Raw genomic sequence first — 51,737 nt, 5'->3', positions numbered from 1 at the left:
ATTGAATTTTAGGTATCTAAACCCGAATTCAATCGAAGATGCTTTTTTTATTTGTCTATACATTTGGGGTCAGTCCCCTAGTCTTTTTGACTACGTGACAGCTTTTTTTTATAAACAGGATATGGCAATCATAAATAGGGAATGAAACAACCAAGTCCTGGAGCTATCGAATAAAACAATGTAGTTAAAAGATTACTCTGGAAAAGAACCAGTCAACCTATTAAAACAGTTGACTGGCTCTTTTTATATAGCTTTTTCCTCTAGGGCTAACCTTACACCAATGAAGACGAGCATTACTCCTGTAGTTTTGTTAAATATATTTTGAACGCCCGGTTTCATAAACCATTTTCGAATAATATTTAGTACATAGACAACAATGATAAACCATACAATTGCTAAAGCCATTAATATTGCTGCAAGAATGCATAATTGAAAAATAATATTACCATTTATATTTATAAATTGAGGCATCAGTGTCATATATACAATTAAGGTCTTTGGATTGAGTAAATCAGTAAGTATTCCTTGGTAAAAACATGATTTATGAGCCTTAGGGGAATACTCAGTAGTGCCAATATTGTGTTCTTTAGCAGATAACTCAATTGGAGAGGAGCCTTTTGATAGCCAAGCTTTAATTCCTATCCATACTAAATAAGCAGCCCCTAAATACTTAATTAAATTAAACAAAAATAATGATTTCGCTACAATGGCAGCTAAGCCTAATACAGCGATTAGTGTCCAAACAAATAATGCTGCTACAATACCTAGTGTTGTAAAATGACCTGCTTTTTTACCGTATAAAATAGTGTTTTTGATAACTAATAATAAATCAACCCCTGGGACCATTACTAATAATGCTGATATAAGAACGAACATGAATATGTTTTCCATATAAAACCCCCTTGTACATATATGCAACATATTTCATGTTAGCACTACTAATCTGCCTCTGCAAAGCATAGTTTTTTGAAAATAGAGAATCTTATGATCGCGTAATTAGCACAATAATCTTTTGGATTCATCTTTTTAATAAGTATTTTAATAGTTTGCAAATCAATAGAAAAAAAGTACCGAATAGAGCAACTAGTTCTCAGGTTAGACAAAAATAAAAGCGTTTTCAAATAGCTATTATTGTTGGTGTTTATTTTCACACAATGTCATCCGAAAAAAAAATTAAGAGAATATATTTTTAGTAGATAAAAATATAAAAGGATGTGTATAAAGGTGGATAGCAAAAACATTGTTCAAGAGTTTGATAAAACACAGTCCCAGTTAAGGATAATTCATGAGATAAATGGAATTAGTTTAGCTCTTAATAATGATTTGTGGTTAAGAGGGGGATGGGCTATAGACTTTTTACTTGGTAGGATTATTCGACCACACTCTGATATTGATTTTGTTACTTGGATACAATATCGAGAACAGTTGGAAAAAGCCCTTGAACATGCAGGTTTTCTTATCATCCCAATTAGCGAGTTTCAAACTGATCTTATTAAAAATGATGTTGATGTGAGTATAGTTTTCGTAAAGCGTTCAGAAGAGGGGGACATTATTGCAAATGGTTTCCCAGAATGGATATGGAGGTCGGATGCTTTATCTACGAAATTTTATAATTTACAGGGTGTATCAGTTTGTGTGTTAAGTCCACACCAATTACTTGAAGAAAAGAAGGTTCATGAATTAGGAACCGGAAGAAAACTTAGACAAAAAGATATAGAGAGTATGAAAATAATTCAACAGATTATAAAAGAAGTGAATTAAAGGGAATTTGAAGCTGAGCATCAGGTCTGTCCAAAGGAGTTAAATCATCCAGAGAGAACTAAATAAAAAAATCAAGAATGCTGTTAAATCAACATTCTTGATTTTCAAAAAGGGTCGTCAATGAGTCGAAATAAGACTTGTTAGACAGCCCTCTTTTATTTAAATTTTATTGATAATGATGAAATTACAAATAATATTAAAAGAAATGTGCAACTTCTATAGGGGAATGCACTTGATTTAAGCCGATTAAAAGTTTTAGACGAGCTTTTTGGCCACTAATTCCTGGAGCATAAATGACACCCATATCCTCAAGCATTTTGCCTCCACCTTCATAACCGTAAACACCTTGTGCAATCCCGTTAAAACAGCGTGAAACTAAAACGACTGGGATTTGATGATCGAGCAATGCTTGAATGCCAGTTACGACAGCTGGTGGGACGTTACCTTGGCCTAAACCTTCTAATACAACACCATGGTAACCACTATCTATTGCCGATAATAATAGGTCAGCTTCCATTCCTGCATATACTTTGAATAGGGCAACCTTCTTTTCAATTGTAGAAACTTCTACATATTGTTTTTGCAAAGGAGCGTGGTGAAAATGAATCATTGTTTTAGTAATAAGTCCAAGTGGTCCATACTGTGGACTTTGGAAAGTACCAACATTCGAAGTTGAAGTTTTTGTAACGTTAGCAGCTGCATGAATTTCATCATTCATAACAACTAGTACACCTTTATTTTTTGCATCTTCGGAAACAGCTACTCTCATTGCCTCAACTAAATTATAAACTCCGTCTGCCCCTAATTCATTAGATGAGCGCATAGCTCCTGTTAAGACAATAGGGATTTCCAAATTCGTTGTTAAATCAAGAAAATAAGCTGTTTCCTCTAAAGTATCAGTACCGTGAGTAATGACAATACCATCAATTTTTTGCTTACTGATTGCTTCTAAAATGAGATTTTTCAATTTGAGCATTTCAATAGGTGTCATATGTGGAGAAGGTAAATTAAAAGCATCTAATTCTACAATATCAGCATACTGTCTTAGTTTTTTACTTTCTACGATTAATGGATTAGTTTCTTTTGGAACAACAGCACCTGACTCCTCATTTACATGCATTGATATCGTTCCACCAGTATGTATTAATAAAATTGTTTTTTTCATGACAAATCCTCCTTGGATTACTTTTGCTATGTGTTATGAATGGTATAATAAATAGACATAGATTGAAAGGAGCAACTACATGTTTATCCTATTAACAGTGGCGATTGCTCCTGGCCTCGCGCTGTTTAGCTTTTTTTACCTACGAAATCAGATGGCTACGGAGCCTCGGAGAACATTGTTCCATACATTTATATATGGTGCAATCTTAACGTTCCCTATTCTATTTTTACAGTATGTTTTTCAAGAAGAGCAGATTTTTTCAAATCCGATCTTGGAAAATGTCGTCTTTACTGGAGTCATTGAAGAATTTTTTAAATGGTTGATCTTAATGATTGCCATTTACCATCATGTTGAGTTCGATGATCCGTATGATGGGGTTTTATATGGTGTCGCTATTTCATTAGGTTTTGCGACAGTAGAAAATATTTTATACTTACTTTCTTACGGTGTAAACACTGCATTTTTACGTGCGTTAATGCCGGTTTCCAGCCATGCATTGTTTGGTGTCGTCATGGGTTATTATTTAGGGAAATCGAAATTTTCTAAGAAAGAACAAGTAAATGAATTTATCGTAGTTGCATTATGTGCACCTATTCTACTTCACAACGCATACAATTTAATCTTCTTTTTTCAAGATCATTGGTCATATTTAATGATTCCTTTTATGTTGTTTTTATGGTGGTTTGGGCTAAGAAAAGTAAAACAGGCACACAATCACTTAATTCAACATCTATATGCTCAAAAAAAAATATAAATGCCGAGAGAAATATTCTACTTCTCTGGGCATTTTTTTATGGGGTTTTGTATAAAAATCGTAGATTGAGACATTCTACGAAAAAGGAGGCTCACAATCAATGAGACTTTTTAAAGTACTTCTCATCATACTTATGACTTTCACTATTTTCGCAATGAACGATGTGCATCGCGGAGAAGCATTTTCTAATCAAGTGATCGCAAGGGGAGCTAATGGCGATGATGTAATTGAATTGCAAGCAAGGTTGCAATATGTCGGTTTTTATACCGGGAAAATTGATGGTAAGTTTGGCTATGGCACATATTGGGCCCTAAGAAACTTCCAAGAAAAATATGGGTTAAAAGTAGATGGAATTGCAGGCACTACGACGAAGAAAAAATTAACTGCTGCTTCAAATTATAATAAAGAATTTGTAATGGAGCAGTTAAGAAAGGGTAATCGATTTACACATTATGGTGGTAAACCATTAGAACAACAAGTTCAACAGGGAACAGGTACACAATCTAATACACAACTACCAACTAAATATTCAGATCAAGATTTAAAATTAATGGCAAATGCGGTATACGGTGAAGCCAGAGGTGAGCCATACGAAGGTCAAGTTGCTGTAGCAGCTGTTATCTTAAATCGATTAGATAGTCCGGAATTCCCAAATACGATTTCGGGTATTATATTCCAGCCTAGAGCTTTTACTGCAGTTGCTGATGGTCAGATTTGGCTAACACCTAATGATCGTGCAATGGAAGCAGTAATTGATGCGATGAACGGTTGGGATCCTACTGAAAATGCGCTCTATTATTTTAATCCAAAAACAGCTACTAGTGAATGGATTTGGACAAGACCGCAAATCAAAAAAATAGGTCAGCATATTTTTTGCTTATAGGAGGTGCTTGATTGAAAAAGTTAACATTCTTTCTAGTCTATGCTGTTATAGTTCTTTCGGTATTTAGCTATACGTCTGCAAAGGAAAAAACAAATTTAAAACAGTTATTACATGCTCAATATACGAATCAGATGGCAGATGCTTCTAGCCAACTAAATGAGCTGCAAAAAGCAGTTCAGCAATCCTTGCTTTTTAGTGATCCTACTGCATTAAATGATTCATTACAAGATGTTTGGCGTTTGTCTTCAGATATTCGTCAAACAATTGGAGGTATACCACTAGATCGTGAATTTACAACGCAATGGATGAATTATTTAGGGCGTTTAGGAAATCAAGCGAAACTAACAATGACTTCTGAAGAATCGAAAACAAATTGGAATAAAAGTGTTTCTAATGTAGCTTCAAATTTAAGTTCCTTTTCAAGTGAGTGGGACGTTGCTACAGCACATTTATTACAAGAAGATAAGCATTATAATAAATGGCTAGATCAACTATCCAATATGGATGTGAAAAATAATTTTACGAACTTATCTGCAACGGTAAAATCATATGCAGAAAGTGATTTTCCATTAACATCAAGTGAAACGGATAATCAAAAGAAAAAAGATTTAATAGCATTAAAAGATAAAGTTATTTCAGAAAAAGAAGCTTTAGCTCGTTTTAAAGAAATGTTCCCACAATATGAAAAAGCAACAATTCGTATTGAACAAAGTGAAAAAACAGCTCCATATCCGTTCTATCACATTACTTTCCATGAAGGAATTAGATTAGGTTATGCAGATATTACGAAAAAAGGCGGACACTTACTTTCATTTTTAGTGGAACGACCAGTTGATAAAAGTACTTTAAGCCAAGAAGAACTTATTAACAAGGCTAATAAACAAATGAAAGACCTAGGCTTCGATGATCTTGAAATTGAAGCATCTAGAGAAAATACAATGGCATGGCATTTAAATTATGTACGGATTAATCCATCTAATAAGGCAAAAGTATATGCAGATGGCGTACAAGTGAAGATTGCAAAAGACAACGGTGAAATCATCGGAATTAATGGTATGGAATATATTCAAAAAGAAACATTAAAAGATCAACCAATGAAAAAAATTGATTGGAAAACGTTTTTCGATAAAAATGTTGAAATTGTAGAAGAAGCTTTATCGTATAGTGAAAACGATAAAATGGAAGAACGTTTATGCTATGAGTTGACTGTTGTTTATTACAATAAGAATGTTCCTCTTACATTCAGAGTATTGGTAGATACAGAAACGGGCGAAATCATCAAGAATGAAAAATTATAGACCAAGTGCTGGGGGCCTATTGTATTGTCTCTAGCATAATTTAACAATCCATGTCATAATTAAACCACTACTAAAGTGGCATAAAGGGAGATTGACATGGAACTTAAAATTGGTACATTAATCACGTTAGAACCCATCAATTCAGAATCTATGGAACGTTTTAAATGTAAAGTTGTGGAACAGAAGGATGGTAATATTTATATTGACTATCCAGTAAGTACAACTACTAATAGGACTTCCTTTTTATCTAGGGGCAGTCAATTCCGTGCATCTTTTATTGATGAAGAGAAGATAGCCCATGCTTTCAAAACAGAAGTACTTGGAAGGGTAAAAGCGAATATTCCGATGATTATGCTGTCCTTTCCAACCGACGAAGAAATTTATAAGATACAACGTAGAGAATTCGTTCGTGTCTTAACACCTGTGGATGTCGCTATACGCTTCAATGATGAATATTATCAATTTGTCACAGAAGACATTAGCGCAGGGGGATTAGCAATCATTTTAAATCAAAAAGTTTCATTTAAAGAAAATGATGAATTTGATATGACGATTGCTTTACCTTTTTCAAATAAGGATGTTAAGTATATCCAAACGAGAGCATCAGTTATTCGAATTATTGAAAGAGATGATTGTGTCATTGCACCGTTACATTTTACTGACACAGATGAATTAGATCGTCAATTCTTAGTTCGCTTCTGTTTTGAACGTCAACTATTAATTCGAAAAAAGGAAACAGCTTTTTAATTACGAAAGAGTCCTCTAATTTTTAGAGGACTTTTTATTTTAATAGGGAATATGTCAGTATCGGACTAAAAGATATTCTTTGCTAATATTTTTAATAGCAGCAATACAAGTAGCATAGCGTAATAATAGTGATTTTTTTAAGTGTTGAAAGTTATAACGAAATTTTGGTTTTTAAGCATATCATGATTCGTAGTTAAACGAGTCGCCTCAGCATTTCGGTTGTGATACAATATTACGGAAAGAAGGGGTTGAAACCGTGAAAAAGAATATTCAAATCGCAATTGACGGCCCTGCTGGAGCAGGTAAAAGTACAATTGCTAAAATTGCAGCAGAAGCTCTAGGTTATACATACATTGACACAGGTGCTATGTATCGAGCTCTTACATTAAAAGCATTGAAAGAAAATATAAATTTAGAAGATGCGGAAAGTGTAACAAACTTATTAGGTAAGACAGACATTACGTTAAAACCTTCAGAAAATGGACAGCTAGTATTTTTAGATGGTCAAGATGTTTCTCAAGAAATTCGTTCAAATGAGGTAACGAGTAATGTTTCTAAAGTAGCGGCACATGCGACTATGCGAGAAATTATGGTTCAACGCCAACAAGAAATGGCGAAATTAGGCGGAGTTGTTATGGACGGTCGTGATATAGGAACAGCTGTTTTAACAGATGCCGAATTGAAATTATATATGTCTGCAACTGTTGAGGAACGTGCACGTCGTCGTTATGAAGATAATAAACAACGCGGTATTGTTTCTACTATTGAGCAATTACAAGAAGAGATTGCACTACGTGATAAATTAGATAGTGAAAGAGAAGCTTCTCCACTAGTGCAAGCACAAGATGCCATTTTCTTAGATACTACTGAGCTGTCTATTCAACAAGCAGCAGATGCTATTTTAAAATTAGTGAGTGAAAGGATGGCATAAGATGGACTTTTACCAATTTGCTAAATCTGTTGTCTTTACCGCTTTAAAACCGATTTACCGTATGGAAGTGATTGGCCTTGAGAACTTCCCAAAAGAGGGAGGCATTTTACTTTGCTCCAATCATATAGATGCACTTGATCCACCTGTTGTAGGAATTACTTCTCCTAGACCAGTAAATTTTATGGCAAAGGAAGAGCTTTTTAAATTACCTATTTTGAAAAGTATTTTACCAAGTGTTCATGCATTTCCAGTTAAACGAGGGTTAAGCGACCGCCAAGCGTTGCGCACTGCTCTTGATTTATTGAAACAAGGTCAAGTAGTTGGTATTTTCCCTGAAGGTACAAGAAACAAAACAGGTACTCTTGGTAAAGGTTTTTCAGGTGCAGGATTTTTTGCATTAAAGGGCGAAGCAAATGTAATGCCATGTGCTATTATTGGGCCGTACAAGCCATTCAGACGCTTAAAAGTGATCTATGGTAAACCAATTGATATCGCACCTTATAGAGAACGTCGAGCAAAAGCAGAAGAAGTAACAGAGGTCATTATGGCGAGTATTCAAGAGTTGCTCGATGAACATTATAAGAAAAATTAAAAAACTTCTAATAAAAAAGAGTTAATTTTTGTTTTTGTAAGAGAATTGGAATAAAATAGAGATGGAACGTTGTGAAGGAGGATTACATATGTCTGAAGAAATGAACTTGAATCAAGGTCAAGAATTCCGTGAGGGAGATATCGTCAAAGGTATCGTTGCTCAAGTTGAAGAAAAGGCAGTAACCGTATCAATTGAAGGTGCACCATTTGATGGTGTCGTACCAATCAGTGAGCTATCAAGCTTGCATGTTGATAAAGCTTCCGACGCAGTCTCAGTCGGCGACGAATTTGAATTAATCATTACAAAAGTAGAAGAAGAGAACTATGTGCTTTCAAAACGTAGAGTAGATGCTATTCATGCATGGAAAGTGTTAACAACAAAGTTTGAAAAAGGTGAAGTAATCGAATCGGAAGTAAAAGATGTGGTGAAGGGCGGCCTAGTGTTAGATTTAGGTGTCCGTGGTTTCGTACCAGCATCTCTTGTAGAAGATCATTTTGTTGAATCTTTTGAAGATTACAAAGGTAGAACTATGGCTTTTAAAATTGTTGAAATGGATCAGCAGAAAAACCGATTAATCTTATCTCATCGAGCAATCGTAGAAGGTGAAAAAGCTTCTAAAAAAGAGCAATTATTAGGCGGTATCCATGAAGGTGACGTATTAGAAGGAACTGTTCAACGATTAGCTTCATTTGGTGCATTCATCGATCTTGGTGGTGTAGATGGTTTAGTCCATATTTCACAGGTGTCTCATGGGCATGTGGAAAATGTGTCAGACGTTCTTTCGGAAGGTCAAAAGGTAACTGTTAAAGTACTGTCTGTAGACAAAGACAACGAACGTATTTCACTTTCTATTAAAGAAACTTTACCTGGACCATGGGAAGAAGTAGAAGCGAAAGCACCAAAAGGCGCCGTATTAACAGGTACTGTTAAACGATTAGTAAACTTCGGAGCCTTTGTTGAAGTGTTCCCTGGTGTTGAAGGCTTAGTGCATATATCTCAAATTGCACATAAACATATTACAACACCACATGAAGTACTAAAAGAAGGTCAAGAAGTTGAAGTAAAAGTACTCGATGTTAATAAAGACGAAAGCCGCTTATCATTGAGTATTAAAGCGTTGCTTGAAAATGCTGAAGAGGAAGATTTTACTGATTACGAGCTACCTGAAGAAACATCAGGATTCTCTTTTGCAGATGTTATTGGTGACAAATTAAAAAATTTCTCTGAATAAAAAACGTTAAATGCAACAAATAACTATATGGAGCAGGCGGGTTCTTCTCACATCCGCCTGTTTTTTTCTTGTAATGCCCTGTGTATCATTGTAATATATACATATATGATGACTTGAATTGTTGGTGATGGGGAACTTATAAGGTACCATCGCCTTTTTTGTTGTATAATATGTACTATTAGAAGTTGGAAGGATGAATAAATTATGACGAAACCGGTCGTAGCGATCGTAGGCCGTCCGAATGTCGGTAAATCGACTATTTTTAACAGAATCGTAGGTGAACGTGTATCTATCGTGGAAGATATTCCAGGAGTAACACGTGACCGTATATATAGTTCTGCGGATTGGTTAACACATGAATTTAATATTATTGACACTGGCGGAATTGATATTGGAGAAGAGCCTTTCTTAGATCAAATTCGTCACCAAGCAGAGATTGCCATGGATGAAGCGGATGTTATCATTCTTATGACAAATGGTCGTGAAGGCGTAACATTAGCTGATGAACACGTTGCGAGAATTTTATATAAAACAAAGAAACCTATTGTTTTAGCTGTTAATAAAATTGATAATCCAGATATGCGTGAAATGATGTATGATTTCTACTCATTAGGATTTGGTGAACCATTCCCAATCTCAGGTTCACATGGCCTTGGATTAGGGGACTTACTTGATGAAGTGGCAAAACACTTCCCAGAAGATGATGAAGAGCAATATGGTGACGATGTCATTAAATTCTCTTTAATCGGCCGTCCGAATGTTGGTAAATCATCATTAGTAAATGCATTTTTAGGTGATGAACGTGTAATCGTAAGTGATATTGCTGGTACAACACGTGATGCAATTGACTCACCGTATGAATTTGATGGACAAGAATATGTAATCATTGATACAGCGGGGATGCGTAAAAAAGGGAAAGTGTACGAGACTACTGAAAAATACAGTGTACTTCGAGCACTAAGAGCTATTGAACGCTCAGACGTTGTCTTAGTCGTTTTAAACGGCGAAGAAGGTATCCAAGAACAAGATAAGAAAATTGCTGGTTACGCTCATGAAGCGGGTAAAGCAGTCATTATCGTAGTAAATAAATGGGATGCTGTTGAAAAAGATGAAAAGACTATGAATCATACAACAAAAGTGATTCGTGAGCAATTCCAATACCTAGATTATGCGCCAATCGTATTCGTATCAGCGAAAACGAAAAAACGTGTTCATTCATTATTGCCAGTTGTTAACCGAGCAAATGAAAATCACTCTATGCGTATTCAATCAAGTATATTAAATGAAGTTATCGCAGATGCTGTTGCAAGAAACCCTGCTCCTACTGATAAAGGTCGCAGATTACGTATTTACTACGTTACTCAAGTTGCAATTAAGCCACCAACATTTGTTGTCTTTGTAAATGAACCAGAACTTATGCACTTCTCTTATGAACGTTTCTTAGAAAATCGTATTCGTGAAACATTCGATTTCGAAGGCACGCCTATTCGTTTGATTACACGTGCCCGAGGATAATAGTTAAATCTAGGTGGGAGGATCCAAACATGGATAAAGTAACAGTTTTAGGTGCGGGCTCATGGGGCACGTCACTAGCAATAGTATTAGCTGAAAATGGTCATGATTGCCTACTTTGGTCACATCGTGAAGAGCAAGCTAACGAAATTAATGAGCAACACACAAATGCGAAATATTTACCAAGTGTACAACTACCAACTACATTAAAAGCAACACATATATTAGCAGATGCAGTTGCACATGCAGACGTGATTGTCATGGCTGTCCCTACAAAGGGTATTCGCGAAACTTGTCAAAAAATGATGAAGACTTTAGATCGTAAAATTTTATTTGTCCATGTTTCAAAAGGAATTGAACCTGATTCATTATTACGCATTTCTGAGATTATGAGAGAAGAAATAGATGAAGCTTTAATTGAAGACATTGTTGTTCTTTCTGGTCCAAGTCATGCTGAAGAAGTAGTGTTGCATCACCCTACTACTGTGGCGGCAGCGTGTGAAAACTTAGCATCTGCTGAGCGCGTCCAAGATCTGTTTATGAATCAGTATTTCCGTATTTATACGAATACAGATGTTATTGGAGTAGAAATGGGTGGTGCGTTGAAAAACGTTATTGCTTTAGCTGCAGGGGTAACTGATGGTTTAGGATATGGGGATAATGCTAAGGCAGCCCTTATTACAAGAGGTTTAGCAGAAATGTCACGCTTGGGTGTGAAAATGGGTGCAGAGCCTTTAACGTTCTCAGGACTTGCTGGTATGGGTGATTTAATCGTCACGTGTACAAGTGTTCACTCACGTAACTGGCGTGCAGGTAATATGCTTGGTAAAGGTATGACGTTGCAGGAAGTGCTAGACCAAATGGGCATGGTTGTAGAAGGTGTCCGTACAACAAAAGGGGCACATCAACTAGCTGAGAAATACGATGTAATAATGCCAATCACATCAGCGCTATATGAGGTGCTATTTGAAGAACAAAATGCTACTGAAGGTGTAGAGAAGCTAATGCAACGTATGAAAACACACGAAATGGCAGGGTTCTTTGAATAATTGTGATATTTTGTCACAAAATTGTACGATAAACAAAACCGTTATAAAAGTGTTTTAAATGCAGTGATATCAAGCTCTATTATTAATATTGACAAGAGGTGATGCTTCCTCACCTCTTGTTTTTTTGTGATATAATTTCATCTGTGAGAATGGAAACGGTTTCTAGTTAAGAAAGGTGGTTGGTCTGTTGTCAAGCTTAGTCCTGCTAAATGGTACTCCTTTTTCTCCAATGGATATGATGTGGATATCTTTCTATTCTATTGGTTTTATGTTAGTAGCGATGGGATTAATTTACTTAAGTCGTCATAAAATCGAAAATTCAATAGTGAGTTCAATTATAGCGTTGATCTCATATTTATTTTTATTCATAGGTTTCTTGACGATGATGTTTGTCGTCTTCACATGGTAATCCTAAGAAAATGAGGTAAGTATATGAAAAAAACGAGAGTATTATTGTTGGTGGCTGTAATAGCTACTCTTTTATCTGGTTGTATGTATCCGCAATCAGAACGAGCTGAAAATCAAGTTCCTGATGAGGCACAACTAATAGTAGTCCAAAAGGCGATAGATTCTTTTAGAAAGACTTCAGGCGGATTACTACCTATCCAAAATCGTGAAGAAAATGTAGATCAATATATTAAGTACCCTATTCAATTCGAAAAATTACTAAATGGTCATTTAGACAAAATTCCTGGGAATGCCTATGAAAAGGGTGGAATTTATCAATATGTTATTTGGAATGCAGAGAGTAAAAAACCAGTTGTTAAACTAGTAGACTTACGAGGTGCAGAAATAATTCGTGAATTGAACATAAAAAAAGGTGTGAATGGTTTCGTACCAATCGCTGATAAAATTATTGGTGATATTTATCAAATGGATTATGTGAAGATGGGTTACAAAAAATCACCTTCAGTCCCAAGCTCTTATTCGAGTGTAAATCTTCCTTTAGTTGTAAAAGGTAGTGGAGAAATTTGTATTGATTATTCTATTGAATTACAACGAATATTAGATGAAGATAATCCAAAAGTAAAATCAGGCGATGACATCCGTTATTTATTATCCGATAAATACGCTATTCTACCAGCCTATTCTTTACCGTATACAGTAAATGATAAAAATGAAGTCATTTTCTTAACCGATAAAAAATAACCTTCTAAAACGTTTGATGCTTTTAGCATGAAACGTTTTTTTCATGCATAGAATAGATTGCGTAGAATAGGAGGGATTCACATTTCAGAACAATTATATGAGCAAATTGTGGAGCGCACAAACGGTGATGTATATATTGGGGTAGTAGGGCCGGTACGAGTAGGAAAATCAACGTTTACAAAGCGTGTAATGGAAGTTATGGTATTACCAAACATCACAGATGAAGCAGAACGATTACGAGCACAGGACGAGCTGCCTCAAAGCTCTCCAGGCCCTGTTATAATGACAGCTGAACCTAAATTTGTCCCAGCTAAAGGAACACAAATTGCAGTAGGAGAAGGGCCCCTTACGATGCAAATTAGGCTGGCTGATTGCGTGGGTTATATTATTGATGGCGTGAAGGGATATGAGGATGAAAATGGTCCGAAATTAGTACACACGCCGTGGCATAATGAGCCAATTCCTTTCCAGGAAGCAGCTAGAATTGGGACAGATAAAGTCATCCGTGATCATTCAAATATTGGTATTGTAGTTACTACAGATGGATCTGTAAATGGTATTCCAAGGCAAGCAGCTGAAAAAGCAGAAATTGAAATAATTGAGCAACTTCAGTCAATAGGTAAGCCATTTGTTGTGGTAATAAATAGTAAAATGCCTGCGCATAAAGATACTGTGGCACTGAAAAATGAGCTGTCGGATCGCTATCAGGTACCAGTAATTAGTACATCTGCGGATCAAATGAGTGTGCAAGAAGTAAATGAAATTTTGAAAGAAGCACTTTACGAATTTCCAATTACATCGATCGAAGTGGAACGCCCTGACTGGATGGAGGTCATTGGAGAGACGAATCCAATTAACGTCTCTTTAAATGATGCCATCACTACATGGAGTGATTCCGTGACGAAAATACGAGATGTCAAACATATTGCAACAAAATTAAGTGAAGAAGATTATATTTCCAATGCAGAAGTGACCGATGTCAATCCAGGCATGGGTAGTGCAAGAATTACTCTTCAAGTAAAAAATGATATATATCAAGCTATTTGTGAACAATTTTTGGATGAACCGGTGGTTACCAAAAAAGAATGGCTGTTATTTATTAAAGAATCACAGGAAGCAAGACAGGCACATAAACGCTTCCATGAAGCTATCGAAAAAGCTAAAAAAGACGGTTATGGAGTTACTCTACCTAATACGCAAGAACTTGAGCCATCACCACCAGAAATCATTAAACAAAATAATTTCTTCGGTGTACGCATGAAGGCGAATGCGCCGTCTTATCATATTATACGTATCGATATGGAAGCGGAGTTTGCTCCGTTAATAGGGTCTGAGTTTCATAGTCAGCAGCTATTAAAAGATTTAAAACATGGATATTATCATGATAGAGATGCACTTTGGAATACCCAGTTATTTGGTACACCGCTTTATGAGGTCATGAAGGAAAGTATAGCTTATAAAACAAATGCTGTTCCAGCTCATGCGAAAACGAGAATGCGTCAAACGATTGAACGAATGGTAAACCAAGGTGATCGTGGTATGGTAACTTTTATTTTATAATTACCAAATAACCTATAAATTAAGAAAAAAAAGCCTTTTTGTGACCTTGCAAAAAGGTTTTTTTGCGTTTTACAGGGATTATATTTGCTTAAACTAGGTAAAAGGAGTATAAATATTGTTGCATAGGGTTTTCGGTTGTGATAATCTTTTTACATGATTGAGTCAATGCCCCTTGAGAGGAGGTGGATGGTGTGAATAAAACAGAATTAGTTAACTCTGTTGCTGAAGCTGCAGGTCTTTCTAAAAAAGACGCTTCTAAAGCAGTTGAAGCAGTATTTGATACAATTCAAGAAGCTCTTACAACGGGTGATAAAGTACAATTAATCGGTTTTGGTAACTTTGAAGTACGTGAACGTGCGGCTCGTAAAGGTCGTAACCCACAATCAGGTGAAGAAATCGAAATCGCTGCTAGCAAAGTGCCTGCTTTCAAACCAGGTAAAGCGCTTAAAGATGCTGTCAAATAATAGTATCTAGGGTACATAGAACAGCTTTCTTCGGAAGGCTGTTCTTTTTGTTTGCTCTTATCTAGCTTGTTTTTTAGATGAATTAGCACACTAGAAATGAACAAGAAATTTGTAATTCTTGTTCATTTCTAGTGTGAGGATCAGGGGAATGTAATAATTCATGTTGTTATTTAGCAGTTAAGATACTATTTGTTTTAGAATTATTCACTTTTTTAGTTTCGTATGTTATATAGTTATATAGCTTTTAATTGTGAAATGGTAATTAATAAGTTCTTGAATTTAGTAGGTACTTAAAAGTACAGAGATATTTTCTACAAAACCTGCCATATAGAATGGATGGGTTAGGGGTTATAGCACAAAGTGAATACATATGAAATGGTCTATTGAGTTGAGTAAATCCAAAAATATAAAACCAATTTAGTTTTGAGAAAAAGACAATGGATAAATCACCAAAAATACCCGCTCTAATATCAGGCAAGGCATTTTGCATTTTGCTTTGATTGTGCTAACATCACAAGGTAACTAGTAATGTAGATATAATGGGGGATTAATGTTGACTACTACGGATTTAAATAAAATAGAACAAGCGATTAAAATGATTCTTGAAGCAGTTGGAGAAGATCCGAATCGTGAAGGACTTTTAGATACACCAAAGCGTGTTGCGAAAATGTATCAAGAAATGTTCTCAGGATTGCATGAAGATCCAAAAAAATATTTTGAAACAGTTTTCCATGAAGGTCATGATGAGGTTGTCCTTGTGAAGGATATCCCATTCTTCTCAATGTGTGAACATCATTTAGTACCGTTTTATGGTAAAGCGCATATAGCATACATACCAAAAGATGGCGTTGTAGCAGGTTTAAGTAAATTAGCAAGAACTGTCGAAACAGTATCACATCGTCCGCAGTTACAAGAACGAATCACTGCAACAATTGCTGATACGTTGATGGAAATGCTTAATCCACAAGGTGTTTATGTAGTTGTTGAAGCGGAGCATATGTGCATGACAATGCGAGGAATTAAAAAGCCTGGAGCAAAGACTATCACATCTGTAGCAAAGGGAATCTTTGAAGAAGACGACGTAAAACGATCAGAAATACTATCATTCATTCAAATGTCTTAAAATAGCCCTTTATTTGTGATATGATGAACAAAGGAAATAATATAGCAAGGGGAATGTTGATATGTCTCAGAGTGACTATATAGTAATCCGTGCAGAAGAAGATGGCGTTCACGTGATCGGTTTAACTCGCGGTACAGATACAAAGTTTCATCACTCCGAAAAATTAGATAGCGGAGAAATTATGATTGCACAATTTACAGAGCATACATCAGCTATGAAAATTCGCGGTAAAGCAGAAATTCATACAGCTTATGGCGTTGTAAATAGTGAAGCAAAAAAATAATCATAAACTTAAATTTTTAAAAACTAATATGGCACGAAAATTATATAAATGTTCGTAAAAAGTATATGACAACAGGAAATGAACTGAAATGGAGAAAAGTTTATGAATGCAACTATCATTGATAACAAAATACAAGAATTACAAAACAATATTTTAATGCAATTGCATCATAGAACGCTCCTCAAATATACAGGTCAGCCTATCGTTGAAAATGAGACATTGTTTTATCTATTGTTGCCATTCCTGAATGGTGAAATATGGACAAGTGAGCAAGATGAAGTATCTACAACAATTGGTATTATTTACACTGCACTTCATGCTCATGACCAAATCGATGAAGTAGACGCTACTTCTAAAAACCAACAATTAACAGTTTTAGCAGGGGACTTTTATAGTGGTATGTATTATCAACTATTGTCTAAGATACCTAATATCGCTTTAATTCGCTCCTTATCGGATGGGATCATTGATATTAGTGAACAGAAAACGGCTATCTATGAACCAACTAGTCGACCTATAACTGATTGGTTGCATGCATTAACTGTCATTGAATCAAAGTCTATTGAACAATTTATGAAACATTATCATTTAGACCAATATATACCACTGGTGCAGCAAGGCTTATTATTAAATAGACTGGCTTATGAATTGCGAATCTTACAAGAAACACATATGAAGACTCGCATAGTGGCAGCCATTGAGAAAAGTGAGCAATTTACTTCTACGAAGAGATCAGCAGAGAGAATTTTAGAAGAATTAGTATCAGAGCTTTCATCTACATTTACTCGAAGTATTTCAACTTCTCCATTTCTTCAAGATGAAGTGAAAACGCTCATTGTAAATCGCATGCCACGAATTGCATGTGAACATCAAACGACGAGAGAAGGTTGAAAACAGTGTCGCAATCTAAAGAAGAACGCGTACATGAAGTGTTTGAGAATATCTCTGATAGCTACGACAAAATGAACTCTGTCATTAGCTTTCAATTACACAAAAAATGGCGCAAAGATACGATGAATCGTATGCAAGTTAAGCCAGGCTCTAAAGCTTTAGACGTTTGCTGTGGTACGGCAGACTGGACTATTAATATGGCAGAAGCCGTTGGTGAGACTGGACAAGTAACTGGTCTTGATTTTAGTCAAAACATGCTAAATGTGGGTATTGAGAAAACAAAATCTTACCCTCAAATAAATCTTATACAAGGGAATGCCATGGAACTACCTTTCCCAGATAATTCATTTGATTATGTAACAATTGGTTTTGGTCTTCGCAATGTACCAGATTATATGCAAGTGTTGAGTGAGATAAACCGTGTATTAAAACCAGGTGGCATGGCAGTTTGTTTAGAAACATCACAATCAGAAATTCCTGGATATCGTCAATTATTTAGATTATATTTTAAATATATTATGCCGATTTTTGGTAAGCTATTTGCTAAAAGTTATAAAGAGTATTCATGGCTACAAGAATCTGCAGATGAATTCCCAGGTATGAAGCAATTGAAAAAGATGTTCGAGCAAGTAGGCTTCAAAAATGTGAATTATAAAGCATATAACGGTGGAGCAACCGCTATGCATATGGGCTTTAAAAAAGAAAACTAGGTGGGAGAAGGTTTATTCACGTGGAAAAGATGAAGTTAAAACTACTCTATTCTGATTTGAAATCAGATATAGAAATCATCGAAAAAGAATTAGAAACAGCGTTGAATTCGTCTTCTCACTTCTTGAATGATGCTTCTCTTCACTTGTTAAAAGCTGGAGGGAAAAGAATTCGCCCCGTTTTCGTTTTACTTGCGGCTAAATTTGGTCAGTATGATATTGAACTGATAAAAAAAGTAGCAGTATCATTGGAATTGATTCATATGGCTTCACTCGTTCATGATGATGTTATTGATGATTCGGAAATGAGAAGAGGAAGACCTACAGTTAAATCTCAATGGAATAACAGAGTGGCAATGTACACTGGCGACTTTATTTTTGCACGAGCATTGCAGTATATTACTGATATTGATAATCCGAAAGCACATCAAATTTTATCAGAAACAATGGTAGAGATTTGTATTGGAGAGGTTATCCAAATCGAGGATAAAATGCAACTCGATCAAAATATGCGAGACTATTTTAGAAGGATTAAACGCAAAACCGCATTACTAATAGCTTCTAGTTGTCATCTAGGTGCAGTTGTTGCGGGTGCAGACGAACGTGTTGCAATCCAATTAAAGAGATTCGGTTATTTTGTCGGGATGTCTTTCCAAATAATCGACGATATTCTTGATTTGACATCAACTGACAAACAACTTGGTAAGCCAGCAGGAAGTGATTTGCTACAAGGTAATATTACTTTGCCCGTTTTGTTGGTGAAAGATGATCCTGCAATTCGTCCTCTCATTGAAAAAGCGTTAGCTGGAACAATGACCGAAGATGAAAGACAAGAGTTTCTTGGGAAGATTCGTACATCAGAAGCAATTAAGAAGGCGAAGAAGATAAGCGACACATATTTGCAAAAAGCATTACGTGAAGTTGAAGCTCTTCCGCAAAATTCAATCAAAAAATCTTTGCGTGATATCGCTTTATATATGGGTAAACGCAAATTTTAATACTATATGTTGAACTATCTGTCGTACAATGATAATATTTTACGGTGGGTATAAAACCTGTAAACATTTCTTAAGGAGTTGTAATTTAACAATGGCTATTCAAACAACATTTCTAATGGTTAAACCTGATGGCGTTAAACGTCAATTAGTAGGTGATATCGTAGATCGTTTCGAACGTAAAGGTTTCGAACTTAAAGGCGCTAAATTAATGCAAGTTACTGAAGAGCTTGCAAAAAAACACTACGCAGAACATGCTGAACGTCCATTCTTCGGTGAATTAGTAGAATTCATCACTTCTGGTCCTGTATTCGCAATGGTATGGGAAGGCGAAAACGTAATCTCTGTAGCACGCTTAATGATGGGCGCTACAAACCCTGCTGAATCAGCACCAGGAACAATCCGTGGGGATTACTCTACAACTCTTTCTCACAACGTTATTCACGGTTCAGATTCTTTAGCTGCAGCAGAACGTGAAATCGGTTTATTCTTCAACGAAAACGAATTAGTATAATTCATATTTTCAAAGCTGTTCGCAATTTTGCGTGCAGCTTTTTTTATTTTCTTTATCATTTTATTAATATAAATATTTAAATAGATTTATTTAAATTGTCAAACAAGTCTGCATATCTACTATTTAAGAAATGTCTTATATCCGATATAATAGAATTAGGTTGAAAGAGAGGGAAGATACGCTTATGACGGATTACGAACAATTTGTAGAAAAAATCAAAAGAAAAACAAGTATTGACCTAGCTTTATACAAAGAGGCTCAAATGAAACGACGTTTAACGTCTTTGTATGAAAAAAAAGGCTATAAAAGCTTCATCGATTTTTTTAATGCATTAGACAAAGATCGTGCACTGCTAGATGAATTTTTGGATCGAATGACAATTAATGTTTCCGAATTTTATCGTAACGGTAAAAGATGGGAAGTTCTTCAAAACAAAATATTCCCTCGTCTATTACAGCAAAATAAGAAATTGAAAATTTGGAGTGCCGCTTGTTCTACAGGTGAAGAACCATATTCTTTAGCGATGACGTTATCAAATCATGTGCCATTATCCCAAATCTCTATTACAGCAACAGATTTAGACGAAAATGCCATTGCAAAAGCAAAAGCGGGTGTTTATCCTGAGCGCTCTTTAGCAGAAGTACCAAAAGATATAAAAGAGCGATATTTTGAAAATGAAGGTTCTTTTTATAAGGTGAAAAACGAAATAAAAAAGACAGTCACATTTAAAAAACATAACCTATTAAAGGATACATATGATCAAAACTATGATTTAATCGTTTGCCGTAATGTAATGATATATTTCACAGAAGAAGCAAAGGATCAAATTTACGATAACTTTAGTAAGTCACTTCGTTCGGGTGGCGTATTATTCGTAGGTTCAACAGAACAAATTTTTAATCCTTCTAGATATCAATTAGATATTGAGGATACGTTCTTTTATCAAAAGCTGTAATTGTTTTTATATATAGGTAAATGATAGAACGCTTTTCGCAATGTACGCGAAAGGCGATTTTTTCTAAAATAAATAGAAAAACTAAAATAATAGGAGTTTGCAAAAGTTCAGTTTATTCACTGTTTTTTTGATTAAAATATGTTATAGTGAAAAACATATACTTTAGCGAGTTGAAGGGAGAAAGTGTTATGCGATATTTAACAGCAGGAGAGTCACACGGACCGCAATTAACAACAATCATTGAAGGGTTACCATCTCAATTGCCAATTACGGCAGAGTTAATAAATAAAGAATTAAAAAGACGTCAAGGTGGGCACGGTAGAGGTCGCCGTATGCAAATTGAAACGGATACAGTTGAAATCTTATCAGGCGTTCGTCATGGTACTACTTTAGGCGCTCCAGTAGCATTGGTTGTTACAAATGATGACTGGAAACACTGGACGAAAATCATGGGTGCAGAGCCATTAGCAGAGGATGTTAATCCTGAAGAAATTAAACGTCAAATTTCTCGCCCTCGCCCTGGACATGCTGATTTAGTAGGCGGTATGAAATATGGCCATCGTGATTTACGAAATGTATTAGAGCGTTCTTCAGCTCGTGAAACAACTGTTCGAGTAGCGGTTGGTGCTGTAGCAAAAGCCCTTTTAGCAGAGTTAGGAATTTCAATTGTTTCGCATGTTACTGAAATTGGTGGAGTTATTGCAAATCCTGAATCTACTGCCGGCAAATCAGTCGCTGAAATACGCGCAATAATCGAAGAAGACGCATGCTATTGTGCAGATGCAGAAGCATCTCTAAAAATGGTTGAAGCAATTGATGAGGCTAAAAAAGCGGGTGATTCAATTGGTGGAGTTGTAGAAGTAATCGTAGAAGGTTTGCCAGCTGGAATCGGATCATACGTACATTATGATCGTAAGTTAGATGCAAAACTAGCAGCTGCTATGTTAAGTATCAATGCATTTAAAGGGGTAGAGTTCGGTCTAGGCTTTGAAATGGCTCATCGCAAAGGTAGCGAAGTGCATGATGAAATTATTTGGTCTGAGGAAGACGGTTATACTAGAAGTTCAAATCGTCTAGGTGGATTAGAGGGTGGTATGACAACAGGTATGCCAATTGTTGTACGTGGAGTTATGAAGCCAATCCCTACTTTATATAAACCGTTACAAAGTGTTGACATTGAAACGAAAGAACCATTTAAAGCAAGTGTTGAGCGCTCTGATAGTTGTGCAGTCCCTGCTGCTTCTGTAGTAGCAGAACATGTTATTGCCTGGGAAATAGCAAATGCAGTAATGGAGCATTTCCATAGTGATCAATTACCACAGCTAAAGGAACAGCTTGCAGCGCATAAACAATATACGAAGGAGTTTTAACAATGAATATTCCAGTTAAAGCGAAATCCCATGCGTATGAAGTACAAATAAGTGCAAATAGATTAACTGAAGCAGTTAAATCATTCGATCAACAACTCTCTAAGGCAGATAAAATTATCGTCTTTACTGATGAAAATGTATGGCGATTGCATAGCGAACGTTTTACAGCGGAATTTCCATACCCATTTAAAGTGAATATTTTAGAAGCAGGAGAAGATTGTAAAACATTTGAAAGCTTCTTTGCAGCACAATCATTTTTATTGGAACAAAAATGCACCCGAAAAACATTTGTTTTCGCATTTGGTGGGGGAGCAGTCGGTGACTTAACGGGTTTTGTTGCCTCCACATTTATGCGTGGTATTCCATTTATTCAAATTCCTACGACGATATTAGCGCATGATAGTGCAGTTGGTGGGAAAACAGCCATTAATCATCCGCTAGGGAAGAATATGATTGGGGCATTTTATCAGCCACAAGGAGTGTTATATGATATTTCATATTTAACAACCTTACCAGAAAAAGAAGTACGTTCTGGGATGGCAGAAGTGATTAAGCATGCACTTATTTCAGATGAAAAGTGGTTAGCAGAATTAATGGCTACTAACTCTATTTTGGATTTCAGTCAAGCTGATCTTGCCAAGCACCTTGAGCAAGGTATTCGCGTTAAAGCTAGTATTGTTGCAGAAGATGAGGAAGAACATTCTGTTCGAAAGTTTTTAAACTTTGGACATACATATGGTCATGCTATTGAGGCTGCCTCAGGTTTTGGTAAATTAGCACATGGTGAAGCAGTTATGATTGGGATGGTATATGCACTTATTTTGAGTGAGCGATACGGTACAATACCTGCAACGGTTACTCGCTCCTTCATCGAATTTGCAGTACGTAACGGCTACTCTTTTGATGCAGTTAAGCAGTTTACATTTGAACAATTACTAGACTATTTAATGAAAGATAAAAAAGCAGAATACGGCATCTTACAATTTGTTTTATTAAAGAAAATTGGTGAGCCGTTTGTTCAACAAATATCTATAGAAGAATGTCAAGAAATTGATGGACTACTTCGTGTGTTAATAAAGGAGGTGCTCGCGTGATTCGTGGAGTACGTGGGGCCATAACTGTGCAGTCTGATCAGGCGGCAATCGTTTTAGCAGAGACAGAGAAATTAATAGAAGAAATCGTAAAAGCAAATAATATTGTTGCAGAGGATGTTGCATCTGTTGTCATTTCAACTACACCTGATATTGTTTCAGCTTTCCCAGCGAAAGCAGTGCGTACTATGGAAGGCTGGAGTTATGTTCCGGTAATGTGTATGCATGAGATGAATGTTCCTGATGCGTTACCCTTATGTATTCGAGTCCTAATGCACGTGAATACGGAAATAAGTCAACAAGCGATTCGTCATATTTATTTAAATGACGCTGTGAAATTAAGACCCGATTTAGCAAAGTAATCAACTACTGAGGAAGAGGCGAACGTTCGATGAAATGGAAAGAACAAATTACAGGTATGAAAGCATATCAACCTGGAAAATCAATTGATGCAGTGAAAAAAGAATTTGACTTAGATGAAATTGTTAAATTAGCGTCAAATGAAAATCCATTTGGTAGCTCACCAAAAGTACATGAATTTTTAGCAAATGAATCATTTAACTTCGCGTTGTATCCTGATGGTTATGCAACGAACTTACGTGCAGCAGTGGCTACTAAACTAGGCGTAGAAGAAAATGAATTAATTTTTGGTAATGGTTCTGACGAATTAATCAGTATTATTACACGTGCATTATTATATCCAGGTGTTAATACTGTCATGGCAAAACCAACATTTTCACAATACAGCCATAACGCAAAAATCGAAGGTGCTGAAATTCGTGAAGTACCTTTAGTAGATGGTAATCATGATTTAGATGCAATGTTTGATGCAATTGATGATAATACAGCTGTTGTGTGGGTTTGCAGCCCTAATAATCCAACAGGTGTAGTGATAGAAGATGCGCCATTACAAGCATTCCTGAAAAAAGTTCCGTCTGATGTCTTGGTTGTGTTAGATGAAGCGTATTTTGAGTATGTTTCAAACGATAGACATAAAGATACAATCCCGTATATTCAAGACAATCCAAATATCATCATTTTAAGAACGTTCTCTAAAGCATATGGTCTTGCTGCTTTCCGTGTGGGATATGGTATTGCTAATAAAGAGCTAATAGCAAAATTGGATCCAGTTCGTGGACCTTTTAATAATACAGTTTTAAGCCAAGCAATCGCACAAGTTGCATTAGAAGATGATGCTTATATCGAAAAATGTCGCGAGGAGAACAATAAAGGTAAAAAACAATTCGAAGAATTTTGTGGAAAAAATAATCTACACTACTTTACAACTGATACAAATTTCATATTAATGGAAGTGAAAGTTGATAGCGATGTTGTTTTCCAAGAATTAATGAAACGTGGTTTTATTATACGTAGTGGTAATGCACTAGGTACACCTGGCTATATTCGTGTGACAATCGGTACACAAGCTCAAAATGAGGCATTCTTAACACAATTAGAAGCAGTATTACAGGAGCAAGGAGTTTTTTCATGAAACAAACTGTTCTTGTTGTAGGGCTAGGCCTAATCGGCGGATCGATTGCATTAGCTCTACAAAAGTCACCGAATGTTCGAGTGGTTGGCTTTGATGCCAATTCCGACACGTTACAAAGTGCAAAAGTACTTGGCGTCGTCCAAGATGTAACGAAAAATCCTGAGGAAACAGCAAAAAAAGTAGATGTTATTATTTTTGCAACACCTGTAAATGCAACGTTAGAATGGATGGAGTCTCTTAAATCTTGGGAACTTCCAACTGCTACAATTGTGACAGATACAGGTAGCACAAAGTCTTTGATTATGGAAAAAGCATATGATCTTCGCGAAAATGGCATTACTTTTATCGGAGGCCATCCTATGGCAGGTTCCCATAAAAGTGGTGTATTAGCGGCCAAGCCCTATCTTTTTGAAAATGCGTACTATATGCTCACACCATTAGAAGGTGAGGACGAAGAAAAGATTAATATACTGCAGAATTTACTGGAGTATACTAGTGCTAAATTAATGCGTGTTTCAGCTTCTGAACATGATCATATGACATCCGTAGTAAGTCATTTTCCACACATCGTGGCAGCCTCTTTAGTGCATCAATTACATGCTGAGGGAGCTGATAACCCTATAACAAAAATGTTAGCAGCAGGGGGCTTTCGAGATTTGACACGAATTGCGTCTTCTAATCCTATACTATGGCGCGATATAACGATGCAAAATCGCGAGCAAATTGCAGGACAATTGGCTGATTGGCAAGCTGAAATGAAACGTGTAGAGGACCTTCTGATTACAGGAGAAGCAACTCAGATTGAGGATTATTTTGCAAAAGCTAAATCGGTGCGTGATGAGTTACCGATCAGTTCACAAGGTGCAATGTACATGACATATGATTTATATGTAGATGTACCTGATTATCCAGGTAGTATTGCTGAAATTACAGCTTATCTAGCTGAAGAACAAATAAGTATTACGAATATTCGTATCGTGGAAACGCGAGAAGATGTCTTCGGTATTTTAGTTGTTAGTTTCCAAAATGCAGATGATCGTGAACGTGCTGCTGCTTGTATACAAAAGCGCAGTCCATACGAAATTTATATTTCATAAAGGGTAGGTGAATAGAATGGTGAAGAGTAAATCTTTAGATTACAATAAGCCAACATTACGTGGGAAAATAACGGTTCCAGGTGATAAGTCAGTATCTCATCGTTCTATTATGTTCGGCGGAATTGCAAAAGGACGCACGACAGTAAGTGGTTTTTTACTTGGTGATGATTGTTTAAATACAATTGCTTGTTTCCGCAAATTAGGTGTACAGATTGAACTGGATGGTACAAATGTCGTTATAGAGAGTAATGGCATGGCAACTTGGCTGGAACCAACTGATGTTTTATATACCGGTAATTCTGGTACAACAACACGCTTAATGCTTGGTTTGCTAGCGGGTTCTAATATCCATATAGTTTTAAACGGCGATGAGTCCATTGCTAAGCGTCCTATGAAACGCGTTATAAACCCATTACGAGAAATGGGAGCTAAAATAACAGGGCGAATGGATGGGCAATTTACCCCTCTTGCCATTCAAGGTACGAAACTAAAGGCTATTGACTATAAAATGCCAGTTGCAAGTGCACAAGTGAAGTCGGCAATTTTATTAGCAGGTATTAATGCAGAAGGAACGACTATTATACGCGAGAAGGAAGTTTCACGTGACCATACAGAACGGATGCTTCGTCAATTTGGGGCAGAAATTACTACTGAAGATGGCATTGTATCACTACAAGGTGGTCAACAACTGACAGCTACTCATGTAGCGGTACCTGGAGATATTTCTTCTGCAGCTTTTTTCCTTGTTGCGGGTGCGGTTGCTAAAAATAGTGAAATAATGTTGGAAAATGTTGGTTTGAATCCTACACGAACAGGTATTATTGATGTCTTGCAGGAAATGAATGCGAAAATGTCGATTGAAATTGATGATGAAACAGCTGCTGAGCCAACTGGAACAATTACTGTTTCGACATCAGAATTACAAGGAACGACAATTGGTGGCGACGTTATTCCTCGACTTATCGACGAAATCCCAATTCTTGCATTATTAGCAACACAGGCAAATGGACAAACCGTTATTAAAGATGCGGAAGAGCTGAAGGTAAAAGAAACAGACCGTATTACAGCCGTTGTGGATGAATTGAAAAAGCTTGGCGCAGATATAGTAGCGACAGATGATGGCATGATTATTAATGGACCAACGCCATTAACTGGTAGTACTATTCGAACATATGGAGATCACCGTATTGGCATGATGGGAGCAGTTGCTGCACTTATTACTGAAGGTGCAATCGAGCTAGATGATGCAAATTGTATTGCAGTCTCTTACCCAACATTCTTTGAAGATGTACAAGCTGTAAGTAATTGAATTGATTAAAGGTAAAAACTCTCCGCAAAATAGGAGGGTTTTTCCTTGTACATAAAGAATTTGTCATGTAGCATAATGATTGAAATTAATGAGAATAGGTGAAGCATTTGGATATTCAAAACAAAATGATAGAAGTAATTGAGCAAGGAAATTTAGAAGGTATACAAGATTTAATGGAACAGCTTAAAATACAGGCTGATCCAAATGTACAGTATGAAATTGCAGAGCTGTTAGTGAATTACGGCTTTTTAGCGGAAGCAGATCAATTATTTGAACATTTGCAATTTTTGTTCCCTGAAGAAACACAATTAAAAATTGACCGAGCAGTATTGCTAATGGATATTGGAAATGAGGATGAGGCATTAGAAATGTTCATGTCTGTGCGTCCTGACGAACCAGAATATCCTCAAGTTTTATTAGCGTTGGCGGATTATTATCAAATGCAAGGACTATATGAGGTCGCTGAGCAACGTATTAACGAGGCACTAGAATTATTGCCTACTGAACCTTTATTGCGTTTTGCGAAGGCAGAGCTCCTTTTAGAGCTAGGTCGTTTAGCGGAAGCTGCACGTCTTTATGGTGAGCTATACGAGGAACAAGAGGAGATTGCAGGTATCCGATTAGTCGAACGTCTTGCAGAAGTACATCGCACGGGTGCGGCGTTTGAAGAAGCGTTAACATATTATTTAAAAGCCCTCGATTATCATGTTGCACCTGATCTTCTATTTGGAGCAGCATATTCAGCATTCCAAACACAAATGTATGAAACTGCAATAAAACATTTAGAAGAGTTAAAAGAAGTAGATCCGGATTATTTTGCAGCTTATTTATTATTAGCAGAAAGTTATGCGATGCAAGAAGAAAATAAAAAAGCATTGGAAATAATTCAAGAAGGCATTAAACGTGATGAATATGACAAAGAATTATATTTATTTGCTGGAAAGATGGCTTTGAAAAATAATCTACCAAAAGAGGCTGAACAATATTTACGAGAAGCAGTTGCTCTTGATGGAGAATACATGGAAGCTATTTTAACGCTCGTTTCACTGTTAGCGCAAGATGAACGTGATGAAGAAGTTGTTGAATTAATCGAAATATTACGTAATGATGACTTTGATTGGTCTACATTATCTGCTTTTGCGGCACAATCTTATGACCGCCTAGAAGATTATAATCGTGCATACGAATTTTATACTTTGGCATATAATGACCATAAGGAAGATCCAGCATTTTTAGAAAAGTACGCGTATTTCTTAATCGAAGATGGCAAACGTGGGGAAGCACACGAAGTCGTAAAACGATTAGTAGCACTACAGCCTGATGAGCCGACTTGGTTGGATCTCTTACAAACTTTCGAGTGAGAGGGGGAATCGGTATGACCGCTTCCGTTTCTGTGATGGATAAAAAGGTTTTCGTTCATTGGTTTTTAAAGCGTTATCAGTTAAAGCGACGTGAATGTGTCTGGATTTTAAATTATTTACTTGGACACGATGAATTACTAGAGCATGTACATTTTGTTGAGGAAGCACATTATTGTCCGCGAGCGATGGTCATGTCAACGACTGAATCATCGGGTATTCCATTTCGATTTTATAAAGGTAATATAATGACAGCAGACGCTGAGAAATCATTCCACGATTTGAGGATGCACCCAGAAGAAGAAATGTATATTCAACTTAATTTCCCTAAACTTCCACCAAGTGGCGAATATTTAGCGGTTCTTGAAGAGAACCCTCATATGCCTAAGTATTTACACATTAGTGAAAAGGACCGCATGTTAGCGGAGGAAATATTGAACGATAGTATGAAGTCTTTTAGAGAAGAAACGATTTTAAAGCAAATCGATGAAGCCTTAGATAATAATGATAAAGAGAAATTTTATGAGTTATCGGCATTACTTAATGTCCTGAAAAATGTTAATGAATAGAAAAAACTTCATCCTTTAGATGAAGTTTTTTCTCGGGGGGAAATAAAAATGTTTTGGATTGGCAAAGATGTAGAAGTATTCTCAGCACAAAAGGAATTTATAGACACAGCAATCGTGCCATTAACAGTTATTGATGGTTCTCCGATTGGTATGAAACAGAGTGCTTCAGCAGCAGAATTTTTAATGTCGTTAACAGCTTTTGTTGAACAGCAGTTTAAAGGACGAGTTATGATAATGCCACCATTCAGTTATACAAATAGCATGGTGAAAAAGGACTATATTCAGGCAATAGACGAAGAATTAAAGTTGGCTGGTTTTAAATATATCTTTTATATGACATCAGATCATAGTTGGACAAGCGCTGCGCCTGAGCTATCTGTTTTATGGCTACCATCTATACCACTTGGTGATATGGATCAATCAGTAAAACAGTCAGTATTAAGTGATCAAATTCGACAAGTAGTACCAATGCTTTCATCTAAATGGTCAGAGTTGTAAGTTTCTTTCATGAAATGTTCACAAATCATGACAAAAGTGTCGAATGCGTTATTGACCTTCCATTTTGATTGATATATCATAGATATGTCCTAGTATTACTATTTTGTATAAGTTTGTCCGTTGGACTTACCTTTAAAGTTAGAGGGGGGAAAAGTATGAGTAACAATCGTGTAACAAGACGTCAATTTCTAAACTACACACTAACAGGTGTTGGTGGTTTCATGGCTGCTGGTATGTTAATGCCAATGGTTCGCTTTGCGGTTGACCCGGTATTACAGAAAAAAGAAGGCGGAGATTTCGTATTAACTAAACAAAAAGTCTCTGAATTAACAAAAACTCCTGTTAAAGTTGACTTTACTTTTGAACAAGTTGACGCTTGGTACAAATCTGATGTTACAAGTACAGCGTGGGTTTACAAAGAAGGCGACAAAGTTATCGCTCTTTCACCTGTATGTAAGCATTTAGGATGTACTGTAAACTGGGAAGGTGACCCAGCACACAAAAACCAATTCTTCTGTCCATGTCACGGTGGCCGATACGAGAAAAATGGTGAGAACATCAAAGGTACTCCACCACTTGGGCCGTTAGATGAGTTCGAAGTAAAAGAAAAAGACGGTCTATTAATGATCGGGAAAACAAGACCAAATACTTTAGTTTAAATGTAAGGGGGTACGACATCAGTGCTAAATAAAATCTATGATTGGGTCGATGAACGCTTAGATATCACACCAATTTGGCGCGATATAGCTGACCACGAAGTGCCAGAGCACGTTAACCCTGCACATCATTTTTCTGCATTCGTATATTGTTTTGGGGGCTTAACGTTCTTCGTTACAGTTATTCAAATCCTTTCAGGTATGTTTTTAACAATGTACTATGTTCCGGATATTGAAAATGCATGGAAATCTGTTTACTACCTTCAAAATGAAGTAGCATTCGGTGAGATTGTGCGTGGTATGCATCACTGGGGAGCTTCACTCGTAATTGTCATGATGTTCTTACATACATTACGTGTATTCTTCACAGGTTCTTACAAAAAACCTCGTGAACTTAACTGGATTGTTGGGGTTCTAATTTTCGCAGTAATGTTAGGTCTTGGCTTTACAGGTTACTTACTTCCTTGGGATATGAAAGCGTTATTTGCAACTAAAGTAGGGATTGAAATTGCTGCATCTGTACCATTTATTGGTGAAGCAATCAAAGTTTTACTTGCCGGTGATGCAACTATTCTGGGAGCACAAACATTAACAAGATTCTTTGCGATTCATGTATTCTTCTTACCAGCTGCTTTGCTTGGGTTGCTTGCAGCACACTTTGTAATGATTCGCAGACAAGGTATTTCAGGTCCATTATAGTATTTTAATGAACTTGAAGAATTACTAAAGGAGGGGACACAATGCATCGCGGAAAAGGAATGAAATTCGTAGGGGATTCTCGTGTGCCTTATAAGGCAAACAGAACTAAAACTCCACCAGACTATTCCGAATATCCGGGAAAAACAGAACCATTCTGGCCAGACTTTTTACTAAAAGAATGGATGGTTGGTGCTGTATTCCTAATTGGTTATTTAATCTTAACTGTTGCTCACCCGTCTCCACTTGAGGCACAGGCTGATCCAACAAACACAGGTTATATACCTTTACCGGACTGGTATTTCTTATTCTTATACCAACTACTTAAATATGAATACGCTTCAGGTCCATATAACATTATCGGAGCTATGGTAATACCAGGTATCGCTTTCGGAGCCCTGTTATTAGCACCATTCTTGGATAGAGGACCAGAACGTCGCCCAATGAAACGCCCACTTCCAGTAGCGTTCATGTTATTAGCAATTGCTTCTATGGTTTTCTTAACTTGGGAATCTGTAGTTAACCATGACTGGAAAGCAGCTGCAAAACAAGGTGCGATTGTTGAAACAGTCGAATTCGATAAAGAGTCTGATGGCTATAAAGTTTATGCTGGACAATCTTGTATTAACTGTCATGGTGAAAACCTTGAGGGTGGTGCAGGTCCATCATTAATGAACACAGGATTAACTGCTGATGAAGTAGCTAAAATTGCCCATGAGGGTATCGGTGGCATGCCTCCAGATCAATATAAGGGTTCAGATGAAGATCTTCAAAAGCTTGCTGAGTTTATTGAAAGCTTAAAAGCTGAATAATACTTAATCAATTAAAGAGTCAGGTAACTGGCTCTTTTTTTAGTTTCAGTTGTATTGTCATAAAGTATATTTAAAATGATACCCATATGCATAACTGCAAATATCACTTATACTATTTATATACAAGTGAATGATTCGAATTTACTTGTAAATACTAAATAATACATATTTCATATTGAAAAGGGAGTAATAATATGCCTTCTATTGTTTCGAAATGTTGGGTCATACTAACACATCGTTCGTTTTTATGGCTTTTATTAATTATCAATGTGGTCGGCACAATTTGGGGCTATGATTGGTATGGTTGGCAATTAGAAATGACTAAACCAATATTTCTTATTTTTGTGCCAGATAGCCCTACTGCAAGCCTCTTTTTTAGTATAGCAATTGTCGGATGGTTGCTTGGACGACATTGGAAATTAATTGAGGCACTCGCTTTAATAACGCTTGTTAAGTATGGTCTGTGGGCTGTTGTGATGAACATTTGGGCACTAATTGAAGACGGTTCAATTGGCTGGATGGGATGGATGTTAATCTTTTCTCATTTCATGATGGCAGTTCAAGGGGTTTTGTATTTACCAGCTTACCGCTTCTCATTTATCCATGTATGGATTGCAGCTATTTGGACATTGCATAATGATGTCATTGATTATGTTTTTGGTCAAATGCCAATTTATCATATGTTGTCGGATTATGTGCAAACTATTGGTTACTTCACATTTTGGTTGTCTATTTGTTGTATATCACTCGCATTTTGGACAGCTAGAAAAAGCTTTTCATTTGCTCAAAGGTCATCGACACTTTAAAATAATAGTAAGCTAGTATTAGGAGGATGGTTAGTTTGTCAACTGCGATGTACATCGTATATTTTATCGTATTATTACTGTTGCCGATTTACGCTCAGATGAAAGTAAAAAGAACGTATAAACGGTACTCACAAGTTCGTTCAACTTCTGGTATGACTGGTGCTGAAGTTGCAAGATTAATCTTAGATCAAAATGGGTTAAGTAATGTCCGCGTTGTAGAACAACAAGGTTTTTTATCTGACCACTATAATCCAGAAACAAAAACGGTTGCTCTATCTACTCACAACTATCATGAAGCTTCTGTAGCAGGAACTGCTGTAGCAGCCCATGAATGCGGACACGCAATACAACATAAAGAAGCATATTCTTTTTTAACATTGCGTTCTCGATTAGTTCCTGTAGCAAATATTTCTTCAAATGCATCATGGATTTTCATTATGATTGGTTTAATTGCAACTATTCAACCATTGTTACTAGTAGGTATCGTCTTACTTGCAGCAGGTGTTGTATTCCAATTAGTTACATTACCAGTTGAATTTGATGCTTCAAAACGTGCGATGAATCAAATTGTTGCACATGGTATTATCCGTAACGAAGAAGAGCCATATGCAAGAAAAGTTTTAAGTGCAGCAGCATTAACTTATGTTGCAGCGGCTGCGACTGCTGTCATGGAATTACTTCGTTTAGTGTTAATTTACACGGGTATGAATAACGATGACTAAAAAATAACTGTACTACTACAAAATGGAAGACCTTTGAACTGAGAAATCAGTCAAAGGTCTTTTTTGATATAAAAATGGTAAAATATGTGGTTAGAAATAGAAAAAATCAAAATAATGTTATAAAACTCTGTTTCTTTGTAGTCAAACTGTAATATATCTGTAATTGAAATAGCGTTGTTTATTACAAAGAATTTCTGTAAAGTTAGTCTTGTAGAAAAAAACAGTTACTAAATTACAAAAATAAATCAACTTATAATAGTTTGAATATATATTGGAGAGTTTAAATCGATGAAAAAGAAAAATCTATTTACAGCAATTACAGCAGGTACATTAGCTTTAACGATTTCATTTACAGGATTAACAAATGGTCAACAAAATACAGCTTCTGCAGAATCACAAACAACTTCGAATAATGAAGTACATAAATCAACTGCAATCACAATGGTTGCTAGTTCAAAAGCTACTAAAATTAGCGGGAAATACAAAACAACAGCAGCATTAAATATGCGTACTAGTGCTAAAACAACTTCAAAAGTACTATTAACTGCTAAAAAGGGTGCTGTAGTTAAAGCATCTTATAAGAAAAAAGTAAATGGTACAACTTGGTATAAAGTTTCTTATAACGGTAAAACAGGTTGGATGTCTTCAGCATACTTAAAAAAATATAAAAAAGTAAGCAAAGTTTCAAATAGTGCAACTGGTTCAGATATTATTAATGCTGGTAGAAAATACTTAGGCGTACCTTATGTATGGGGAGGTACTTCACCTTCTGGATTCGATTGCAGTGGTTTCACACAATACGCGTACAAACAAGCTGGACAAGGTTCAATTCCTCGCAACAGTCGTGCGCAACGTGCAGCAGCAGCCTATACAAGTAACCCACAAGTTGGAGATTTAATCTTCTTCTCTGCAAATCCAGGTGGAGATTATATTACACACGTAGGATTATATGCGGGTAATGGTCAAGTTTTACATGCCGCTGGTAACAAAGTTCAATATCAAAGTATTGCAAACGGCAGTTACTGGGGTCCACGTATCATAAGTTATGGTACTTTCCGTTAATAAAAAGTTAAAGCCCGCAACAGTGGAGAAATTCCAGTGTTGCGGGCTTTTTTATCTTATGATCTGATTAATAATTTTTTTAAAAATTACATTTTTATGATTTTAATTTGCGCATATGCGATATGTATTAATTTTTCTAACAACAATAAAAGCAGATAGTGTTGTTCTATCTGCCTTAGAAAAAAATAATCAATCGATTGGTTGCTTCTTATCGTCTAATGTAAAACCTTCTCCAATAACATCATGTACTTCTGAAACAGAAACAAATGCATGAGGGTCAACGGATTGTACAATACTTTTTAGCTTAAATAATTCGTTTTTTGCAACGACGCAATAGATAACTTCACGATCTTCTTTAGTATAATGACCATAACCTTTTAAAATTGTGACGCCTCGTTCCATTTGTTTAGTTATACGGTCTGCAATTTCATCTTGCCTACCGGAAATAATAATTGCTCCTCTTGCAGCATATGCACCATCTTGTACGAAATCAATTACTCGAGCACTAACGAAGACAGCGACAAGTGTATACATCATTGAGCGTGAATTAAGAAAAGTAGTCCATGACAGTACAATTACGATAGCGTCAAACATGAACATTGTTTTTCCCATCGGCCATCCGATATATTTGTTAACAAGACGTGCAATAATATCAACGCCTCCAGTAGTGCCGCCATATCGGAAAATAATACCGAGTCCAGCACCTAGGAAAACACCTGCGAATAATGCAACTAAGAACATATCGTCCTTCAAACCAATATCAACCTGATAAATTTGGAAGATTTTCATGAAAACAGAGACAGAAACTGTTCCAATCAATGTATAAACAAACATTTTGCGACCCAATAATTTCCAACCGAGTATAAACATCGGTACATTTAGTATTAAGTTCATCAATGCTGGGTCCCATTTGAAAACGAAATACAAAATTAACGTGATCCCTGTAAAGCCGCCTTCTCCTAGCTCATTTTGAACGTTAAAATTAATAAATCCAAAACTGAAGATAGCTGCACCGAGAATAATAAACAATACATTTTTAAATTTAATATTTGGCATTAATTTTTCACCTCATTTTCGGTTAGTAGACTGTATAATAGAAAGGGTTGTAAGAAAAACTGAATAAGTAGTTAATCCATTACCTATTTGATTTACAATAGAGAGAGGTCTTTGGTATCGCTCTTGATAAACCATATGGAAGAGTTTACATATTTTCTTTTACAGAAATATATTATCATGTATTTTCGACATTTTGACAACAACAAGTATTATTGATTACGATGGATAGAGGAGAGTTGTATATATGAGCAAGGAAGTAACAATGCAACAAATGCAAAAACAAGTAGATGATTATATAGGGCAGTTTAAGGAAGGCTACTTTCCGCCATTTGAATTATTAGCACGATTGACAGAGGAACTTGGTGAATTATCAAGAGAAGTGCAAAATGTCTATGGTATGAAAAAGAAAAAGCCTACAGAAGCAGCCAAATCATTAGAAGAGGAATTTGGAGACTTTTTATTTGTTCTCATCTGTTTTGCTAATGCAGAAAATATTAATATGGCTGAAGCTTTACAAAGAGTTTTACATAAATTTGAAACTCGCGACAAAGATCGCTGGACTAGAAAGGAAGAAAATTAATGACAATTCGTGTTGCAATAGCTGGACCAAGAGGTAAAATGGGATCCGAAGCTGTACATACAGTAATGAAGAATGATCAAATGGAATTAGTAGCGGTATTGGATCATAGAGAAATCGCAAATTCACTGGAGAATTATACGGAATTCCCTAATACTTACCATGTACCTGTTTTTAGGAATTTAGAAGATTTATTTAAAACTTCTAAGCCAGATGTTTTTGTGGATCTAACCGCGCCGGAAGCTGTGTATAAGCATACGAAAGAAGCTCTGGAAAATGGTGTGCGTCCAGTTATTGGTACGACTGGTTTTACTGATGATCAATTAGATGAATTAACGGAACTATCCGCTAATTTACAACTTGGTGCCATCATTGCACCAAATTTTGCAATAGGTGCAGTTTTAATGATGAAATTTTCACAAATGGCAGCAGCTTATTTACCAGAAGTTGAAATTATAGAAATGCATCATGATAGAAAATTAGATGCTCCTTCAGGTACGGCGATTAAAACGGCCCAATTAATACAAGAAAATAGAAGAAGTCATAAACAAGGACATCCAAACGAAGAAGAAACTCTTCCAGGTGCTAGAGGTGCTGATTTTGAAGGTTTACGTATTCATAGCGTACGTCTTCCTGGACTTGTAGCTCATCAGCAAGTACTATTTGGTGGAGAAGGACAATTACTCACTCTACGCCACGATTCATTTAACCGTTCTTCATTTATGTCAGGTGTAAAGTTTTCAATTGAAAAAGTAATGCAGCTAGATGAATTAGTATACGGCTTAGAAAATATTTTATAAGAATGGAATGAGCTCTGTGAAAATAACTTTAATCGCGCATGATAAAAAAAAGGATAGTTTAATCCAATTCGTAACAGCATATCGTGATATTTTAGCCGAACATAGCTTATATGCGACAGGAACGACAGGACAACGTGTTATCGATGAAACTGGGTTACCAGTTACAAGATTCCGTTCAGGACCTCTTGGTGGAGATCAACAAATTGGTGGAATGATTGCAGACAATGACATGGATATGATTATTTTCTTCCGAGATCCATTAACAGCACAACCACATGAGCCAGATGTTTCAGCTTTAATACGCTTATGTGATGTCTATCAAATTCCTTTAGCAACAAATATGGGAACTGCAGAGGTTTTGCTTAAAGGTCTACAAGAAGGTTTTATTGATTGGCGTTTAATAGAAGAACGAAGAAATTAATGACCTTAATGAATAATTGTTAACATGAATTAATGTCCTCGAATATTTAGAAAAATATTCTACAATAATAGATGCAAGTAAGAAAGGAAGAGGTCGGGTGCGTAAAATGAAAATTGGTATAACTTGTTATCCGACCGTTGGAGGCTCAGGCGTTATCGCTACTGAGCTTGGTAAGATGCTAGCTGAGAAAGGTCATGAAATTCATTTCATCACTTCTAGTATGCCTTTTCGCTTAAATAAAATTTATCCAACTATTTTTTATCATGAAGTGGAAGTAAATAGTTATTCTGTATTTCAACATTCTCCGTATGATATTGCGTTAGCAAGTAAAATGGCAGATGTTATTAAAAGTGAGAAACTAGATGTGTTGCATGTGCATTATGCTATTCCACACGCTGTATGTGCAGTGTTGGGACGAGATATGGCTGGTGAGGATGTCGGTATAGTTACAACGCTCCACGGTACTGATATAACGGTTTTAGGTTATGATTCATCTCTTACTGGCGCAATTCGTTATGGTATTGAAAAATCTGATATTGTAACAGCTGTTTCGAATTCCTTGAAGAGCCAAACTTATGAACTAATCGAAACAAATAAACCGATCGAAACAATTTATAATTTTGTTGATGAACGGGAATATACACCAAAAGATGGCACGCAATTAAAGCGAGATTTTGGCATATCGGATACTGAACGGGTACTAATACATGTATCGAATTTCCGAAAAGTAAAACATATTCCAGACATTATAAAAACGTTTATTCAAGTGAGAGCGCAAATGCCTGCAAAATTACTACTTGTTGGAGATGGACCTGAAAAGCATCGAATTATGGAAGAAATAAAGAAATGTCCATATGTAAATGATATTTTGTTTTTAGGGAAACAAGATAATTTATCTGAACTTTATGCAATGAGTGATTTGAAATTACTCATGTCTGAAAAAGAATCGTTTGGACTTGTTTTATTAGAGGCAATGGCTTGTGGAGTTCCCGGAATAGGTACGAATGTAGGCGGTATACCAGAAGTGATTGAACATGGTCAAAATGGTTATATAGTAGAGTTAGGTGATACAAATCAAGCAGCTACATATGCTATCGATTTACTACAAGACGAATACAAATTACAATCTTTCCGTGAAGCGGCAATTTATAGAGCAAATCATTGCTTCCATTCCTCGAAAATAGTGGAGCAATACGAGGCTCTTTATGAGAAGGTGGCACGGAAAAATGAAGTTAGATGAGAATTGGCAAGCCGCTTTTGATATCATACAATCCTTAGAGAAGTTTGGTTATGAAGCGGTAATTGTTGGAGGAGCAGTAAGAGATTACTTACGGGGCCAATTAGCCAATGACGTCGATATTGCAACGAGTGCTTTACCTGAAGAGGTGAAGACGGTTTTTTCACGTACTGCAGATGTCGGTATCGCTCATGGAACAGTATTAGTGATTCATCCTCTTAGTCCCGTAGAAGTCACAACATATCGAACAGAAGGAGAGTATGCAGATCATCGTCGGCCTAATGATGTGCAATTTGTACGTTCCTTAGAAGAAGATTTAAAGCGTCGTGATTTCACGATTAATGCAATGGCTATGCGAGGGTCGAAAGAAATAGTAGATCTATTTGGGGGACAAAGTGATTTATCTTCTCAAATAATACGGGCTGTGGGAAATGCTGGTAGTCGTTTTAGTGAGGATGCACTCCGAATGCTTCGTGCAATCAGGTTTAGTGCACAGCTCGGCTTTGCTATTGAAGAAGAAACTTTCAAAGCAATCCGTAATCAAGCAGTAGATATAGGCTTTATAGCGAAAGAACGGATAAAAGTAGAATTTGATAAAGTATGGACTAGTTCCAATGTGCAAAAAGCGATTCGTTATGTAAACGATACGAGGCTTGTCGACCATTTACCGGGTGATTTTTCAAAGCATGTGGAGTATTGGTGTACTTTTGAGAGCTTTGGAAATCCAGTTAATGGTTGGGCGTTTTTCATTTTATTACAGCAAGATGAAAATGCTATTCAACTTTTGAATACATTTAATTGTTCAAACAAAGAAAAAACTTATGTGAAACAAGTGTTACAAGCTTATAAAATAAGAACGACTACTGGTTGGTCTGCAAGAGACTATTTTGAATTTGACATATCGATATTAGAAATTGCAAATGATTTTGCGATAAAATTCTACCAATCGAGTGATAATTTAAAGCGATTCGAAATTGTACAGAAAAAGAATGCACTAGCCATTCAATCTCGTTCTGAAATTGTCGTCAATGGCCGAGATTTGATTGAGTGGAGCGGTAAAAAAAGTGGACCGTGGTTAAAAATAGCGCTCGACAAAATGGTCGATGAAATACTATTAAATAAACTTCTCAATGATCGACAACAGATAAAGGATTGGTTTTTGAAAGAGTATATGAGGTAGGATTCAAAACGCTTATATACAAGTATTTAATAACAAATAATTTAATTGAATTCCGAACAGGTGATTAAAAAGCGACCGAATAATAAACCGTCGTTTATTTAGTCACCTGTTTTTGCTTTGTCTTTTTTTGTCAAATGACTATAAGTATTTAATGTTTCCTGAATAATGGGGTGCCCTAATTGTTCCTATATAACTCAGAGTCTAATTTAGAATTAGCATCCCCATTCTTCAAATCTAGTAAACTATATCAATTATCAGGAATAATCTTTAGCTCAAAAGCATCTATTGATAGAAACATAGTTTTAGAGCATCACGATAGTAAAAATCGAAAAGCATTATTAATTGTTATTAGTGTGTATAAAAAGGGTAAAGTAGAGTGCTTAAAGTTATTAGTATATACAGCAATCAAGCGTGTCACGTGCAGTATCAAAGTGAAATTAATAATGGAAGAGGCTTGGGAAATCTAAACCATAGGGGTGTATGGCAATGAAGATTTTGTTGAGTATTTACTATTGTTTTGTAGATGAAGATATTGCGCCTGAAGATGTAGCGTTAGGGGAATGGATATGGATAGCTTTATTACCTATTGCGGGAATAATAAGTTTGTTATTGGTACTCTCATAAGAGACAGAAACATAAAAATAGCCACTCGTAGTGAGTGACCATGGATTTATTCAGCTTGCATAGTCCAGTTCCCGCCAGAAGTTATGTTGAAGTATTATACACCATTGTCTTCAACCTTTTGTATTATAGATCCTTTATATGAACCAATTTCATTTACCAATAGATTATTATCGTTTGCCTTTACAAGCAAAATATATCTTTTGAGTGACCAGAAAGTGACTAAATGTTAAGATTGATTAAGATTTAGATTTAGACATATTTTACGATAAATAGTGATACTATTGAATCTAATTAACAGCTATAAATAAACATTTAGAAACAATATGTTATATTTTGATACGACATTCAGATAAAGGATTGGTTCAGTCATGAAAGCAACATTGAAAAATGAAATTATAAAGCGACTAGTTGAGGCTAATGGAGAACCAATTTCCGGACAGCAACTAGCAGATGAATTTGGTATCTCTAGGACGGCAATTTGGAAGCATATGAAGCAACTTCAGGAAAAAGGATATGCTTTTGAAACAGTAAAAAAAAGAGGCTATGTTTTAACAGCAACGCCTGATACAGTCGATGATGCAAATATTTCAATGGCTCTTGAAACGGAAAATTTCGGCAGCCGTATTATATATGAACAGTCAATGACTTCTACTCAAGCAATTGCACATAATAAGGCACAAGAAGGAGCCCCTGAAGGTACTGTTATCATTTGTGAGGAACAAACAGCAGGCCGTGGCCGTATGATGCGTGAATGGAAGTCGATGAAAGGTAAAGGGATTTGGATGAGTGTGATCCTTCGACCAGAGATAGCTCCTTATGAAGCACCTCAATTTACTTTAGTAGCTGCAGTGGCATTGACTAAAGCGATAGCTGACATATCAGGTGTACAACCAGAAATTAAATGGCCAAATGATTTATTGATAGAGGGTAAGAAATGTACTGGGATTTTAACAGAATTACAAGCAGATCCGGATCGCGTAAATGCAATTATTATGGGTATGGGCATAAACGTAAATCATCAGCCAAATGATTTTGAGGAAGAAATAAAAGACATCGCAACATCCCTGAAAATTGCGAGTGGTAAACATATAGATCGTGCAACTCTAGTCGCTAAAATACTTTATTACTTAGAAATTTACAGTGCACAATATGTAAAAGAAGGTTTTGAACCGATTAAGTCTCAATGGGAAAGTTATTCTTGTACTATTGGAAATCGTATTCGAGCGACAACGTTACAAGATGTATTCATTGGTAAAGCTATCGGAATAACAAATGATGGTGTTTTACAACTGCAATTAGATGATGGTACGATAAAAGGTATCTATTCAGCAGATATTTCTCTCGAAAAATAAAGATTGGAATGTATCGACAAACTTGTTATAGTGGAAGTATAGGACAGTATCAATTTATTTGAACTGTACCTCGCTTGAAAAACTACTATAACTAAAGAGATTCGCCTTGATCTAGTAATAGACAGGGACGGAAGAAAACGATGCATTTCATTGAATACGCAACCCTTCTGTCCATTTTTAGACAGAGGGGTTTTTGTTTTCTTCCTGAAAAGAGGAGGAAGCGTTTTGAAAACAACGACTGATTTTTTGAAAATGAAAGAACAAAACGACAAAATTGTTATGCTTACCGCATATGATTACCCATCTGCAAGACTAGCTGAAGAAGCTGGAGTAGACATGATTTTAGTAGGTGATTCCCTTGGAATGGTCGTGCTTGGCTATGATTCAACTGTTCCTGTGACAGTGGCAGATATGATCCATCATGCAAAAGCAGCAAAAAGAGGAGCAAAGGATACTTTTATCGTAGTTGATATGCCGTTTGGTTCGTATCACGGAAATATTGATCAAACATTGCAAACTGCGATTAATATGTTCCAACAGACAGGTGCTAGTGCTTTAAAAGTTGAAGGTGCAGAGACTGTTGTAAATGTCATATCCTCTCTAGTAAATACGGGGATTCCAGTAGTAGCACATTTAGGTTTACTACCACAATCAGCGGCAGTTCTTGGGGGGTATAAAGTGCAGGGGAAAACAGCCGTTGCTGCAGAAAAATTATTACAGGATGCAAAAAAAGTCGAAGAGGCTGGAGCTTGTGCCCTTGTTCTTGAATGTATTCCATATCAGCTAGCAACAGAAATTACAAAAGTACTCAAAATTCCAGTAATAGGAATAGGAGCGGGAGCAGATGTTGATGGACAAGTACTCGTTTACCATGATGTACTTGCGTATGGTACTCACCATGTACCGAAATTTGTTGAAAAGTTTGCACCCGCAGGAGATTTGATGCAGAGAGGTATCGAAAGCTATACAAAAGCAGTTAAGCAAGGTTCTTTTCCAAAAGTAGAGCATCGCTTCACGATGACAGATCATCAACTTGAACAGCTATACGGAGGAATAAGAAAATGAAAATCGTTTCAACTATCAAAGAATTAACTGCACACATTACAACAGTAAAAAAAGCTGATAAAACAATCGGTCTCGTTCCGACAATGGGCTATTTGCATGAAGGGCATATGGCACTAGCTAAGGCTGCACGTAAAGAAAATGAAATCGTTGTCATGAGCCTTTTCGTTAATCCTGCGCAATTTGGACCCAACGAAGATTATGAAAGTTATCCTAGAGATTTAATTCGTGATTCAAGGATTGCAGAAAAAGTAGGCGTTGACTTTTTATTTACTCCTTCTGTCAGTGAAATGTACCCGTCTAATGGTGGTATACAAATATTGGCTGGACCACAATCTAACATTCTATGTGGTGCAACAAGACCTGGGCATTTCGATGGGGTATTAAAAATTGTGACGAAGCTTTTCCATTTAACTCAGCCAACAAAGGCTTATTTTGGACAAAAAGATGCACAACAGCTAGCGCTTATCGAAACTTTAGTACGTGATTATAATTTTCCTTTAGAAATTAGAAGTGTGCCAATTGTTCGAGAAGAAGATGGTCTTGCGAAAAGCTCCCGAAATGTATTTTTAACGGAACAACAACGTAAAGAAGCGGTAGTAATTCATCAAGCATTGATTCTTGCGAAAAACCATTATCTTGAATCTGATAATAATATTGAGGCAACAAAATTTGCAAAAGAACACATTAAAGCCAATTCAAATGGTGAAATTGATTATTTGCAAATGCTAAGTTATCCAGATCTTACTGAAGTGGCAGAGCAGACTGAAAAAGTCTTAATTGCTGCAGCCGTTTACTTTGGTAAAACGCGTCTAATTGACAATATTATTTTTTAAAGAAAAGGGGATTAAATGATGTTTAGAATGATGATGAATGCAAAAATACACCGTGCAGTTGTAACACAAGCTGACTTGAATTATGTAGGTAGTATTACCATTGATGAGGATTTACTCGATGCAGTTGGTATGCTACCAAATGAAAAAGTTCATGTTGTTGATAATAATAACGGAGCACGCTTTGAAACATATATTATTGCGGGGGAACGCGGTAGCGGTGTTATTTGTGTAAATGGTGCTGCAGCACGTTTAGTACAAAAAGGTGATGTCGTCATTATTATGTCTTATGCCTATGTTAATGAAGAGGAAGCAAAAAAACACAAACCAACCGTAGCAATTATGAAGCAGGGTAACATGATAAAAGAACTCATCCACTATGAACCAGAAGCGACAGTAATGTAATGATAGAGGCATCCATTTTTGGATGCTTTTTTTGTTTTAAGATGTGAATATTCAGCTAAATAAAAAAGTAACTAGTTAATGCAACAAATGAATGAGTTAGTGCAACAAACAGCTAAATTAGCACAACAAACAAGATAATTGGCGCAACAATCATGCAACTTACCACAACAATCTGTAAAATCTACATTTCTGCACATCGACTTCAGCTATTCTGCTCAAAATGTGATAGAATTTTGAATATAAACCGATCGGAAAGTTGTGAAGTAAATGATGGACAGTCAAACATATGCAATCGTAGATTTAGAAACGACAGGTCACTCCTCTCAAAATGGGGACCGCATCATTCAAATAGCGATTGTTTTAATGAAAGATTGGGAAGTGCAATCAACTTACACCACTTTCATTCACCCAGGGAAGAAAATCCCTCGTTTTATTCAAGACTTGACGAATATAACGGACAATGATGTCAAAGATGCGCAACCATTCGAAGCGCATGCTGAAAAAATTTATAACATTTTGCAAGATTGTGTTTTTGTAGCGCACAACACTGATTTTGATTTGCCCTTTTTACAAGCTGAATTTAAAAGAGCAGGTTTACCAAAATGGTTTGGTAAACAAATGGATACAGTTGAATTATCGAAAATATTATTCCCAACAGCCTTTAGCTATAAGCTACAGGATATCGCAATGGAATTGAATATTTCATTGAAACAAGCGCATCGTGCAGATGATGATGCTTATGCAACAGCGCTATTATTAAAACGTGGTTGGGAAGAGCTTCTAAATCTCCCGCTTTCAACAATTGAACAATTGCACCAGCGTTCTTTCAGATTAAAATCAGATCTATCGCAATTATTCTTTGATGCGATTCAGATAAAAAGAGCTGTATCGAAACAATCAGAGCTCCATTTCTATTATAAAAATATAGCTTTAAGGGGAGCAGTTATTGAGGCTAAGTCAGAGATTAAGTTAACATATCCACATTCTATTGCTGAAAAAGAAGCATTATTTACTAGAGCTTTCAAAGACTTTGAAGCTCGTCCAGATCAATTTAAAATGATGGACCAAGTCTGGCATGCCCTGAAAACAAAACAGGAAGTATTGACTGAAGCGTCGACTGGAATTGGTAAAACATTAGCGTACTTAATTCCTGCAATTATTTATGCCAAACAAACAAATGGTAAAGTAGGGATTAGCTCATACACTTCGCATCTTCTTGATCAGTTATTAGCAGAAGAATTACCAAAAGCAGAAGCGATTCTACAAACATCTATTAATGTAACCTTATTAAAAGGAATGGAGCACTATATCGATGTGGATCGTTTTGCTGAGCTATTTGTTGCTGAAGATGCTTCCTACGATGAATCATTTACAATGATGCAACTACTCGTCTGGCTTGCGAATACAACGACAGGTGATTTAAATGAAATTACATTGTCCGGTGGTGGTCAATTACTTTTAGATAAAGTACGACGTTCATCAGCTACATCTATTTCACGTGGTAAAGGTTACTTTGATTTTTATGGAAATGCGATTAAAAAAAGCAAAACGGCAGACCTCATTATTACAAATCATGCTATGTTGCTATCTGATTTGACGCGAGTTGAGCCAGTGCTAGCATCAGTTAATGGCTGGATACTAGATGAAGCGCATCAATTTATTCAGGCAGCCACACTAAGAGATGAAAAAGCACTCTCTTATACACAATGGAAGTATATTTTTGGTCAACTTGGATCAGTTGAGGATCATCAGTTAATCCATAATTACTTTAAATTGATGTCTAATAGTGGGAAAATCCCGATTAGGCAATTATCAAAATTAGAAATAAAATACTGTGAGATGGTACAAATCTTTGATAAAGCAATTTATCAACTGATTAATCAATTAAACGTTCAAAAGTCAGGGTCACGTCATAATAAGCGTACTTATCCTTTAAATTCGATCATGGTAAAGCAACCTTTATTTGAAAAAGTGAGTCATAGTATACAGGAATGGGTGCAGCTTGCTCAGGAACTAAGTGATATATTCCAGCAAAATCCTGATGATTTATCTCCTACACAGCAAACGGTATTATCAGACTGGTATTACTGGTTACGTGAATTAACGATAAAAGTGGCTGAATGGGATGCCATCTTTTTATCACATGAAGTAGATTGTTCAGCTTGGATTGAGATAGACCAACGTAGTATCCCAGGGAGTCTGCATGTATATAAACGCCCTATACACGTCGCGCAATCTGTCACAGCTGTTTTAGACAGTTTCCGAACGCGAGCAGGAATCATCTGGGCATCTGGTACATTAACTGTACCGAATAATCGCCGCTTTATCGCGGATCAATTAGGACTTCAAAGTTCAGTGCCGTTATTTCAATTCCAGGCACCGTCATCATATTATGATGGTGCGAGCCTTTACATTGTTGATGATATGCCTGAAATCCAACAAGTTTCACAAACGGAATATGTTGAAGCAGTTGCAGATGCTATTGTGCAAACTGTACTTGTTACTGAAGGGCGTTGTTTCGTACTATTTACGTCCCAAGATATGCTCAGAAAAACGGTTGAGTTAATTCAAGAAACGGAAGCGTTAAGCGATTATATGCTCTTTGCTCAAGGTATGTCTTCAGGTAGTCGCATGCGATTACTGAAGCTATTTCAGAAGTTTAATCATTCCGTATTATTTGGTACCAATAGTTTTTGGGAAGGTGTGGATGTACCAGGGGATGCATTGTCAGCAGTCATTGTTGTACGTTTACCATTTTCAGCTCCAGAAGAACCGATTTTCAGAGCCAGGGCGGAAGCATTAAACGAGCAAGGGCTAAATTCATTTTATAAGTTGGCACTACCAGAAGCCATTTTACGCTTCAAGCAAGGTTTTGGTCGTCTAATCCGATCATCACAGGATAAGGGTGTTTTTATCGTTTTAGATCGAAGAATTGAGACGAAATCGTATGGGAAGGAATTCATACGTGCTCTTCCAGCAATTCCGGTGAAAAAAGTATCCCTACAACATATGGTCTTAGAATTAGAACATTGGTATAATAAAAAAGTATGAAGATAGAAAGCAGGTCGATCATATGGAAAGACAATTTGAAGTACGATCAGCTATTAAGATATGTTTTCAGCCTATCTTCACGATAAATGAAACGTAAGGTGATATAATGAAAAATTGGATCAAGTTCTTTACGATATTTTTGTTAATCCTGTCGTTATCAATTGTCGTTATAGTTGCTTGGAAATCTTATTCACCGTTTTACAGTTCGGAGAAAGACGCTAAGCAAGTTGTGCTTGATGCAGATAAGCTTGTGACTGTCACCGATACATATGTATATAACGGTAAGAAACCGTATGTTACGGTAATAGGAACAGATAAGGCAGGAAAGAAAAAAGCTGTGTTTGTTCCAAAAGATGATAGTAAGGCAAAGCTAGAAGAAGTTATAATGGAGGATGGCACTTCTGAAAAAGAAGCACTTTCTGTAGTGTCGAAAAAGGATAACGTGAAAGAAATCCTTCATACCAAACTAGGTATAGAAGAGCCCGGCGTTGTGTGGGAGATTACGTATCTTAATCAAGAGGATAAACTAAATTATGTTTACATTCTGTTTGAAAATGGACAGTGGTGGAAGCGTATTTTGAACTTGTAAAAAAAGGGGAAGATTAACTTGAAACAGCATTTAGCAGACCGTGTAAAAACCTTAACACCTTCAACAACTCTTGCAATTACAGCTAAAGCAAAAGAATTGAAGGATCAAGGAATTGATGTTATTGGATTAGGCGCGGGTGAGCCTGATTTTAACACGCCAAAAAACATTTTAGATGCAGCTACGGACTCTATGATGAAAGGCTTCACAAAATATACACCTGCTGGCGGTCTACCAGCATTAAAACAAGCTATTATTGCTAAGTTAGAAAGAGACAATAATCTTACTTATGCACCAAATGAAGTTATGGTTGGTGTAGGTGCGAAACATGTCCTTTATACACTGTTCCAAGTGTTATTAAACCCTGGAGATGAAGTAATTATCCCAATTCCATATTGGGTAAGTTATCCAGAGCAAGTGAAGTTAGCTGGCGGTGTACCTGTACATTTAGAAGCTACAGCAGAACAACAATACAAAGTAACAGCTGAACAACTTCGCGGTGCTATTACTGATAAAACACGTGCACTTATTTTAAATTCACCAAGTAACCCTACTGGTATGGTTTATACAAAAGAAGAATTAGCTGAAATTGCTGCAGTTTGTGAAGAAGCAGACATACTAATCGTGTCAGACGAAATTTATGAAAAACTTGTATATAATGGAGTTAAACATTTCTCAATCGCACAACTTTCAGATAGTGTAAAAGCACGTACAATGGTCATTAACGGTGTAGCAAAATCTCACTCTATGACAGGATGGCGTATTGGTTATGCAGCAGGTAATGCTGAAATCATTAAAGCAATGACTGACTTAGCTAGTCATTCAACTTCTAATGCAACGACTACAGCACAATATGCAACTATTGAAGCTTATAATGGTCCACAAGATGCAGTAGAAGAAATGCGTCAAGCATTTGAATCACGTTTAACAGAAATTTATCCAAAAATAAATGCAATCCCTGGCTTCCATGTGTTGAAACCAGAAGGCGCATTTTACTTACTACCAGATGTATCAGAAGCGGCAGCTAAAACAGGTTATGAATCTGTTGATGCATTTGCAAAAGCTTTATTAGAAGAAGCAAATGTTGCTGTAATTCCTGGCTCTGGCTTTGGCGCTGAAAAAACAGTTCGCCTTTCGTATGCAACTTCTTTAGAAGCATTAGAAGAAGCTGTTTCGCGTATGGATAAATTTGTTAAATCTAAATGGCAAGATTAATACTCTAACAACTAAGCAGACTGTCTATGTATAGGCAGTCTGCAAAATTGTTTAAATTGCAGGAGGTCTATATGAAGAAAATTCGAATTCAAGACATGTCAAATCACGTTGGTGAAACAGTTAAATTAGGTGTTTGGCTTGCAAATAAACGTTCAAGTGGTAAGATTGCATTTTTACAATTACGTGATGGTTCAGGATTTGTCCAAGGCGTAGTAGTAAAAGCTGAAGTACCTGAAGAAGTGTTTGTAACTGCTAAAGGCTTACATCAAGAATCATCTCTTTATGTAATTGGTGAAGTAACAAAAGATGAACGCTCATCATTTGGTTATGAGCTACAAGTAAAAGAGATTGAAGTAATTTCTGAAGCAAATAATTACCCAATCACACCTAAAGAGCACGGTATTGAGTTCCTAATGGACAACCGTCACTTATGGTTACGTTCTCGTAAACAACATGCAATTATGAAAGTTCGTAATGAAATCATACGTGCAACATACGAATTCTTCAACGAGAATGGCTTTACAAAAGTAGACCCACCAATTTTAACTGGCTCAGCTCCTGAAGGAACATCAGAATTGTTCCATACAAAATATTTCGATCAAGATGCATACCTTTCTCAATCTGGCCAATTGTATATGGAAGCAGCTGCAATGGCATTAGGAAAAGTATTCTCATTTGGTCCAACATTCCGTGCGGAGAAATCAAAAACTCGTCGTCACTTAATCGAGTTCTGGATGATTGAGCCGGAAATGGCTTTTGTTGAACATGATGAAAGCTTAGAAGTACAAGAACAATATGTTTCTTACATCGTACAATCAGTTCTTAAAAACTGTAAAATCGAACTTGAACGTTTAGGTCGCGATACATCTAAATTAGAACATATTCAAGCACCATTCCCACGAATTTCTTATGATGATGCTATCAAGCTTTTACATGAAAAAGGTTTCGATGATATCGAGTGGGGAGAAGATTTTGGTGCCCCTCACGAAACAGCAATTGCTGAGCATTATGATAAACCAGTCTTTATCACATGCTACCCAGTAGGGATTAAACCGTTCTATATGCAACCACATCCAGAACGTGATGACGTTGTATTATGTGCTGATTTAATCGCACCAGAAGGTTACGGTGAAATCATCGGAGGTTCTGAACGTGTCCATGACTATGAGTTAATGAAACAGCGTTTAAAAGAACATGATTTAGATGAAAGTGCATATGCTTGGTACCTAGACCTTCGTCAACAAGGATCAGTACCACACTCTGGTTTCGGTCTTGGCTTAGAAAGAACAGTAGCATGGATTACAGGTGCTGAACACGTACGTGAATCTATTCCATTCCCACGCTTACTTAATAGACTATATCCTTGATTAAATGCTTGTGTGCCCAAGGTAGTTAGTTTTACCTGGACAAGCAATGAAAGCAATTAATAACACCTAACAAGAAGAACCGCAATTTATTGCGATTCTTCTTGTTAATTTTCAGACAAAAAAGGGGAGTTCGATAATGACGAACGAAGCTGATCGACTCCGAATTTGGATAGAGCAGGGAAATGTTACTATTTCTCAGCTTTTTTTTAAGTTTTATAAGGAGTTAGGCATCCAAGATTTAGATGCCATGCTTATTATGCATTTAACTGCATTTCATGAAGACGGGAATAAGTTTCCTACACCAACAGATATAGCGAATAGAATGCAATTAACTGAGGATGAAATAGCCTCCAGTTTACAAAGGCTAATGCAAAAAGGTTTTATAGAAATTTTACAAAAAGTGGATGAGCTAGGAGTATTATTTGAAACCTTTAATTTACAACCATTATGGGCGCGATTAGTCGACTGTATGACAGAAAAAAAAGCCAAAAAGGTAGAAGTGACCTCGAAGTTAAAAGAAGGCGAGTTGTTCAACTTATTTGAGCAAGAATTCGGAAGATTTTTATCGCCGATGGAAACTGAAACAATTTCAATGTGGTTAGATCAAGATGGTCATTCTCCAGAAGTGATTCGCAAAGCATTAATTGAAGCTGTCTTATCACAAAAGCTAAGCTTACGTTATGTGGACCGGATTTTATTCGAATGGAAAAAGAAAAATGTCAAAACACCTCAAGATGCCGAAAAACTAGCGCAAAATTTCCGTCAAAATACGTTACCAACACGACCACAACCACCACAGGTTGAACCACAACAAACAAAAAAAGTGCCATTCTACAACTGGTTAGAAGAACGCGAATAGGGAGGTACACATGCTAACGAAGAAACAATGGGATTATTGTTTAGAGGAAATGGAAAAGATGTTTCCGGATGCTCATTGTGAGCTAGTACATGATAATCCTTTCGAATTAACGATAGCCACATTACTATCTGCGCAGTGCACGGATGTTTTAGTTAATAAAGTTACAGCAAAGTTGTTTAAAAAATACAAAACGCCAGAAGATTATTTAGCAGTACCTTTAGAAGAGTTAGAACAAGATATTCGTTCTATTGGATTGTTCCGTAGTAAGGCTAAAAATATTCAAAAGCTGTGCCATATTTTATTAACGGAATTTAACGGTGAAATCCCTGCCAATAGGGAGCTACTTGTTACATTACCGGGCGTAGGGCGAAAAACAGCGAACGTTGTCTTATCTGTCGCATTTGATGTCCCAGCCCTAGCAGTAGACACCCATGTCGAAAGAGTTGCAAAACGATTAGGGTTATGTCGTTGGAAAGATTCAGTGTTGCAAGTTGAAGAAACAGTAATGAAAAAAACCCCAATTGAAAAATGGTCGAAAACACATCATCAGTTAATTTTCTTTGGACGTTATCACTGTAAATCACAGAATCCACAATGCCAGGTATGCCCGCTTTTTGACGTTTGTAGAGAAGGGCAAAAACGTGATAAGAAAGGTCTTGTTAAGCGATGATAGTATGCCGAAAAGAGGCTATCTCTAAAGAACAAGTTGACCAATGGCTAGCTGATTGGGAGATATTACGAGCAGAAATCCATAGATCACATGCAGCCCGTGATGGCAAAGCGAAAGATATAATGCAAAAAGGAATCGATTTATATGAAACATTCATCATAAAAGCCTCTAATATTACATTAGAGAGTATACAACTATCCGATGAATATGAAGCTTTGCCGATAAATGGCGCTGAACGTTTGCAATTTATTAAGCGAAGACCTGGTCAGTATGCATGTTATCGTCAACTAGATGAATTGTTTATTGAAACGAAAAAGAGAATGGCTCGTTTACGCATTAA

The 51,737-nt window shown here is 36.4% G+C and carries 57 protein-coding genes (1 of these 57 only partly in view); 54 read left to right on the top strand and 3 right to left on the bottom strand.

Annotated features, from left to right (window positions below; all coding sequences use genetic code 11):
* Positions 1-243: 243 nt before the first annotated feature.
* Entirely contained in the window at positions 244-891 is a 648-nt protein-coding gene (locus tag AMD00_RS11820) for a LysE family translocator (protein ID WP_053417267.1), read from the bottom strand.
* Positions 892-1,224: 333 nt separating this feature from the next.
* Here AMD00_RS11820 and AMD00_RS11815 point away from each other — a divergent pair, with 333 nt between their 5' ends.
* Positions 1,225-1,761, top strand: a complete 537-nt coding sequence (locus AMD00_RS11815) for a nucleotidyltransferase domain-containing protein (protein WP_083446216.1) — start codon at positions 1,225-1,227, stop codon at positions 1,759-1,761.
* 196 nt (positions 1,762-1,957) lie between these two features.
* Here AMD00_RS11815 and AMD00_RS11810 read toward each other — a convergent pair whose 3' ends face one another.
* The gene (locus tag AMD00_RS11810; protein ID WP_053417265.1) at positions 1,958-2,926 is read right to left on the bottom strand and encodes an asparaginase; all 969 of its coding nucleotides are present in this window, start codon (positions 2,924-2,926) and stop codon (positions 1,958-1,960) included.
* 79 nt (positions 2,927-3,005) lie between these two features.
* On the opposite strand from AMD00_RS11810, the gene prsW reads away from it, so the two are divergent.
* From prsW to AMD00_RS11635, 35 genes are all read left to right on the top strand, one after another.
* Positions 3,006-3,680: a glutamic-type intramembrane protease PrsW gene (gene prsW, locus AMD00_RS11805; protein WP_053417264.1), complete on the top strand. Its 675-nt coding sequence runs from the start codon at positions 3,006-3,008 to the stop codon at positions 3,678-3,680.
* Positions 3,681-3,780: 100 nt separating this feature from the next.
* Positions 3,781-4,563 (top strand): spore cortex-lytic enzyme, encoded by a 783-nt coding sequence (sleB, locus tag AMD00_RS11800; protein ID WP_053417263.1) that lies wholly within the window; start codon positions 3,781-3,783, stop codon positions 4,561-4,563.
* 11 nt (positions 4,564-4,574) lie between these two features.
* Positions 4,575-5,861, top strand: coding sequence for a PepSY1/2 domain-containing protein (locus tag AMD00_RS11795; protein ID WP_053417262.1), 1,287 nt, complete (start codon positions 4,575-4,577; stop codon positions 5,859-5,861).
* 96 nt (positions 5,862-5,957) lie between these two features.
* Positions 5,958-6,608 carry a flagellar brake protein gene (locus tag AMD00_RS11790; RefSeq protein WP_053417261.1) on the top strand — a complete coding sequence of 217 codons (651 nt, stop codon included), beginning with the start codon at positions 5,958-5,960 and terminating at the stop codon, positions 6,606-6,608.
* A 256-nt stretch (positions 6,609-6,864) separates the two neighbouring features.
* A complete protein-coding gene (gene cmk, locus AMD00_RS11785; RefSeq protein WP_053417260.1) occupies positions 6,865-7,539 on the top strand; it encodes a (d)CMP kinase in 675 nt (224 codons plus the stop codon).
* 1 nt (position 7,540) lies between these two features.
* Positions 7,541-8,131: a lysophospholipid acyltransferase family protein gene (locus AMD00_RS11780; protein ID WP_053417259.1), complete on the top strand. Its 591-nt coding sequence runs from the start codon at positions 7,541-7,543 to the stop codon at positions 8,129-8,131.
* 88 nt (positions 8,132-8,219) lie between these two features.
* Positions 8,220-9,362 carry a 30S ribosomal protein S1 gene (gene rpsA / locus AMD00_RS11775; protein WP_053417258.1) on the top strand — a complete coding sequence of 381 codons (1,143 nt, stop codon included), beginning with the start codon at positions 8,220-8,222 and terminating at the stop codon, positions 9,360-9,362.
* Between the two features lie 204 nt (positions 9,363-9,566).
* Entirely contained in the window at positions 9,567-10,877 is a 1,311-nt protein-coding gene (gene der, locus AMD00_RS11770) for a ribosome biogenesis GTPase Der (protein WP_053417257.1), read from the top strand.
* 29 nt (positions 10,878-10,906) lie between these two features.
* The gene (locus tag AMD00_RS11765) at positions 10,907-11,923 is read left to right on the top strand and encodes an NAD(P)H-dependent glycerol-3-phosphate dehydrogenase (RefSeq protein WP_053417256.1); all 1,017 of its coding nucleotides are present in this window, start codon (positions 10,907-10,909) and stop codon (positions 11,921-11,923) included.
* Between the two features lie 187 nt (positions 11,924-12,110).
* Positions 12,111-12,332 (top strand): DUF2768 domain-containing protein, encoded by a 222-nt coding sequence (locus AMD00_RS11760; protein WP_245639507.1) that lies wholly within the window; start codon positions 12,111-12,113, stop codon positions 12,330-12,332.
* 23 nt (positions 12,333-12,355) lie between these two features.
* A complete protein-coding gene (locus AMD00_RS11755; RefSeq protein WP_053417255.1) occupies positions 12,356-13,072 on the top strand; it encodes a hypothetical protein in 717 nt (238 codons plus the stop codon).
* 57 nt (positions 13,073-13,129) lie between these two features.
* Positions 13,130-14,632, top strand: coding sequence for a stage IV sporulation protein A (gene spoIVA / locus AMD00_RS11750; protein WP_322787046.1), 1,503 nt, complete (start codon positions 13,130-13,132; stop codon positions 14,630-14,632).
* Positions 14,633-14,823: 191 nt separating this feature from the next.
* A complete protein-coding gene (locus tag AMD00_RS11745; RefSeq protein ID WP_038190738.1) occupies positions 14,824-15,096 on the top strand; it encodes an HU family DNA-binding protein in 273 nt (90 codons plus the stop codon).
* Between the two features lie 550 nt (positions 15,097-15,646).
* Positions 15,647-16,219: a GTP cyclohydrolase I FolE gene (gene folE / locus AMD00_RS11740; protein WP_053417254.1), complete on the top strand. Its 573-nt coding sequence runs from the start codon at positions 15,647-15,649 to the stop codon at positions 16,217-16,219.
* Between the two features lie 61 nt (positions 16,220-16,280).
* On the top strand, positions 16,281-16,502 hold the full coding sequence (gene mtrB, locus AMD00_RS11735) for a trp RNA-binding attenuation protein MtrB (RefSeq protein ID WP_053417253.1): 222 nt from the start codon (positions 16,281-16,283) through the stop codon (positions 16,500-16,502).
* Between the two features lie 102 nt (positions 16,503-16,604).
* Positions 16,605-17,393 carry a heptaprenyl diphosphate synthase component 1 gene (locus AMD00_RS11730; RefSeq protein ID WP_053417252.1) on the top strand — a complete coding sequence of 263 codons (789 nt, stop codon included), beginning with the start codon at positions 16,605-16,607 and terminating at the stop codon, positions 17,391-17,393.
* Positions 17,394-17,398: 5 nt separating this feature from the next.
* The gene (locus AMD00_RS11725) at positions 17,399-18,103 is read left to right on the top strand and encodes a demethylmenaquinone methyltransferase (RefSeq protein WP_053417251.1); all 705 of its coding nucleotides are present in this window, start codon (positions 17,399-17,401) and stop codon (positions 18,101-18,103) included.
* A 20-nt stretch (positions 18,104-18,123) separates the two neighbouring features.
* Complete coding sequence (gene hepT, locus AMD00_RS11720) at positions 18,124-19,098, top strand: heptaprenyl diphosphate synthase component II (protein ID WP_211258645.1); 975 nt, start codon at positions 18,124-18,126, stop codon at positions 19,096-19,098.
* 91 nt (positions 19,099-19,189) lie between these two features.
* Positions 19,190-19,609: a nucleoside-diphosphate kinase gene (gene ndk / locus AMD00_RS11715; RefSeq protein ID WP_053417250.1), complete on the top strand. Its 420-nt coding sequence runs from the start codon at positions 19,190-19,192 to the stop codon at positions 19,607-19,609.
* Between the two features lie 184 nt (positions 19,610-19,793).
* Positions 19,794-20,564, top strand: a complete 771-nt coding sequence (locus AMD00_RS11710; protein ID WP_053417249.1) for a CheR family methyltransferase — start codon at positions 19,794-19,796, stop codon at positions 20,562-20,564.
* Between the two features lie 188 nt (positions 20,565-20,752).
* Entirely contained in the window at positions 20,753-21,934 is a 1,182-nt protein-coding gene (aroC, locus tag AMD00_RS11705; protein ID WP_053417248.1) for a chorismate synthase, read from the top strand.
* A gap of 2 nt (positions 21,935-21,936) precedes the next feature.
* Positions 21,937-23,028, top strand: a complete 1,092-nt coding sequence (aroB, locus tag AMD00_RS11700; protein WP_053417247.1) for a 3-dehydroquinate synthase — start codon at positions 21,937-21,939, stop codon at positions 23,026-23,028.
* Positions 23,025-23,387: a chorismate mutase gene (aroH, locus tag AMD00_RS11695; protein WP_053417246.1), complete on the top strand. Its 363-nt coding sequence runs from the start codon at positions 23,025-23,027 to the stop codon at positions 23,385-23,387. Before aroB ends, aroH begins: the two co-directional genes overlap by 4 nt.
* A gap of 29 nt (positions 23,388-23,416) precedes the next feature.
* A complete protein-coding gene (hisC, locus tag AMD00_RS11690) occupies positions 23,417-24,517 on the top strand; it encodes a histidinol-phosphate transaminase (protein WP_053417245.1) in 1,101 nt (366 codons plus the stop codon).
* Complete coding sequence (locus tag AMD00_RS11685; protein WP_053417244.1) at positions 24,514-25,614, top strand: prephenate dehydrogenase; 1,101 nt, start codon at positions 24,514-24,516, stop codon at positions 25,612-25,614. Before hisC ends, AMD00_RS11685 begins: the two co-directional genes overlap by 4 nt.
* A 16-nt stretch (positions 25,615-25,630) precedes the next feature.
* Entirely contained in the window at positions 25,631-26,923 is a 1,293-nt protein-coding gene (gene aroA, locus AMD00_RS11680; protein WP_053417243.1) for a 3-phosphoshikimate 1-carboxyvinyltransferase, read from the top strand.
* A 125-nt stretch (positions 26,924-27,048) separates the two neighbouring features.
* Positions 27,049-28,284, top strand: a complete 1,236-nt coding sequence (locus tag AMD00_RS11675) for a tetratricopeptide repeat protein (protein ID WP_053418276.1) — start codon at positions 27,049-27,051, stop codon at positions 28,282-28,284.
* 14 nt (positions 28,285-28,298) lie between these two features.
* Positions 28,299-28,850, top strand: coding sequence for a ReoY family proteolytic degradation factor (locus AMD00_RS11670; protein ID WP_053417242.1), 552 nt, complete (start codon positions 28,299-28,301; stop codon positions 28,848-28,850).
* Between the two features lie 48 nt (positions 28,851-28,898).
* Entirely contained in the window at positions 28,899-29,348 is a 450-nt protein-coding gene (locus AMD00_RS11665) for a DUF2487 family protein (RefSeq protein WP_053417241.1), read from the top strand.
* Between the two features lie 155 nt (positions 29,349-29,503).
* The gene (locus AMD00_RS11660; RefSeq protein WP_053417240.1) at positions 29,504-30,007 is read left to right on the top strand and encodes a QcrA and Rieske domain-containing protein; all 504 of its coding nucleotides are present in this window, start codon (positions 29,504-29,506) and stop codon (positions 30,005-30,007) included.
* A 21-nt stretch (positions 30,008-30,028) separates the two neighbouring features.
* Entirely contained in the window at positions 30,029-30,703 is a 675-nt protein-coding gene (gene qcrB / locus AMD00_RS11655) for a menaquinol-cytochrome c reductase cytochrome b subunit (protein ID WP_053417239.1), read from the top strand.
* A gap of 41 nt (positions 30,704-30,744) precedes the next feature.
* On the top strand, positions 30,745-31,512 hold the full coding sequence (locus AMD00_RS11650; RefSeq protein ID WP_053417238.1) for a menaquinol-cytochrome c reductase cytochrome b/c subunit: 768 nt from the start codon (positions 30,745-30,747) through the stop codon (positions 31,510-31,512).
* A gap of 194 nt (positions 31,513-31,706) precedes the next feature.
* Positions 31,707-32,318 carry a lipoprotein heptaprenylglyceryl N-acetyltransferase LhaT gene (lhaT, locus tag AMD00_RS11645; protein ID WP_053417237.1) on the top strand — a complete coding sequence of 204 codons (612 nt, stop codon included), beginning with the start codon at positions 31,707-31,709 and terminating at the stop codon, positions 32,316-32,318.
* 47 nt (positions 32,319-32,365) lie between these two features.
* Positions 32,366-33,040, top strand: a complete 675-nt coding sequence (locus AMD00_RS11640) for a zinc metallopeptidase (RefSeq protein ID WP_053418275.1) — start codon at positions 32,366-32,368, stop codon at positions 33,038-33,040.
* Positions 33,041-33,328: 288 nt separating this feature from the next.
* Positions 33,329-34,102, top strand: coding sequence for a C40 family peptidase (locus AMD00_RS11635; protein ID WP_053417236.1), 774 nt, complete (start codon positions 33,329-33,331; stop codon positions 34,100-34,102).
* A 189-nt stretch (positions 34,103-34,291) separates the two neighbouring features.
* Here the strand turns inward: AMD00_RS11635 and AMD00_RS11630 are convergent, their stop codons facing one another.
* Positions 34,292-35,158: a YitT family protein gene (locus AMD00_RS11630; RefSeq protein ID WP_053417235.1), complete on the bottom strand. Its 867-nt coding sequence runs from the start codon at positions 35,156-35,158 to the stop codon at positions 34,292-34,294.
* Between the two features lie 244 nt (positions 35,159-35,402).
* Here AMD00_RS11630 and AMD00_RS11625 point away from each other — a divergent pair, with 244 nt between their 5' ends.
* From AMD00_RS11625 to AMD00_RS11545, 18 genes are all read left to right on the top strand, one after another.
* Entirely contained in the window at positions 35,403-35,738 is a 336-nt protein-coding gene (locus AMD00_RS11625; protein ID WP_053417234.1) for a nucleotide pyrophosphohydrolase, read from the top strand.
* Positions 35,738-36,535, top strand: coding sequence for a 4-hydroxy-tetrahydrodipicolinate reductase (dapB, locus tag AMD00_RS11620; protein ID WP_053417233.1), 798 nt, complete (start codon positions 35,738-35,740; stop codon positions 36,533-36,535). The genes AMD00_RS11625 and dapB overlap by 1 nt, the downstream gene beginning before the upstream one ends.
* A 16-nt stretch (positions 36,536-36,551) precedes the next feature.
* Positions 36,552-36,956 carry a methylglyoxal synthase gene (mgsA, locus tag AMD00_RS11615; protein ID WP_053417232.1) on the top strand — a complete coding sequence of 135 codons (405 nt, stop codon included), beginning with the start codon at positions 36,552-36,554 and terminating at the stop codon, positions 36,954-36,956.
* Between the two features lie 97 nt (positions 36,957-37,053).
* Positions 37,054-38,196 carry an N-acetyl-alpha-D-glucosaminyl L-malate synthase BshA gene (gene bshA / locus AMD00_RS11610; RefSeq protein WP_053417231.1) on the top strand — a complete coding sequence of 381 codons (1,143 nt, stop codon included), beginning with the start codon at positions 37,054-37,056 and terminating at the stop codon, positions 38,194-38,196.
* Positions 38,183-39,373, top strand: coding sequence for a CCA tRNA nucleotidyltransferase (locus AMD00_RS11605; protein ID WP_053417230.1), 1,191 nt, complete (start codon positions 38,183-38,185; stop codon positions 39,371-39,373). Before bshA ends, AMD00_RS11605 begins: the two co-directional genes overlap by 14 nt.
* 179 nt (positions 39,374-39,552) lie before the next feature.
* Positions 39,553-39,840, top strand: coding sequence for a hypothetical protein (locus tag AMD00_RS11600; RefSeq protein ID WP_053417229.1), 288 nt, complete (start codon positions 39,553-39,555; stop codon positions 39,838-39,840).
* Positions 39,841-39,859: 19 nt separating this feature from the next.
* Complete coding sequence (locus AMD00_RS23250) at positions 39,860-39,997, top strand: hypothetical protein (protein WP_157059240.1); 138 nt, start codon at positions 39,860-39,862, stop codon at positions 39,995-39,997.
* A gap of 368 nt (positions 39,998-40,365) precedes the next feature.
* Positions 40,366-41,349: a biotin--[acetyl-CoA-carboxylase] ligase gene (locus tag AMD00_RS11595; RefSeq protein WP_053417228.1), complete on the top strand. Its 984-nt coding sequence runs from the start codon at positions 40,366-40,368 to the stop codon at positions 41,347-41,349.
* 225 nt (positions 41,350-41,574) lie between these two features.
* Positions 41,575-42,414, top strand: a complete 840-nt coding sequence (gene panB, locus AMD00_RS11590) for a 3-methyl-2-oxobutanoate hydroxymethyltransferase (protein ID WP_053417227.1) — start codon at positions 41,575-41,577, stop codon at positions 42,412-42,414.
* On the top strand, positions 42,411-43,247 hold the full coding sequence (gene panC / locus AMD00_RS11585; protein WP_053417226.1) for a pantoate--beta-alanine ligase: 837 nt from the start codon (positions 42,411-42,413) through the stop codon (positions 43,245-43,247). Before panB ends, panC begins: the two co-directional genes overlap by 4 nt.
* An 18-nt stretch (positions 43,248-43,265) precedes the next feature.
* Positions 43,266-43,649 carry an aspartate 1-decarboxylase gene (gene panD, locus AMD00_RS11580; RefSeq protein WP_053417225.1) on the top strand — a complete coding sequence of 128 codons (384 nt, stop codon included), beginning with the start codon at positions 43,266-43,268 and terminating at the stop codon, positions 43,647-43,649.
* A 267-nt stretch (positions 43,650-43,916) separates the two neighbouring features.
* A complete protein-coding gene (gene dinG, locus AMD00_RS11575; RefSeq protein ID WP_053417224.1) occupies positions 43,917-46,700 on the top strand; it encodes an ATP-dependent DNA helicase DinG in 2,784 nt (927 codons plus the stop codon).
* Between the two features lie 106 nt (positions 46,701-46,806).
* On the top strand, positions 46,807-47,289 hold the full coding sequence (locus AMD00_RS11570; RefSeq protein WP_053417223.1) for a cell wall elongation regulator TseB-like domain-containing protein: 483 nt from the start codon (positions 46,807-46,809) through the stop codon (positions 47,287-47,289).
* Between the two features lie 18 nt (positions 47,290-47,307).
* Positions 47,308-48,501: a pyridoxal phosphate-dependent aminotransferase gene (locus AMD00_RS11565; protein ID WP_053417222.1), complete on the top strand. Its 1,194-nt coding sequence runs from the start codon at positions 47,308-47,310 to the stop codon at positions 48,499-48,501.
* Between the two features lie 71 nt (positions 48,502-48,572).
* Complete coding sequence (gene asnS, locus AMD00_RS11560; protein ID WP_053417221.1) at positions 48,573-49,868, top strand: asparagine--tRNA ligase; 1,296 nt, start codon at positions 48,573-48,575, stop codon at positions 49,866-49,868.
* A gap of 136 nt (positions 49,869-50,004) precedes the next feature.
* Positions 50,005-50,727 carry a DnaD domain-containing protein gene (locus tag AMD00_RS11555; RefSeq protein WP_053417220.1) on the top strand — a complete coding sequence of 241 codons (723 nt, stop codon included), beginning with the start codon at positions 50,005-50,007 and terminating at the stop codon, positions 50,725-50,727.
* A gap of 10 nt (positions 50,728-50,737) precedes the next feature.
* On the top strand, positions 50,738-51,397 hold the full coding sequence (gene nth, locus AMD00_RS11550; protein ID WP_053417219.1) for an endonuclease III: 660 nt from the start codon (positions 50,738-50,740) through the stop codon (positions 51,395-51,397).
* On the top strand, positions 51,394-51,737 hold the 5' portion of the coding sequence (locus AMD00_RS11545; protein ID WP_053417218.1) for a YpoC family protein. It continues 10 nt past the right edge of the window; the window shows 344 of its 354 coding nt (coding positions 1-344); the start codon lies at positions 51,394-51,396; the stop codon falls past the right edge of the window. The genes nth and AMD00_RS11545 overlap by 4 nt, the downstream gene beginning before the upstream one ends.

It is taken from the genome of Viridibacillus arvi (assembly GCF_001274945.1).
Taxonomy (GTDB): Bacteria; Bacillota; Bacilli; order Bacillales_A; family Planococcaceae; genus Viridibacillus; species Viridibacillus arvi.
This window is presented reverse-complemented; position numbering and strand designations above follow the sequence as displayed.

What these genes read in the sequence shown, in the direction of transcription:
- AMD00_RS11820 (WP_053417267.1), bottom strand. Translation starts at nt 891, where the DNA reads ATGGAAAACATATTCATGTTCGTTCTTATATCAGCATTATTAGTAATG.
- AMD00_RS11810 (WP_053417265.1), bottom strand. Translation starts at nt 2,926, where the DNA reads ATGAAAAAAACAATTTTATTAATACATACTGGTGGAACGATATCAATG.
- prsW (WP_053417264.1), top strand. Translation starts at nt 3,006, where the DNA reads ATGTTTATCCTATTAACAGTGGCGATTGCTCCTGGCCTCGCGCTGTTT.
- sleB (WP_053417263.1), top strand. Translation starts at nt 3,781, where the DNA reads ATGAGACTTTTTAAAGTACTTCTCATCATACTTATGACTTTCACTATT.
- AMD00_RS11790 (WP_053417261.1), top strand. Translation starts at nt 5,958, where the DNA reads ATGGAACTTAAAATTGGTACATTAATCACGTTAGAACCCATCAATTCA.
- AMD00_RS11780 (WP_053417259.1), top strand. Translation starts at nt 7,541, where the DNA reads ATGGACTTTTACCAATTTGCTAAATCTGTTGTCTTTACCGCTTTAAAA.
- rpsA (WP_053417258.1), top strand. Translation starts at nt 8,220, where the DNA reads ATGTCTGAAGAAATGAACTTGAATCAAGGTCAAGAATTCCGTGAGGGA.
- der (WP_053417257.1), top strand. Translation starts at nt 9,567, where the DNA reads ATGACGAAACCGGTCGTAGCGATCGTAGGCCGTCCGAATGTCGGTAAA.
- AMD00_RS11765 (WP_053417256.1), top strand. Translation starts at nt 10,907, where the DNA reads ATGGATAAAGTAACAGTTTTAGGTGCGGGCTCATGGGGCACGTCACTA.
- AMD00_RS11755 (WP_053417255.1), top strand. Translation starts at nt 12,356, where the DNA reads ATGAAAAAAACGAGAGTATTATTGTTGGTGGCTGTAATAGCTACTCTT.
- folE (WP_053417254.1), top strand. Translation starts at nt 15,647, where the DNA reads ATGTTGACTACTACGGATTTAAATAAAATAGAACAAGCGATTAAAATG.
- mtrB (WP_053417253.1), top strand. Translation starts at nt 16,281, where the DNA reads ATGTCTCAGAGTGACTATATAGTAATCCGTGCAGAAGAAGATGGCGTT.
- AMD00_RS11730 (WP_053417252.1), top strand. Translation starts at nt 16,605, where the DNA reads ATGAATGCAACTATCATTGATAACAAAATACAAGAATTACAAAACAAT.
- ndk (WP_053417250.1), top strand. Translation starts at nt 19,190, where the DNA reads ATGGCTATTCAAACAACATTTCTAATGGTTAAACCTGATGGCGTTAAA.
- AMD00_RS11710 (WP_053417249.1), top strand. Translation starts at nt 19,794, where the DNA reads ATGACGGATTACGAACAATTTGTAGAAAAAATCAAAAGAAAAACAAGT.
- aroC (WP_053417248.1), top strand. Translation starts at nt 20,753, where the DNA reads ATGCGATATTTAACAGCAGGAGAGTCACACGGACCGCAATTAACAACA.
- aroB (WP_053417247.1), top strand. Translation starts at nt 21,937, where the DNA reads ATGAATATTCCAGTTAAAGCGAAATCCCATGCGTATGAAGTACAAATA.
- hisC (WP_053417245.1), top strand. Translation starts at nt 23,417, where the DNA reads ATGAAATGGAAAGAACAAATTACAGGTATGAAAGCATATCAACCTGGA.
- AMD00_RS11685 (WP_053417244.1), top strand. Translation starts at nt 24,514, where the DNA reads ATGAAACAAACTGTTCTTGTTGTAGGGCTAGGCCTAATCGGCGGATCG.
- aroA (WP_053417243.1), top strand. Translation starts at nt 25,631, where the DNA reads ATGGTGAAGAGTAAATCTTTAGATTACAATAAGCCAACATTACGTGGG.
- AMD00_RS11675 (WP_053418276.1), top strand. Translation starts at nt 27,049, where the DNA reads ATGATAGAAGTAATTGAGCAAGGAAATTTAGAAGGTATACAAGATTTA.
- AMD00_RS11670 (WP_053417242.1), top strand. Translation starts at nt 28,299, where the DNA reads ATGACCGCTTCCGTTTCTGTGATGGATAAAAAGGTTTTCGTTCATTGG.
- AMD00_RS11665 (WP_053417241.1), top strand. Translation starts at nt 28,899, where the DNA reads ATGTTTTGGATTGGCAAAGATGTAGAAGTATTCTCAGCACAAAAGGAA.
- AMD00_RS11660 (WP_053417240.1), top strand. Translation starts at nt 29,504, where the DNA reads ATGAGTAACAATCGTGTAACAAGACGTCAATTTCTAAACTACACACTA.
- AMD00_RS11650 (WP_053417238.1), top strand. Translation starts at nt 30,745, where the DNA reads ATGCATCGCGGAAAAGGAATGAAATTCGTAGGGGATTCTCGTGTGCCT.
- lhaT (WP_053417237.1), top strand. Translation starts at nt 31,707, where the DNA reads ATGCCTTCTATTGTTTCGAAATGTTGGGTCATACTAACACATCGTTCG.
- AMD00_RS11640 (WP_053418275.1), top strand. Translation starts at nt 32,366, where the DNA reads ATGTACATCGTATATTTTATCGTATTATTACTGTTGCCGATTTACGCT.
- AMD00_RS11635 (WP_053417236.1), top strand. Translation starts at nt 33,329, where the DNA reads ATGAAAAAGAAAAATCTATTTACAGCAATTACAGCAGGTACATTAGCT.
- AMD00_RS11630 (WP_053417235.1), bottom strand. Translation starts at nt 35,158, where the DNA reads ATGCCAAATATTAAATTTAAAAATGTATTGTTTATTATTCTCGGTGCA.
- AMD00_RS11625 (WP_053417234.1), top strand. Translation starts at nt 35,403, where the DNA reads ATGAGCAAGGAAGTAACAATGCAACAAATGCAAAAACAAGTAGATGAT.
- dapB (WP_053417233.1), top strand. Translation starts at nt 35,738, where the DNA reads ATGACAATTCGTGTTGCAATAGCTGGACCAAGAGGTAAAATGGGATCC.
- AMD00_RS11605 (WP_053417230.1), top strand. Translation starts at nt 38,183, where the DNA reads ATGAAGTTAGATGAGAATTGGCAAGCCGCTTTTGATATCATACAATCC.
- AMD00_RS23250 (WP_157059240.1), top strand. Translation starts at nt 39,860, where the DNA reads ATGAAGATTTTGTTGAGTATTTACTATTGTTTTGTAGATGAAGATATT.
- AMD00_RS11595 (WP_053417228.1), top strand. Translation starts at nt 40,366, where the DNA reads ATGAAAGCAACATTGAAAAATGAAATTATAAAGCGACTAGTTGAGGCT.
- panC (WP_053417226.1), top strand. Translation starts at nt 42,411, where the DNA reads ATGAAAATCGTTTCAACTATCAAAGAATTAACTGCACACATTACAACA.
- panD (WP_053417225.1), top strand. Translation starts at nt 43,266, where the DNA reads ATGTTTAGAATGATGATGAATGCAAAAATACACCGTGCAGTTGTAACA.
- dinG (WP_053417224.1), top strand. Translation starts at nt 43,917, where the DNA reads ATGATGGACAGTCAAACATATGCAATCGTAGATTTAGAAACGACAGGT.
- AMD00_RS11570 (WP_053417223.1), top strand. Translation starts at nt 46,807, where the DNA reads ATGAAAAATTGGATCAAGTTCTTTACGATATTTTTGTTAATCCTGTCG.
- asnS (WP_053417221.1), top strand. Translation starts at nt 48,573, where the DNA reads ATGAAGAAAATTCGAATTCAAGACATGTCAAATCACGTTGGTGAAACA.
- AMD00_RS11555 (WP_053417220.1), top strand. Translation starts at nt 50,005, where the DNA reads ATGACGAACGAAGCTGATCGACTCCGAATTTGGATAGAGCAGGGAAAT.
- nth (WP_053417219.1), top strand. Translation starts at nt 50,738, where the DNA reads ATGCTAACGAAGAAACAATGGGATTATTGTTTAGAGGAAATGGAAAAG.